Below are 50,112 nucleotides of genomic sequence, written 5' to 3' on the forward strand. Positions count from 1 at the left end.
AAAGCGTAAACAACGCATTCCTCCACGAAGCCCGGAAAGGCTATCAGTACCCAATAAACAAGGTGAATGCTGGTCAATGGATTTTATGAGTGACAGCAGTCGCAATCAACGACGCTTTAGAACTTTCAATGTGATAGATGACTTTAATCGTGAGGCGCTAGGTATTGATATTGCGGTCAGTTTACCAGCTGGCAGGATTACCCGTTATCTGGATAAACTGGCCGAATATCATGGTTATCCACTAAAAATACGAGTAGATAATGGACCGGAATTCACAGGAAACACGTTTACTAATTGGGCAAAATCACATGGTATAACTATAGAGTACATCAACCCCGGCAGCCCATATCAAAACGGGTATATTGAACGATTTAATCGTACCTATCGCACTGAAATATTGGATTTATATTTATTTAATAATCTAGAACAAGCAAGAAAGGTAACCGAAGAATGGCTAACCATTTATAATACTGAAAGACCTCATGAAGCATTAAATAATATGACGCCGATTGAGTATAAAACACTAAAACAAGCAGCATGATTTTCTACGTCTGTTTTGTACTAACTATGGGGTATTTACACACCCGATACACCCGTTTATGATTCCATTTATAGCCGAGCTTTCTGATGCGATTAAAACACTTGGGAAAGCCCCAGCGTAAATGCTTGTCAGTGATCGCACCGAGTACCGACCTAATTACCGAATCATCTGGTAATTTAGATTGATAATAGTAAGCACAACGACTTAAGCCAACAATAGCGCAGCGCATGGTAATAGTAACAGGATGATTTTCTTGTAACTCCAAAGCCCATGCTTTACGTGCCTTGGTAGGCACTATAGCTTTTTTATGATTTCCTCCTGAAGCTGAGATTTTAAACTGAGCTCAGCAAACATCTGCTTAAGCTTGCGGTTTTGAGTCTCCAGCTCCTTTAAACGTTTGATATCGGAGGTTTCCATACCACCGTATTTTTCCCGCCATTTATAGAAAGTCGAATTGCCGATGCCATATATACCGCAAATTTTTAATAAGAATACCAACTTCAGCTTCTTTTAAAATAGCTACGATCTGATGTTCAGTCATCTTTTTCATGTTTAAATTCTCTGTGGGTTAATAAAGAGAATTTTCTACTTCGGGGCTGTACTATTTTAGGGGATAGTTACAATGCCATTACCAGTGCAAACTGCTTTAGGATATCGTTTTCCATCCGTAGCTGCTTAAGCTCTTTTCGTCAAGTAATCAGTTCATTTTCTTCTGGCGTGCAGTTATTTTTGGTCTTAAAAGAAGCGCTTTTACTAGATTGGCTTATCCAGCGGTCTAAAGCGGAAAGTGTCAAATCGTATTGCTTGACCAATTCACTGTGCGTTTTTTTTATTGATTCATCATTTTATAACCATCCCAAAAATAGTATAGCCAAAAGTAGCATATTCTAAGTTTAAAGTATCCAACTATATTATCAGTACTTCTATTTAATTAATTTATAAATAAGGGATTCAAATTTTTTTGCAAAGATTTCGGTTGTAAAGTTCTCCAGATAACGACAGCGACCTGCCTGTCCTAATTGTTGACGTAGATTTTTATCAGCTATGAGTGTTATAAGTGCGTTTTGCAGCGCTTGTGCATTGTCTGGAGGTACTAGTAATCCTGTTTTTTGGTCACAAATCACTTCAGGGATTCCACCAGCAGTTGTTCCAATACACGGTTTACCAAAACGCATCGCTTCCAAATAAATTAAACCAAAACTTTCATAACGGCTGGGAGCAACAAAGATGTCGCATGTTGCATAGGATTGTTCTAGAGTCTGATCATCGACATGACCTGGAAAGCTGACACGTGAAAGCCAAGATTTATCAGCGTGTTTTTCCAAAAAAAGCTCTTCATAGGTTTTACCATTTATAGCTTGTAGAGCTTTATCGCCAATACACGTTACAACCAATTGAGGGTATTTCTCCATTAGATCAGGAAGAATCTCAAGCAGAAGATCAATTCCTTTTCTATGCTCAAATCTACCAACATAAAGCAGATAAACTTCAGTAGGGTTTTGAGTTTTTGGTGGTAAATTTTCGTCAGGAACACCAAAAGGTAAAACAGTTAATTTGTTACGATTGATATTTAGATCATATGCTTTTTCTGTATCTGACAGTATGGCTTTTGTACTGGATAAAACATGTGTGACATTTTTTAAAGCCCACATTTCAGCATTAATCATCTTTTGTACATGGCCAACGTAGAACTCATGATTAGCTCTCCACTCCGATTTGGATTTTTCCATGATTTTGTAGTTTGTAACCAGATACATTGCTGTGCGATATTTTTTTGAAGCTATGACAGCAGCCAAGTCCAGATCCCATATTGATCCTATGACATAATGGAATTGACGATGACAATTGATACGGTTTAGCTCAGCTAAGACTCTTCCTGCTACTTTTTTAGGCATTTCAGGCATGTCTGGCATATCGGTGGGTAATTCGAATGCGACATTGTCATCATTGGGTAAACGGTGAACCCAAACACCATCTTCAAAATCTACAGTATGACCGCTCCCGTTTTCAGCCTGAGTAATAACCGTAACTTCATGACCATACTGTGCTAGTTGAATTGCGAGGTTATAAATAAAGACAGCAACCCCTCCACAATGACGCGGCGGGTAAAGCGCAGTTACAAATGCTAAATGCAGCCGTTGCTCAGCTAACAATTTACGAGGGAAAGCTTGCCAAGCAGTTTCTTTAAATTCACCAATCAACTGTCGTGGTGTATTTGCAAAAGCATCAAATAATCCGTTGTGATACCCTTGGTCAATTTCAGACATCAAACTGTCGTATTTATCTTGATTAATGAGACCCGCATTCAAGTAATAGTTTGTCTCGCCACGCCTACCTTGCTGTTGCTCCCAAATTGATTTTATTTTTTCAGGCAACTGTTCATTCTTTGTCATATTTTTGATGATAAAGTAAGTGGTGCTTTTAATCACTTCCATCCAACTTTGAATTATTTTTTTATCGCTACGTATGTGGCTAGGTGCATATTTGTGGTGAACTTCTGCATGAGGAATCATTTCTACAGAATATCCAGCATCAATCATGCGAATAATGACATCCGTTTCATCAAGAAAATAGGCATATTCCTCATCAAATCCACCAACATCTAATAGTGCCGTTTTACGAAATGAAGAATTCACACCAATGACTGCTAGGAAAGTGTCAGCATCAGGTTTTGCATCTGGTAGTATAGAAGGATCATCTATCATTACCTCGGAAGTGGAGTTTCTTGAGCTGATAATATATTTAGTCTGGTAGTTTACCCCAGTGTGATCTCTAACCCAACCACCAGCTGCACCTACTTTGGGATTGGTATAAGCTATAACTAATGCATCTAACCAGTCAGATTCAGGTACGCCGTCATCATCCGTAAAGCAGATAATATCGCCACACGCATTTTTAATACCAATATTGCGGGATTTACTTAAATTAGCTTCGTCGCACTTACATAGTTTTATTTTATCTTTCCATTCTCTCTCTAGATATTCAAAGGTACCATCAGTACTTGGCCCATCAACAACAATGACTTCTAGTTTAGGATAACGTAGCAATTCAACAGACCGTAAAGTTGCTGGTAATGTATTAATCCTGTTATAAGTACAAATAACAAGTGAAACTTTCATGCGATATTTCCCAATTAAAATTTATTTTATGAAGTAATTTGTATATAGTAAATCATCCATTATTTTATTGCTTGTATTTCAAATTCATAGCATAATCCATTTCTTCGGCCTTGTTCTATCAGATTGACCTTTGAAAATCCTATTTGTTTTAATAATTCAACGGTAGACTCTGCTGTTAATAGATTAAAATGGAAATCTCCATCATATTCCTGAGTGCCGTACATGACTTCGCGTAAGACTTGAAAAGATATAGAACCTTCAGTATAAGCTTTGATCATGGCTTGAGCATCGGGCGCTAAGACGGTAAGGTTTCCATTTTTTTTCAAAAGAGCATACCAATGTGGAAGAATGCTATCCTCCAATGTTCTATAAGAAAAATGCTCAATCAAGTGTGATGCATAAATTGTATCAACCGAACCCTTTTCAAAATCCAAGCCTCCTACATCTGCAATAACGTCTACACCAGGGAGCTCACGAAAATCAATGTTTACAAAGCCTTCCTTAGGTATATGTCCGCAGCCTAAATTCAATCTAAGAGCAGATAGATTTTTGATTTTTTCTTCATTTAAAACTTTGAATTTGACTCGTTCAGAAGGTTTATGAGGACTTATAGTCACATCCCTTAGGATTTTCTGTATTTCGAAAAAAATTTCTTTTCGAATGAACTCTAAGCGGTTTTTAATATTGTTGTTATCAATCTTTACAAAGTTTAAATCCGAGGTTATATCGGTTATATTAGAGTCTAAATTTTTAATTTTCTCTAGTTGGTATGCCAATTTTTCCAAAGATTTTTGCATACCTAGAAGCATCGTGCCATAAGCATCTACTATCCTATGATTCTGGGTTTCAATTAAATTAAGTTGATTTTTTAAGCTATCCAATTGATATCTTACAATATCTAGGTTTTCCTTTGTTTGAGGGGTTTTCCAAAGTGCCCGTGGTAATTTGGCAAGTCTTTTACCAATGTGTTTAAATTTTTTTATGAATCCCATAATTTAGCCTTATATAAAAAGGAGAAAATTTATACATTAACAAAACGTGTGTTTAAATTACACGCAAATTCATTTTGCAAATGAGAAAAAATATTTGCTCAAGTGGAGTTAAATTCTGATGTTGTTTTGCTTCAGCCAAAGTACAGATAAATTTATTTTATCATGTTCGTACCAATTAAAATACGCACATTTTTAAAAAGTGTTTTCTAAAGACGTTTAATTTGCTTTAAGTTAAAATTTAAATTCATGGAATTCAGTATGTAAATACTCCATAGTTAGTACAAAATAGACGAAGAAAATCATGCTGCTTGTTTTAGTGTTTTATGCTCAACCGGCGTTACATTATTTAGTGCTTAATGAGATCTTTCAGTGTTATAAATTGTTAGCCATTCTTCGGTTACTTTCCTTGCCTGTTCCAGATTATTAAAAAATATAAATCCAGTACCTCTGTACGGTACGAACGGTTAAATCGTTCAATAAAGCCATTTTGATATGGGCTGTCTGGTTGAATATAATCTATGGTTATACCATGTGACTTTGCCCAGTCGATAAATTTTTTCCGGTAAATTCCGGCCCATTATCTACTCGTATTTTGACTGGATAACCATGGTACTCAGCCAGTTTATCCAGGTAACGAGTAATCCTGCCAGCAGGTAAACTGCCCGCAATATCAATGCCTAACGCCTCGCGATTAAAGTCATCGATGACATTAAAGGTTCTAAACCTGCGTTAATTGCGACTGCTGTCACTCATAAAATCTATTGACCAGCATTCACCTGACTTATTCGGTATTGATAATTTTTCCGGGCTTCGTGGCGGAATACGTTGTTTACGCTTTACCCTCAGATTAAGTTTTAATTCACAATATACCCGATAAACACGTTTATGATTCCATTTATAGCCGAGCTTTCTGATACGATTAAAACATTTGGGAAAGCCCCAGTGTAAATGCTTATCAGTGATAGCGCTTAGTACCGACATAATCACCGAATCATCCGGCAACTTAGGTTGATAATAGTAAGCACAACGGCTTAAGCCAACAATAGCACAGCTCATGGCAATAGTAACAGAATGACTTTCTTGCAGTTGCATAGCCCAAGCTTTACGTGCCTTGGTAGGCACTATAGCTTTTTTATGATTTCCTCCTGAAGCTTGCGGTTTCAGCTTTCAGTTTCTTTAAGCGTTTGATATCTAAGATTTCCATATCACTGTACTTATCGCGCCATTTATAAAAAGTCGAATTTCCCATACCATATTTACGGCAAAGTTCTTTAACGGGGATACCGGCTTCAGCTTCTTTCAATATAGATACAATCTGATGTTCAGTTGTTTTTTCATGATTAAATCCTCTGTGGGTTAATGGAGAGAATTTTCTACTTCGATGCTATACTATTTTAGTGATAGTTACAGTCGAGGAAGAGTTAACCATTTAAAACAGTGAAAAGTCTCATGATGAACTAAACAATATGGTGCCGATTAAGTATAAATCATTAAAAAAATAGAGTAATCCTCTACGTTTATTTTATACTAATAAAGTGCATGCAACTTAATAACAATAAATTTAAATGTTTAAGCTGGTAAAATTACGACATTTAAAGTCGGTTGATTTATAATAGTGTGTTATTGTAAAACATTAATATGGATGGCTATTGAATGAAGAAAGCAGTCATTACAGGTATTACAGGTCAAGATGGTGCTTATCTTGCTGAATTGTTATTGAATAAAAATTACGCAGTTTATGGAACATATAGAAGAACTAGTTCAGTAAATTTTTGGCGTTTAGAAGAATTAGGTATTATAAATCATCCTAATTTAACCCTTGTAGAGTATGATTTAACGGATATAAGTACAACAATTCGATTGGTTAACAATATACAGCCTGATGAAATTTATAATTTGGCTGCGCAAAGTTTTGTTGGTGTTTCGTTTGAACAACCTGTTACTACTGCTGAAATCACAGGGTTAGGTGCATTGAATTTGCTGGAGGCAATTAGAATAGTTAATTCTAAAATTCGCTATTATCAGGCTAGCACTTCAGAAATGTTTGGAAAAGTTCAGGAAATTCCCCAAACAGAAACTACACCTTTCTATCCGCGCAGTCCATATGGTGTAGCAAAGTTATACGCGCATTGGATGACAATTAATTATCGTGAAAGTTATGATATGTTTGCTAGTAGTGGAATTTTATTTAATCATGAATCTCCATTACGTGGACGTGAGTTTGTTACTAGAAAAATTACAGATACCGTAGCCAAAATAATACTTGGGAAACAAGAGTGTTTAGAGTTGGGAAATATGGACGCTAAACGTGACTGGGGTTTTGCAAAAGATTATGTTGAAGGAATGTGGCGGATACTTCAGGCTGATTGTCCTGATACATTTGTATTGGCCACGAATCGTACAGAAACCGTTAGAGATTTTGTTTACATGGCTTTTAAAGCAGCAGGATGTGAATTACGTTTTGAAGGCGTAGGAGAGTATGAGCAGGGTATTGATAATGCGACTGGAAAAGTATTGGTTAAAGTAAATCCCAAATTTTATCGTCCTGCAGAGGTGGATCTGTTAATCGGTAACCCAAAAAAAGCCAAAGATATATTAGGTTGGGTTCCAACAACTTCATTAGAGGAATTATGTTTGATGATGGTATCTGCTGATATTGAGCGTAATCAAAAAGGATATTCATTTTAATGAATGAAAACAAAAATTGTGGCTTGAAAGTACTTATTACAGGAAGTGAGGGCTTTACTGGTAAGTATATGCAAGATGAAATGGAAGCATTTGGCTATAAGGTTTATCGCTCTGGTACAAATCCTAATATAAATGCTAGCAATTACTTTGTTCTTGATTTGTTAAATGAAGATTCAATCCGCAGCTGTTTGAAATTTGTCCGACCAGATATCATTATTCATCTGGCGGCAATTGCACATATTGGTTATAACGATATTCGGCAGTTTTATGATGTAAATATAATTGGTACACGTAATTTATTAGCGGCAACTGCAAAACTGAATATACAACCAAAATCGATTTTGATAGCTAGTAGTGCCAATGTTTATGGTAACAATACCAAGTCGGTTTTATCAGAAGAAGATGCAGTTTATCCAGCAAATGATTATGCAGTAAGTAAACTTGCCATGGAATATGTGGCAAAAATATGGATGAATGAATTACCAATTATCATTGTCCGACCTTTTAATTATACTGGGGTAGGACAGAAAAATAATTTTTTAATTCCAAAAATAGTTGAACACTTTAAACTGCGGAAAAAAATAATCGAACTAGGCAATATTAATGTATATCGTGAATTTAATGATGTCAGATTTGTTGTGGCCGCATATCGAGAATTGATCGAAGCGGGTAAGTCAGGTTTTCTATGTAATATTTGCACTGGTAAACAGTATTCTTTATTAAATATAATTGACATATGTAAACTTTTTAGCGGTCATCATCTGGAAATTAATATTAATCCTGCATTAATTCGTAAGAATGAAATTTTAAGCTTGAGTGGAGATCATCGATTGTTGTCAAATATTACTAAAATTAAAGTATCTTATGAGCTAAAAGATACTTTAAATTGGATGTTGAAAAATTAAAAATTTAAATTTTATACAATAGATTGTATGAGGCCTTTATGCATAATTCTAAGATAATATTTGATATTAGCGAGTTGCTAAGTTATATCAATGTCCACAGACGTTATTCAGGTATCCAGCGTGTTGTTGCAATGATATTAAATGAATTTCAAAAAATTTCTGATCAGCAGATTTGGATTTGTTATACTAGTCCTGTAGGAGAAGTAAATCAAGAATATTTTGCATATGATTTAACTAAACTTAATTTTCAATATTGGGAATCACCAGATTTAACTTATGATTTCTTTAGGAAATTAGGTATTTTAGGACCTGGCAGTTTAATTTTGAAATACAAGCATAATAAAGTCAAATATTATTTTCATCGAACTCGATTTGATATTGCCGCTTTTTTTAAAAGACACCATCGCTTTATTCGAAGAGGGGTAAGTATAGATGAGTGGAAGTTATTTCGTCGTTCAATACAGAAAAAAAATAAATTTGTTAAATTGAAAGATGTAATAAAATCTAATGATAAATTAGTTCTACTGGATGCTACTTGGCGTCAGGTTAATGTTGAAATGTATCAAATGGTTAAATTATTGGGAGTCAAAATATATTCGTTAGTTTATGATTTGATTCCTATTATATTCCCTCAGTTTGTTACACAAGATCTTACTTATAATTTTTACAGCTGGCTGATTCGATCAACTGAATATACTGATTACTATTTAACTGACTCACAGAGCTCCAAAAAAGATTTATTGGAGTTTTTACATACATATAAAATTAATAAAGAGGTTAACGTTCTTCCATTGGTACAAGTTGGTATTCAATCTAATACTGAATACCATCAATATGATAAGAGTATCCATCTTTTACCAAATGATTTAAGTTCTGTAAGTAGATTAGGAGATATATATAAAAATATTCTTAGTGACAAATATATTTTATGTGTTGGCACGATTGACATTCGGAAAAATATTTGGCGCTTAGTACTTGCTTGGAAATATTTATTAGATAAGGGTTATTGTGATTTGCCTCGTTTAGTTTTGGTAGGTAGAAAAGGATGGAATAATGATCATCTTTGGAATCTATTAAATTCGACAGGCAATTTATATGGTTATGTAATAATATTAGATAATACAAATGATGTCGAATTAGATTTATTATATAAAAATTGTTTATTTGTTGTTATGGTTAGTATGGCAGAGGGATGGGGGTTACCTGTTGGTGAGGCTTTAGCTTATGGAAAATCTGCTGTAGTATCTAATGCGACTTCCTTACCTGAAGTAGGGATGGATTTGGTGGAATATTGTGATCCATTTTCAATTCAAAGTATAGCCAGTTCAATTGAAAAGTTAATTTATCAACCAGATTATCGACAAGAATTAGAGAATAAAATTAAAAATACAAAACTTAGAAACTGGGCAGATGTTGCTAATGATTTGGCAAGTTTATTACAATCTAAACATTGAATTTAATTAGTGATAGTGTCGAATGAATAAAAACAAACCGCATGATCAGTATACTTCAGGGAAACTATATAAACGATTGTTCCCATATATGCGCGGATTAGTAAAGTTTTTCTTTATATCTGTGCTGGCAATGATAGTTGTTGGTATCACTGGGCCTCTTTTTGCTTCTTTGCTCAAACCTATTATTGATAATGGGTTTGTAGAGAAGAATTTAGAGCTTATGAAATGGATACCTCTCGAAATAATAGGATTATTTATATTCAGGGGAATTGCTAATTATATTAATGAATATACCAGTGCTTATATTTCAAATCGGATGGTGCAAATCATTCAGAGAGATTTATTTGCAAAAATGATGATGTTACCAATCAGCTATTATCAGGAGAATAGTAGGGGGCGAATGATGTCCCGGATTACCAATGATGCTCGTGGTATAACTGCTGCTGGTTTTGATGTTATTACTGTTTTTGCTAAAGATGGTGTAACCGTTTTAGGGCTTTTAGCATGGCTATTTTATTTAGATTGGCAGTTGACTCTTATTACGTTTGCAACAATACCATTAATCGCTTGGTGTGTTCGTATCATTAATAAGCGTATCAGAAATTTAGCCTTTAAAAGTCAGAATGATTTAGGGCAAGTTATGCAGATCTTGACTGAATCAATAGGTGGTACTCGTGTTGTTCGCGTATACGGTGGTCAAGAGTATGAGCAAAACCGTTTGGATGTAACTAATAAAACTTTAAGGGGTTTGGCTGTTCGTCGTCAATCTTATACATCTATTGGTAGTGCTGTTACTCAATTATTGATTGCTTCGTCATTGTCCTTAATCCTTTATGTAGCTGCTCGCAGAGCAACACATTCAGGTTTTACTGCAGGCGATTTTATGTCATTTTTGTCCGCAATGTTAATGATGTTTGATCCGCTTAAACGGATTACTAATATGTCCTCTGTATTACAAGGTGGTCTAATGGCAGCGGATAGTGTATTTCGTTTTCTTGATGAACCAGAGGAGAAAAATCAAGGTAAAGCAAACCTGTCAGTACCTATTGGAGATATAGTTTTTGATGATGTTGTATTGTGCTATTCTAATTCTGATAAGAATGCCATTCATCATTTAAATTTAACAGTAAAACAAGGTACGGTTGTAGCTTTGGTTGGAGAATCAGGTTGTGGCAAAACCTCTACGGTAAATTTAATACCTCGTTTTTATGATGTGACAAGTGGTGAATTGAGTATTGGTGGTATAAATATTCAGGATTTCGAATTAAAAAATCTCCGATCTCATATGGCATTGGTGAGTCAGGATGTTGTTTTGTTTAATGACACAATTGCAAATAATATTGCTTATGGTATGCCGCATGCTACAGAAGAAGATATTATTCAGGCGGCCAAAGCAGCAAATGCGTGGACATTTATTGAAAATATGCCGTTAGGTTTGAAGACGCAAATTGGCGATCAGGGTATGAAACTCTCTGGTGGGCAGCGTCAACGAATTGCAATTGCCAGAGCATTATTAAAGGATGCTCCGATACTTATTCTGGATGAAGCAACGAGTGCGTTAGATACCGAGTCAGAAAGATTGGTTCAAGCTGCTTTGGATACATTAATGAAAAATCGAACAACTATTGTTATTGCACATCGGCTTTCAACAATTGAAAATGCGGACAATATTGTTGTAATGCATCAAGGCCAAATTGTAGAACAAGGCAGGCATGAGGAGTTACTTAAAAAAAATGGTCGGTATGCTTTCCTACATAAAATGCAGTTTGGTGATCAGCGTCATTAAATTAATAAATGTATAATTACAATAATGATTGGTTAAATTTGAGAATGACTGAATAAATTAAAGAGGTATGTAACTTATAATGATTATATTGAATCGAAAACGTGCATGGAATTCTTATCTTAAACAAGCAAGAATTCCTTTCCCTACTGCTGTGAGTGATGCAATGAAAGCATTGCCTTCGTCCAATATAACAGTAGTAGCTTATCATACTAATGATGCTTTCTATACTCAAGAAGCAAAACGATTATGTGCTTCTGCTGCTCGTCTTAATATTCCTATAAAAATTACAGTAGTTGAGGATCAGGGCGGATGGGTAAAAAATACATCATTTAAATCAGCATTTTTGAAAAAAGAACGGGCTGAAATTCGTGGTGCTATATTATATGTAGATGTTGATGCAGTTTTTCATCGCTCACCTTTGGAGTCTTTGGTTAATTTAAATTGTGATATTGCTGTTTGTTATGATGTTCAAGATAAACACTTAATGTCGGGTACATTGTTTTTGCAAGATACACCTGAAGCTATGCAATTGATGACTGAGTGGAATAAGGAGTGTCAGCACAGAGTGAGCGTTTGGGATCAACAAGTATTACAGGATATTTTAATTAATGATAGAGCTTTATCGGAACCACTATATCAGGTTAGTGAATTACCTGTAGAATATTGTTGGATCTTTGATCGTGAATGTAATTTGAAGCAGAATATAGATCGTGTCTATATTGAACATTTACAGGCTAGTCGTAGCATTCGAGACGAACAGATTCGCCAAAAAAAATTTAGATGGTTAAGCTTAAGAAAAAAAAGTGTGCAACGCCGTATTGACCGTGTGACAGAAGTAGAAGCTATTTTATTTCCGAAATAACTTAATTCGATTTAGAAATTATTAAGAGAAAGTCCATATAATAATTTAATGTGTATTAGATCAAATCTAAAAAATCTGCTGTTATGATTTCCGCTCTCGTTATCAATCTTGATCATTCATCAGATCGTTTGAATTTTCAGCGTCAACAATTGGCAAATTTAAATTTGCCAATGGAAAGATTGTTGGCAGTTGATAATACTGATATTTTAGTCAATGACTATGAGAATCTAGCTAATGGGTGGGAGCGTAAATTGAGTCCAGCAGAAGTTGCTTGTTTTCTGAGTCATAAAGCTGCATGGCAATATGTAGCTGATTCAAATAAGCCTTGGTTGATAATGGAAGATGACGCACTTTTGTCTCAAAGCGTTCCTGCAATTTTACATGAGATTATTAATCAGGAAGATAAGATAGAGTATGTAACGTTGGAAACCAGATATCGACGAAAATGGTTAGATAAGGCATCAACTGATTTGGTAGAGGGGTATCGATTACGCCGTTTATATCAGGATCGCAGTGGTGCTGCCGCGTATGTATTATTTCCGTCAGGTGCAAAAAAACTGTTGGATAAGGCACAACGAAGTGCACCGGCATTGGCGGATGCTTTTTTATGTTGTTCTTATGAATTGAATTCCTGGCAGGTTTATCCCGCTGCAGCTATTCAGTTGGATCAGTGTTGTAATTATGACTTGGATTTTGTGAATCCTTTTGTATCTACAATTACACCATTAAATTATTCAAGGCCTGAAGCTAATAATTGTGTTGATTACTGGCGTTTTAAACTTCGCCGTGTGGCTGCACAATTGCGTATGGGATGGCGACAGTTATCTGTTTGTAGACAGGCTGAATATGTAATGGTGCCGATTCAGAAAAATGATTATGAATATAAGTCTGATTCGAGTTGTATATAGTAAAGGGCAATAATGCAGTTAAGTATTCTAATTCCTGTTTATAATGTTGCTGCATATTTGCCGGATTTGTTGCAGGATTTACTATCAGAGTTACCTTTGAATGCAGAAATTATTTTTTATGATGATGCATCTCCTGATAATTCGATAGCTATTGTCGAAGAATTTATGCTTTTGTATCCTCGCGTTCAAATACGTATATTACGCGGAAATGAAAATATTGGTTTAACCAGAGCTCGTGAACAGTTATTGCTAGCAAGTAATGCAAATTATGTATGGTTTGTAGATTCTGATGATAAAGTTAATAGTGCAGTTTTAGCTGAAGTTCTTTTGATTTTAAGTCGAGACCAACCGGATGTATTGGTATTTGATTATGATGTTTTTTTAGATGGTAGTAATCAGCTTAAACATCATGAAACATTATCTTTTAATCCTAAAAATAATTTAGTACATACATCGGGAAAAGAAATTTATCGTACGGCAATTTTGGATGGTAGACATTATTTCTGGAATAAAATATTTCGTCGTGAATTAATAATTGGCATTGTTTCCTATGATATTCCTGCATATGAGGATATTGCTTATACTCCTATTTTATTAAGTAAATGCCAGAGTTTTTATTATTTGGCGCAAGTGGTGGTACATTATCGTATCAGGAAAGATTCGATTGCTCAAAAACTGAGCTTGCAACAAGTCTATGGTTTAAATGCGTATATACAACAGGCGTTGTATGCTGATAAAGTGGTTGGCGATAAGAAGAGCCAAGCATATTTATTATATAAAGCTTGTATTTATTATTATAGGTTGATAAGCAAAATAAATAAGGTGAAGATGCCGCAGGTAGATAGGAAAAAATATATAGAACTGTTAATGAAATTCTATACAGAAAGACCTATTTCGGAATGGAAAACTATTCTTTTATTGTGTAAAGTCCGTATGTATGGAAAAGCGGTTAAGTTAATGTATAAAAGTTTTACCTCAAAAGGATTTTGTACCAGAGATAAATAATATAGATTTTATAGTCTTTCGATTTTCTCTTCGTTTATCCAGTGTGTAATCAAACGTTTTTCTCTGTCCCATTGATGTTCGCACCATCCTTCGTTAGTAAAGTTGTGTAATAATATTTTATTTTTTGGAAAATATTGTAATACATAATCAATAGCCAATATGCCTGTGCTGGGTAATTTATGTGCAAGCAAGTAAGCGCAATGCGTATATATGGCTGTGGGTAAATAATTGATTTGATATTGATCCAGATGTGAGCGTTTTATCCACTTGGGAAAGCGCCAGCGATATTTGATTCTTTTATGTAAGGGTATTTTTTGGTAACGACTGTACCATATATCATTTTTGTTGTAACGAAAAAAAATTTGGGTATTCGGTTTAAAGAATTGGTGCTCAATACTGAGATGACGAATTTGAGTGTAGCCATTGGCGATAAAGACCCAATCTGCTTTCAGTGAGCAGTTGGGATTAGGATTGTTGAATCTAATTACGATATCATCATTGCTGATTAAATCGGCAATGGAATTCTGTTCGTTAGCATTGCCGATGATAAAAAATTTACTGTGTGGTTGTACTGTTTTCATAGTAGTGGTGTTTTTATTGCCAATATTTTTTTAGCCATGGGGCGGGTAAGACTTTACGGTACCATTTTCCACCGCCACCTTTGATGGCATCTGGCGGGTTAACTTCGCCATGGAAAACAATGATTTTGCCGTAACTGGGTTTTTCTGGTGGTGTCCATAAAGCATAAGGCATTTTTTTTAATACGTTGTATTTGTAGCTCAGACACCAGTTATCTGGCCAGTAGCTGAGTTGGTGGTTTTCACGCACATACCAAGATAGAAATGCTTGCTCATGGCGAAATTGCTGCCGTATGAGTTGAAAATGATTACGGAAGTAATCCATTAAATCTGGTAATGCACCAATTTGGAACCGATATACCGAGCTATTGCCAACTTTTCGCCATGGTTTTTTCCAGTCACGGATAATCCATACTTCGTCTTTTTGACTGGACGGATGGGTAAAGAAGCTGTCGATGTTATCGATAATAACAATGTCAATGTCAAGAAAGAGCGCTGTGCCCTGTAATCCGTACAGGTTGGCACTGAAGGTGGTGAGTTTATTCCAGCCACGTTCAGGCAGGCCATTGGGTAAATCTAAAGGTATCAATGGATAACATTGAACGGCTGGATTGATGCCTTTGGTGTCATCAGTCAGGCAAATCATGGTAAATGGGAGCGTCAGATGGCGTTTTACCATGTTATAGAGACGATTGACGTATTCGGCACTGTATTTTTGCCCCCATTTCATACATAAAATGTAATTTTGTGAAGGTTTGTCCATTGTTTGTTTTGTCTGGGCGGTTCTGGGTGGTGCAGTATAACATTTTAGAATTATATGCTGTTTGATCTGTATGATGCATGTTAATAAATAACTGATATTTTTTAACTGTTTCTTGCTGTTTTGTTGATTATTCGTTGTTTTTAGCTGGTTTAATGCTAAACTTATTATTTTGTCAGTAAGCTGCAATGGTTTTCTGTTAAGGTTTAATGGCACTGTTAAGGTAGGTTGAAACGGGTTTTATGGGGCATGATTTGCTACTGGTAAGTTTGTGTGTTTGGCTGGATGTTTTTAAAATCTGTTTTAAATATGTTTGTATCCGGCTATAACCAAGGATTGTGAATGAAGAAGCTTATATGGATATTGTTTAAGAGTAATCTGATTGTACGTATGCTGGTATGTATGATTATTGGCGCGTTTATTGCGGCTTTTTTACCGCAATATGGAGTTAAGCTGGAGTTTCTAGGTAGGGTATTTATTCAGGCCTTGCGTGCAGCTGCACCTATGCTGGTTTTTGTATTGGTAATATCTTCTATTGTTAATAATAAGTTTGATAATGTTTCCAGTATTAAATCGGTGGCGTGGTTATATGCAGTGACTGTGCTGATTTCTGCAATATTAGCTTCGACAGTAAGTTATTTGTATCCGTTACATCTGGTGATGGATGTACCGCCGATATCAGAGAAACCGCCGGAAGGTGTGGCTGAGATTCTTATGAATATTATCCTCAAGTTTGTGGATAATCCGATTGATGCACTGGCAAATGGTAATTTCCTGAGTATTCTGGCGTGGTCTACGGCACTGGGTATTGCTTTACGTCAAAGTAGTGAAGCAACGAAATTGGTTATTAAAAACTGGTCGGATGCGACTATCTGGGTAGTTCGTCTGGTGGTGGCTATTGCGCCTTATGGAGTGTTGGGGCTGGTTGCTTCACATTTTACCAGTGATGGTCTGGCCAAGTTGAGAAATTATCTGGAGCTGATCGGGGTATTATTGGGGTTGATGGTGTTTGTGGCTCTGGTAATCAATCCGCTGATTGTATTCCTGAATTTCCGCAAAAACCCTTATCCGCTAGTATTTACTTGTTTGCGTTATAGTGGGATTACAGCATTCTTTACCCGCAGTTCGGCTGCCAATATTCCGGTAAATATTCGTCTGGCTCAGCGTATGCAGTTACCAGAAGAAATTTATTCTTTGTCTATTCCGTTAGGAGTAACGATGAGTATGAATGGTGCGGCAATCACTATTACGACGTTGACGATGGCTACTGTGCATACTTTGGGTATGGATGTTAGTTTTATTCAAACATTATTGTTGAGTATTCTGGCTACGGTATGTGCTCTGGGGGCTTCTGGTGTACCGGGTGGTTCGCTGCTGCTGATTCCGGTTGCGTGTAGTATGTTTGGCATTGATCCGACTATCGCTGCTCAGGTGGTGGCCATCGGGTTTGTAATCAGTGAAATTCAGGATTCTGCGGAGACGGTTTTAAATTCTTCCAGTGATATGCTGTTTACTTCGGTGGTGTCACTAAAGCAGCAGGGCAGGGATCCGAGTAAAATTGAGTTGTTACCAGAATAAGCCTGTATCAGATTTGTTTTCGAAACCGCTGTGTATTTTGGCAGCGGTTTTTTTGTATCTGACCAAATCTATTTTTTTCTTAAGTGTAAAACGAACTAATTGAGTTTTATTGTGTATCTCACTTGGGAGGCTTTATTGCTGGATATTAGCTTCGTGTGATATAGGTGACTGAGCAGTGGGTTTTATCTGCTACCTGATTGCTAAATATTATGTTATGACATGTAAAAACTGAGCTTGGATATTCTTATATTTTTAAGACTGTGGCAGATATAGCTGGTAAGAGATTGACTAGAAAATTGTATGGGTTAGTGACTAAGATGGCAGAATCAGGTTGGGCTGGTTTTTATTTGGTTAAATATTATTGCTTGTGTTATGTCAAGTGATATTTGATTAATATTATCGTTTATATTGGTATTTTTGCGTTAATATTACAATAATATTTATTATGTAAGAAAATTGGAGTTCATGCATGAGCAATGATGTTATTAAGGTTTTTGTAGGATGTGACCCGAATAATTGTGATTTGGAGCAGATGATGGTGGTGGATTACAGTATCCATAAACATACATCGCGGCCAGTAGAGATTATTTGGATGCAGTTAAGTCATGATCCGGATAGTCCTTGGTATTCTGATCCGCAGTCTGGCGCAGGCTGGCACACCGAGAAGTGGGCAACGCCGTTTTCGGGTTTTCGCTGGGGTATTCCGGCTGCCTGTAATTATCAGGGGCGCGCTATTTATATGGATGCAGATATGCTTGTTTTGGCTGATCTGGCTGAGCTATGGGAACACCCGATTGAAGGTGAGGCGATTGTTGCAGCGAAGGAAGTGCATGATCATGCCAAGGCTAAGCGTTTTACTCGTTTGTGTACCTGTGTCTGGGATTGTGCCAAAGCAAAAGCCAAATTGCCGGAACAAGCTATTTTGCGTGCCGATCCTGATTCACACAAAAAAATGATGACCAAATTTAAGCAGCATCCAGAATGGGTGCAAGCTTATACTGCTGCTTGGAATTGTGTTGATGGTGAGGGGATGCCGATTGAGCAGATGAAAATCCTACACTATTCAGATATGGGCACGCAGTTCAGTCATAAATATTCAATTCCGCGCTTAGCTGCTGCTGGGCAAAAACACTGGTTTGATAGTGATATTCTGCCACATCCGCGCACGGATTTGGTTGAGTTGTTTGATCAGTATTATCAGGAAGCTTTGGATGCAGGCTATAAGCTGGAAAATTATGCTGTTAAACCTTTCGGAGCTTTTCCTAAGGAATCGCAGGTTGGTTATAGTGGTAATGAGGTTACGCGCCAGAAAAATCCAAAATCCTTGCTCTCTCGTGCATGGCGTTGTTTAAGTGGACGCAAGTAAGTTTTGAATTAAATCTTTCTGGTCATTGGCTGATGAGGCTGACGGCCAGATTTTTATTTCTCTGAAATAGCAATATTATTAAATTGGAGTGGATGAGTTTTATTGTGCTGTATTTGGAATGGAATAGTTGTTGCTTCAATGATGTTAGCAGGGTAAACCGATATCGAAATGGTATGGACGTATAAGTAATTCTTGAAGATAATTATTATATACTGATGAGATAAGGTTACATTTCCAGTGGATCAACATCAATTAGCCAGCGTGTGTGTGGATAGATTTTTTCCAGATGTTGTAGCCAGCTATGCCATATGGTGATGCTATGGTGTAGGTCACGCCGGTTTTTACTTTCCAGAAATATCTGCGCCCGTTCGTAACCGGCCAGTCGAGCCATGAGCATTGGCACTGGCCCGAAAGCACTAACGCTGGTTGGTAATGGTTGTTGTTGCTTAATGCCCTGTAATGCCTGACGCAGTAGTTCCTGTGCTTGGCGCATGGTTTTGGCATCGGCACGGATGGCTGCCATATGGCTAAATGGCGGCATGCACAGATCCTGTCTTTCTGCCAGTTCGGCTGTAGCAAAGGTTACATAATTTTGGGTGGCCAGAGCTTGGTAAACTTTATGTTCAGGTTGTCGTGTTTGTACCCATACTTCACCTTTGTAGTTCGCGCGACCGGCACGGCCACTCACTTGCATTAGTTCGGCAAATAAACGTTCTGGTGCACGGAAGTCGGCACTATAGAGGCTGTTGTCAGCATTTAAAACCACCACCAGATTCAGATGGGGAAAGTCATGGCCTTTGGCCAGCATCTGGGTGCCAACCAGTATATCAATCTGCTGTTGCATGATTTTGCTATAGATTGCTGCCCAGTCGTGCCGGTGTGCGGTACTGTCTCGGTCTACACGTAAGATGCGTGCATCGGGTAATAGGTGTTGCAAATCTTCTTCAATTCGTTGTGTTCCTTGACCAACGGCAGTTAAATCCTGATTACCACATTCAGGACAGCTGTGTGGAATACGTTGGTGGAAATCACAATGATGACAGCGTAACTGGCCGGCATGCTGATGTAAAACCATTTTGGCTGAACAGTTTGGGCAACCAAAGATATGACCGCAGGCTGCACAAAATAAGGCTGGAGCAAAGCCACGCCGGTTTAGATATATCATGCTTAAGCCGCCGTTGGCAAAGTTGGTCTGTAGCTTTTGCTTGATGATATCGCTAAGGCCGTTATCTAATGGCAGTCGGCGAATATCCAGTAAATGAATCTGCGGTAGTTGAGCGCTGGCATGGGCGCGTTCACTCAGTTGGAGTAGTTGGTAAGCTCCCTGCTGGGCTTTGTACCAGCTTTCCAATGATGGGGTAGCACTGCCCAGTACAATTGGACAATTTATCTGTTGGGCACGCCATACCGCCAGATCACGTGCCTGATAACGCAGCTCACTTTCTTGCTTGAATGAGTAATCATGCTCTTCGTCGACGACAATTAATCCTAGATTGTGCATGGGCGTAAATACGGCCAGTCGTGTGCCAATTACTAGCGCAGCCTGCCCCAGTGCAGCCTGAAGATAATTGCTGGTGCGCTGACCGGCAGCAGTCTGGCTATGTAATATGACGGTGACAGTTGATGGAAATCGCTGGCGTACACGTTGCATCAATTGTGGTGTAAGGTTGATTTCTGGTAATAGGAACAGAACCTGCCTGCCTTGTTGTAATACTTTGGCCATGATGTCGAAATAGACTTCGGTTTTGCCACTGCCGGTAATACCGTATAGCAAAAATGGGGCAAATTGGCCAAATTTGGCTTGTATCAATGTGCTGGCGTGCTGTTGTTGCTGATTAAGCTGATATGGGCTGGCTGGAATGCTACCGCAGACCGGAACAGGCTTGGCCTGTACCCAGCCCTGTTGCAGCCACTGGTTGAGGTAGTTCGTGGCCTGATTATGCTTGGCTTTAAGCTGTTGCAGTGTAGCTGGTGCGGATTGCAGACATTGCCACAAAGCATGTTGTTTGTGAAAGCGTGCCGGTGGTGCTGGCTGGATGCGGCCACTGTCGCTGAGTGTATACATCATCTCCTGATGCGGTAATGGTACGGCCTCGGGCTGGCGCAGGCCTTTGGGCAAGGCTGCCATGACTGCTTGTCCAAGCGGGTAGTGATAATAGCGGGCAGTAAAGCTGAGTAAGGCACGCCAGTCTGCGGGTAATTGCCAGTCTTCGGAGAGTATGGTTTCAATTGGCAGTATTTTATTAATATCAATTTTTGGCTGTACATTGCTTTCCCATACAATTGCTGCCACCAGACGTTTGCGAAAACGCACGGCCACACGTGTACCTGCCGGCAGGGCTGTGGGGTGCGCATAGGTAAGCAATGAGTACAGGGGCACGTTTAGTGCCAGTTGATGATAAATCAATGGAAACAGAAATAAAAAATACTGTGAATTGTTTATTGTAACTCAAAGTAGCTAGCTTTTATCAATGCGCTGTTTATGAGATAATTTATATTAGTTTATTATGGGGTTACTGTGTGATGTGGATGCTTGTAGCTGGTTTTACATATTGTTTGGAGCAGGTGTTACTTGAAAGCAGTTAATTACCGTATGTATACCCGTTTATATACGGGTTTTTTTGTGCCTATTGATAAATGCTGAAGGTTAAATTATGGATAATCCGCTGTATCGCCAACATTTCATTTCTGTTAATGATTTATCTACTGCGCAACTGGAATTTTTGCTGGTGCTTGCTTTGCAGTTAAAACAGCAGCCACAGGCTGATTTATTGCATGGACGTTTGATTGGTTCGTGTTTTTTTGAGCCATCTACCCGCACCCGCTTATCATTTGAAACGGCTATTCAACGGTTAGGCGGTAAGGTTATCGGCTTTGCCGATGGAGCCAATACCAGTGCTAAAAAAGGGGAAACGCTGGCAGATACTGCACGGATTATCAGTAATTATGCAGATGCAATTGTGATGCGTCATCCGAAAGATGGTGCAGCGCGTGTGGTAAGTGAATTTGCTCATGTACCGGTAATTAATGCTGGTGATGGAACCAATCAGCATCCGTCGCAAACGCTGCTTGATTTGGTCACGATATATGAAACTCAGGGGCGTTTGCAAAATTTAAAAATTGCTTTGGTGGGCGATTTAAAATATGGCCGTACGGTTCATTCACTGGCGCAGGCACTTAGCCGTTGGGGTTGTGAGTTTATATTTGTTGCTCCGCCAACGCTGGCGATGCCGGTCTATATTTGTGAACAGCTGGATATTAACGGTGTAGCCTATCGGACTTCCGACAGTCTGGAAGAGGCACTGGCATGGGCTGATATTCTGTATATGACTCGTATCCAGCGTGAGCGTTTTGATGAACAGGAATTTGCCAGAATCAGTGGTCACTTTAGCCTGTGTGCTGCTATGCTGAAACAGGCCAAACCAAATATGCGTATTCTGCATCCTTTACCGCGTGTGGATGAGATTCATGCGGATGTTGATAATAGTATTCATGCCTATTACTTTCAGCAGGCGAATAATGGGATGTATGCGCGTCAGGCTATTCTGGCAGCTATTCTGAATGAACATATTGATGCAATCAGTGTAAAAGGATAAACAGATGATGAATCAGACCAAGCTGAGTGTTGAGGCAATAAAAGACGGCACAGTAATTGATCACATTCCGGTAGGGCAGGGATTGACCATTTTGCGCCAGTTCAGGTTGCTGCATTCTGGTAATGCGGTTACTGTGGGGTTTAATCTGAGCAGCCATTCTAGTGGCAGCAAGGATATTATTAAAATATCTGGCCAATTTCTCGATGATGCTGCTGCCAACCGCTTAGCTCTGTTTGCACCACAGGCCACTGTTAATGATATCGAAAATTTTTGTGTGGTACGCAAACGCACACTTTCTTTGCCAGAAAGTATTACTGAAGTGTTTCGTTGTCCGAACAGTAATTGTGCCAGTCATGATGAACCGGTACAGAGTCATTTTTCGGTGCGGGTTAGTCATGGCGAAACACGTTTGCGTTGTCATTATTGCGAAAAAACGTTTGCACGGGAATTGGTAGTTGAAGCTTAGTTGTTACTCTGCTCGACTGTTGATTTATAATCCGAATGCTTCAGCATGAAAGCTGATATGGCTTTCGATAAACGTGCTAACAAAATAGTAACTGTGATCGTAATTTTTGCGCAGGTGATAACGGATATTAACGCCTTTGAATCTGGCTGCCTGAACGAAGTCTTGTGGGTGTAATTGCGCTGGGTAGTATTCGTCCACACTGCCCTGATCAATAAGAATGGGGAATGGTGGCGGATTTTGGCTGATCAGCTCAGTGCTGTCATATATAGCCCAGTCTGCCTGATTCTTTCCCAGATAGGCGGTAAATGCTTCTTGACCCCATGTTCCGGCAATCGGATGAGCAATAGGAGCAAATGCCGATACCGCGAGATAACGCTGTGGGTTTTTCAGGGCAATCATCAATGCACCATGTCCACCCATGCTGTGCCCACACAGACTACGCTGCTCATTGACCGGAAAATGCTTTTCGATGAGTTCGGGCAGTTCTGTCACTACATAATCGTACATCTGATAGTGCTGAACCCATGGTTGTTGAGTGGCATTAACGTAAAATCCGGCACCTTGTCCCAAACTGTAGATATCAGCATTGGCAACATTTGTGCCTCGCGGGCTGGTATCCGGCATGACCAGTACTATGCCCCATTCAGCAGCAAAACGCTGTGCACCACTCTTAATGGAAAAATTTTCATCGGTACAGGTAAGCCCGCCTAAACAGTACACTACAGGTAGTCGGTAGCCCTGTAAGGCACGTGATGGCAGGTACACGGAAAAAGTCATGTCGCACTGGTTATAGCGACTGTAATGCCGATAGCGTCGTTGTTCGCCGTTAAATAGTTGGTGGGTAGCCAGCAGGGTGATTTCAGGCATTTCAGTTTATCTGCGTTGGTTTAATGTAAATAGATTATGTGCACACTTTTGTTTAGTAGTAAATAACGGTACGTATGGATTCACCGGTATGCATCAGCTCAAAAGCCTGATTGATAGCTGATAGTGGTAAGGTATGGGTGATAAATGGTGATAACTCAATTTTGCCCTGCATCGCTTCTTCTACCATACCCGGTAGTTGCGAACGGCCTTTAACTCCACCAAATGCAGAACCTTTCCATACACGGCCGGTAACCAGCTGAAAAGGCCGTGTGCTTATTTCCTGACCGGCGCCTGCTACGCCAATAATAATACTTTGTCCCCAGCCACGGTGTGCGCATTCCAATGCTGCACGCATTACGTCCACATTGCCGATACATTCAAAGCTATGGTCTACGCCCCATTCAGTCAGGCGGATAATGACCTGCTGTATTGGTTCCTGATAATCATGCGGATTGATACATTCGGTGGCACCAAAATGTTTGGCTAGTGCGAATTTGGCCGGATTAGTATCAATTGCAATAATCCGTCCGGCATTAGCCTGTCGCGCACCCTGTACCACGGCCAGCCCGATGCCACCTAGTCCGAATACGGCAACCGTATCGCCAGCCTGTACCTTCGCTGTATTGTGTACTGCACCAATACCGGTAGTTACCCCACAGCCAAGCAGGCACACCTGCTCATGTCTGGCCTCAGGATTGATTTTGGCTAGCGATACTTCCGCCACTACGGTATATTCGCTGAAAGTAGAGCAGCCCATGTAGTGATAAATCGGCTGTCCCTGATAGGAAAAGCGCGTAGTACCGTCCGGCATCAGTCCTTTGCCCTGCGTGGCTCGTACTGCGGTACAGAGGTTGGTTTTTCCTGAAAGGCAGAATAAGCATTTGCCACACTCAGCGGTGTACAGGGGAATAACATGATCTCCCGGTTTGACCGAGGTTACGCCCTCACCAACTTCCACGACAATCCCTGCACCTTCATGACCAAGAATGGCAGGAAATACGCCTTCTGGATCAGCACCCGAGAGCGTGAATGCATCAGTATGGCATACACCGGTATGAGTGATTTTAACCAGTACTTCACCTGCCTTGGGTGGTGCGACATCTACTTCAACAATTTTCAATGCTTCACCTGGGGCGAAAGCAACTGCGGCACGAGATTTCATGATTTATCCTGTTGGCAAATAGTTGGTTTGAGTGAAATGATAGCAGGTAGACGGTTATCATACTTGCTGTAACAGTCTCACATTTATAATTAATCTTCGGCTGCATGTGAGTGTTAAAGGCTTAAGTTGCTGGAATGGTTATTTTATCAATAATAGGTATTGATTAAAAAATCAGTCGGGGGGTTAGAGTAATATCTGGATTTGTATAGTTTGGGTTTTTGTCAGTATTGTGATATATGGTCATTCTTTGTTTAGAATAAAGCAAAATCAATGTTTTTCATTGACTTGAATGTCGCTGACTTTGCGGTGATGATTAAGTAAAATTCGTCCACACTGGCTGGCATATTGGTGGTAATGGCGGGCAGCAGCCAATCAAACCACCGCCAAAATCACCATCGCGGTGAAAATCACTGCCGCAACTGGCTAGAAATCCGAATTGTTGTGCCAGTAAGGCATAGTTCAGACGGTCGTTCTGGCTGGAACGTCCACTGTGTACCTCTATAGCTGTACCACCACAGGCCTTAAAATCACTAAACAGATTGCGACGGGCAGTAGCCGACAGATCATAGCGCATTGGGTGTGCGATTACAGCAATACCACCAGCGTGCCGGATAGCAGCGACAACCTCAGTCAGTTCCGCCCACTGATGTTTGACGCTACAAGATTTACCATCGCCCAGATATTTGCGGAAAGCATCCGCTTTTTTGTTTACATGGCCAGTATTGACTAGAAAATCAGCAATATGGGTTCGTGTCACCATATCTATATTGGTAGCCAGTGCCAGTGTACCTTCATAAGCACCACTAATACCCTTTTTGGCCAGCTTCTCGGCAATGCTCTGTAAACGTTGCAGGCGGCCACTGCGCAGACGCTGGAGCAGGGTTTGCAATCTTTCGTCTTCCAGTGCGATATTCAGGCCAACTATATGAATGGTGCGCCCACGCCAGCTTACTGATACTTCCACGCCATTAATTAAAGTTATTCCTGCTTGCGTTGCCTGTAAACGTGCAGCAGCCACACCACCGGTGTGGTCGTGGTCTGTCAGTGCTAGGAGTGTACAGCCATTGGCTTGCGCTCGCTGTACAATTTCTGCTGGTGTCAGGGCGCCATCGGAAACAGTAGAATGGCAATGTAAGTCGATACTCATGGGTTATTTCCAGCTGTATAAGATGATGTGGCCGGTTGCGTCTGCTGTGCTTGATAGGCGGCTTTTTCGCGGTAATAAACCTGCCAGACACAGGCATCGCCACAATCGTTGTTGCAGCACTCTCCGTCTTCCGGTGGCACGGGCGCAGTTAATAATTCTGGAGTATTCATGCCTGACTATTAATAATGCAGATTTCATTGTCCGCTAGCTGGATACAGTCACCAACAACAATTTTTGCTGTTTTGCGTGTTTCCGGCTGGTGATTGCGCAGTACTTTGCCTTCTGTAATCAGTTGTTTGGCACGTCCGCCGCTTTCTGCCAGTCCGGCCAGTTTAAGTAAATCACATAATGCAATATAAGGATGTCCGGCTAAATCGAATTGCTGTTTCATCTGTTGTGCCTTTAAATAAATGGCTATTGTAGCGATTATCTGCTTCAAGCAGAATATTGTATGCTGGAGTGGCTACGCTAGGCGCATAAAATATGTTATGGTTAAAGCAGAATTTACCGGAGAATTGTTGTGGATACCCTTGACTGGTTACGTCAACTCATTGCTTTTGATACTACTAGCCGTCAGAGTAATTTGGCCTTGATTAATCATGTGGCCAGTTATCTAGAAAGCAGGAAACTGTCGCCATGGCTGGCACATAATGTAAGCGGCGACAAAGCTAATTTGTTTGTAACCATTGCTGCATCTGACGGTAGTACCTCAGGCGGGCTGGTGTTTTCTGGTCATACTGATGTAGTGCCGGTAGACGGACAAGACTGGCTTTCTGATCCGTTTGTGGCTGATGTGCGTGATGGTTGTGTTTATGGTCGCGGTAGCAGTGACATGAAAGGTTTTATTGCCAGTGTGCTCGCCGCGGTTCCGGCCATGCAGGCAGCCAGATTGAAAAGGCCATTACATATCGCCTTGTCTTTTGATGAAGAAATTGGCTGTCTCGGTGCGCCGATTATGTTGGCGGAGCTGGAGAAGCGGGGTTTGCAGCCACAATCTTGTATTGTGGGTGAACCCACATCTATGCAGATGGTGGTGGCTCACAAAGGTATCCATACGTTCTGTTGTGAAGTACACGGTAAGAATGCCCATTCTTCGCTTACACCTAATGGCGTGAATGCAATTGAGTATGCTGCTCGCCTGATTGTATTTATCAACCAGTTGGCGCAACAGTTACAGCAGCGGGCTGATTTAGATCATGCTTTTGATGTACCGTTTGCTACAGTATCTACTGGCCTGATTCGGGGTGGTACGGCCATCAATATTGTGCCTGACTACTGTGCTTTTGAATTTGATTACCGCAATCTGCCGCATATGACAGTTGAAGAACTGATTAAACCAGTTGAGCACTATATAACAACTGAGCTCTTGCCAGCCATGCAGGCAGTTGCACCAGAGGCAACAATTAAACTAACGCATAATGTACAGGTACCGGCCTTGAATGATGTGGATAATCAGCAGTTATATGCTTTAATTAACCAACTGGTGGATACGGATCAGCGCGCTAAAGTTGCCTATGTTACCGAAGGTGGACAGTTTCAGAATAGTGGTATCAGTACGGTAGTGTGTGGTCCCGGCAGTATTACAGTGGCACACAAAGCCAATGAATATATTGAACTGGAGCAGCTGAATCGTTGTGACCATTTCTTGCACAGGCTGATTCAGGCGCAAAGTCTGTAACATTTGTATTAAAGCGATACTTTTGATTTGTGCTACATAATAGCATGTTGTTGTTAAAAATATTTTATTAGGTGTATGCTGGCTGTCAATATAATTGAAAACATTAACACTGCGCTACTAAATATACTTGGTGGTTTGATTACTGGCTGATAATAACCGAATAACAGGAAAATCAGATGACAACGAAACGCATTTTGCCTACAGGGATATTGTTATTATCCTTGATGCTATCCAATATGGTTGTACAGGCTAATGAAGTAAATGTATATATGAATGCGATTACGATGAGCTATGCGCGCTTTAATGCGGCGCAAACAGTGGCTGATGCCAGCAAGGCTTTAGCCAGTATGCGTACTGCTGCTGTGGCGGCTCGGGCGCAAAAACCATACGGGCTGACAAACGCTGCGGCGAATAATCTTAAATTACGGCTGTATCAGTCTGAAGTAGATAAGTTAATTGCTGAGATCGATAAAACCAGTAGGCTGGTTAATGCAGGAAAAATGGCGCAGGCCAAAATGGAAGGTAAAAAGATACTGCAATTACGCGATGAAGGGCATGCGGCGATGAAGCGCTGAAATAGCTATAGATTAGGTCTTTGATATATCAAAATGAAAATAATACAGATATAGAATGCAAAAAGCCTGGTTCCGCCCCTTAAAAGCTAAAGAACCAGGAAACATAGACAAACAAAGCGGTAATGGATAATGACCAGAATTAGTGATGCTGTACTGACATTACCCAGAATTCTTTAGGTAAATTCCTTTTTGAAACATTTCTTCACCCCCTTTGCTACACTCAGAAAACTGTAGCGATTAATTCAAAAAATACTAAACTTAATAAATACAATGTTATAAAAACCAATTATGTCATTAACGATTAGGATATTCAATCAGTCATACTGCCAAGTTTAACCGTTAAATAATCAGTTTTTAAGCTAATTCAGTTTATATCTGATAAATGAGTATGTATCAGGTTTAAAAGAATTGTTTTCACGCAGATCAATGTAATAGGACTTCGATGAAGTCTGCGCATTGTTCATTAAAATCATCGAAGGAGGAAACAGGCGTAACATGTACGCTTCCAAATGGCGGCTTCCCGCCACAAAAGTAGTCATAAACACTGCCCTTCCTGATTATTCTAACCAAACCGCTATGCGCTTCCAGACGCATGGGGCGGCAGAAGAATGGCAAGGCTGGAAGACCGTTAATCAGAACCGGCAGGCGTAAAGCCTCCCTGCCATTGTCTACCATGGGAAAGGTATGCCAATGACTTGGTGAACAGAATACAAAACACCACAATATAAAAAATATTAGTGGTTTATCTGTCTGATAAAACAGCCTTCCAGAGCTGGCCGTACTATTTAATACAGCCTGATCATGATACTGGGGGATAATTATATTTGTCAAGAATGAGTTAAATTAATATTTAAATTAGTAATAAATGTAATTATAAAAACAAATATTAAAGTCATTGTAAGTTTAGGGTAAAACTTGTTTTGTCGATGAATTAAGTGGTAGTTATACGGAAATTGTACCATATTATTATATTAATGCAATTTAAATATGCCACATATTTAAAATTGAAATTTGTCTTTGAATTAGCAGAATAGTCGATTTATCAAGCGATTTGGCAGATGTATAGATCCTATGGGCAAGCCTCAAACTCTTTATTTATAATGCTAAGCTAAATTTAGAATATCACTGTGTGAAACTTTGTTATTTATAAGAATTTTAACGTTTAGCTTCCGCTCATTTGTAAATTTGTTGTCTGTACAATCTTTTGCTGGATTGATTAATATAGAACCACGGTATGACTAAATTACCGTGGCACAGTAATTATTATTCAGCCAGCGCGTAAATTTCATCCAGATTGCGCCATTTGCCTTCGGCATCCATGCCATAGCCAAATACATAGCGATTAGGGACATCCAGTCCAACAAAATCGGCCGCAATCGGTTTGTCTTTGCCGATCAGTTTGTTGGCAAAAACGGCTGTAGAACAGCTGGCTGCGCCCATTTCCAGTATTTCTTTTTTCACTGCGGCCAGAGTATGGCCTTCATCGAGAATATCATCCAGTACCAGAATATGGCGTCCTGCTACGGCGTTTTGCGGAGCACGCTGCCACTGATAGCTACCACCCTGAAGTTTGTCACCATAACGTGAAATATGGATGTAATCGAAATCCAGCGGAAAACGCAGCAATGGCAATAATTTGCCGGTAAAAACCACAGCCCCACCCATTACTGGTAATACCAACGGATATTTGTCACTCAGTGCAGCGGTGATGTCCGCTGCCATCTGTTCCAGTCTGGTTTCACAGGTGCTACGGTCAAACAGCAAGTCTGCTTTATCCAGCATTGCCTGAGTTTCGGCGCGTTTGGCAGTTAAATCAATTGTGCTCATTGGCGTTTTCCATGTTTGTCTGCGTAAGGTAAAACTGTTTTGCCACTGTAGGCTGGCCAGTAATATGCACAGGATAGAAGCTGGTGGCGTTGGTTGCAGTTTAATTGAGTAAATTTGTGCTGCTATGGTGATGTTGGCCGCACTAAGGTTAATGAGATTTATTAGTTTTATACAGCTAAAAGATCAATTATCCTCAAATTTACTTGCAAGACGCGTATTTTATGCGATTTCTGGTGGTTGCGGGCAGTCTGCGGATGAGAGATATTGATAACAGTCTGGTTTGTTAATGTAATTTTTCTGGCCAAAATAAGAAAATGCACCGTTGTGATCGGATGGGTGTAGTCAGTCAATCGCAATGGTGCAGAACGCTTGGGTTATGCAGGGCGCAAGTAATGAATTTTCTGGTTGCTGCTGCCACGCCAGACAAGTGAAGGGTCTTTTAGTTTTTCAACAAATTTTCCATCAATCAAGGTATTAATTTGTTTAACAATCTGCATTTGTTCGGATGATAATTCAGTCAGTGTGTAGCCAGTCCACAACCAGATATCTTTACCGATGGTTTCCTGCCGTACTCGTTTAACCAGATGCAGGATGGTATTCAGATTGTGTGGATGTAATGGGTCGCCGCCGGTTAGCGACAGACCCTGACGCACAATGCGGCTGTCGTTGAGGTCGCTGATGATGCGATCTTCCAGTTGTTGGTCGAACGGTTTGCCGGAATCTACACGCCATGTGGTGGCGTTATAGCAGCCGCGGCATTTATGTTCGCAGCCGGCTACAAACAGAGTGCAGCGGGTACCGGGGCCGTTGACTACGTCAACTGGATAATACTGGTGGTAATTCATGTTTACAGCGCGCCACATTGTTGGTTGAGATGTTTGACCCGCCGTTTAACTTCTTCCTGTTTGCCAGCGTTAAATGGGCGTGAATCAGGGCTGCCCAGATAGCCACAGACGCGGCGGGTAACAGATACACGTGCTGGGTCGTGGTTGCCACATTTTGGACAGACAAAGCCTTTGCTGGTACAGGAAAATTCACCACTGAAGCCACAATCGTAGCATTCATCGATGGGCGTGTTGGTGCCGTAATAAGGTACATGGCGATAGCTGTAGTCCCACACGTCTTCTAGTGCCTTGAGGTTGTGTTGCAGATTGGGATACTCACCGTAGCAGATGAAGCCACCACTGGCTATTGTCGGATAAGGTGTCTCAAAGTCGATTTTGTCGTATGGGTTTACTTTTTTCTCTACGTCCAGATGAAAGCTGTTGGTGTAGTAGCCTTTGTCGGTTACACCGCTAATCACACCGAATTCAGCGGTATCAAGACGGCAGAAGCGGTCGCACAGGTTTTCACTTGGGGTGCTGTACAGGCTGAAGCCATAGCCGGTTTCAGCTTTCCACTGGTCGGCAGTAGTGCGCAGTTTCTGCACGATGGCAATGGCTTTCTGGCGTAAGGTTTCGCTATCAAAGACGTGGCAATCGCTGCCATATAGAGCATTGATGGTTTCATGCAGACCAATATAGCCCAGTGAAATAGAGGCACGGCCATTTTTAAATATCTGCGCTACTGAATCATCGGCATTCAGGCGTACGCCACAGGCACCTTCCATATACAGAATCGGTGCAACTCGTGCTTTGACGTTTTCAAAACGGGCAATGCGCGTCATCAGTGCGGTACGGCATAGTTGCAGGCGCTCATCCAGTAGTTGCCAAAAGCGTGCTTCGTCATGTTTGGCTTCAATGGCAATACGCGGCAGGTTGAGGCTGATGACGCCCAGATTGTTACGCCCTTCGTGAATTTGTTCACCATTTTCTTCGTAGACGCCCAGAAAGCTACGGCAGCCCATTGGGGTTTTGAAGGAACCGGTAACCGCTACTACCTGATCATAGTTGAGAATATCGGGATACATGCGTTTGGAAGCACACTCCAGAGCCAGCTGCTTAATGTCGTAGTTAATGTCTTCGGCCTTGTGGTTAATGCCGTCTTTAATGCTAAATACCAGTTTCGGAAAAACTGCTGTTTTGCCGTTTTTGCCCAAGCCGGCCAGACGATTGTGCAAAATAGCGGTTTGTATCAGCCGGCTTTCCCAGCTGGTGCCTAAACCAAAGCCAAAAGTGACAAAGGGTGTCTGACCATTGGCGGTATGCAGGGTGTTAACTTCGTATTCCAGTGATTGGAATGCATCGTAGCATTCTTTTTCAGTACGGTTGCGGGCATAAGCCTCAATATCGGCAATCTGCCATTCTGTTGCAACAGCAAGATGTTTGTTGTAGCTGGCACGAACAAAGGGTGCCAGTACTTCATCGATACGGTTGATGGTGCTGCCACCGTAAATATGGCTGGCTACCTGAGCAATAATTTGCGCAGTAACGGCAGTAGCGGTGGCAATTGATTTGGGTGGCTCGATTTCGGCATTGCCCATTTTGAAACCATTGGTCAGCATGCCGTTCAGGTCAATCAGCATGCAGTTGAACATCGGGAAAAAAGGTGCATAGTCCAAATCGTGGTAATGAATTTCGCCACGTTCATGTGCCAGTACCACGTCGCGTGGCAACAGATGTTGCTGTGCATAGTGTTTGGCTACGATACCGGCGAGTAAGTCGCGCTGGGTGGGAATAACCTTGCTGTCTTTGTTGGCATTTTCATTAAGCAGGCTGAAATTGGTTTGTTCCACCAGTCCCTGAATTTCACGATTGAGACGGCCGCGCGACTCGCGTGCCACATCGCGGGAATGGCGGTACTCAATGTAGGCACGTGCCAATTCTTTATACTGGCCAGCCATTAACTGGTCTTCTACAGCCTGCTGAATATCATGGATATCTACGCATTCGCGGCTGGCAATGATACTGGTAACGCGCGCAGCTACTTGTGCGCAGTAGGCATTATCATCAATGTGTACGGCACTGGCGGCTCGCTGTATGGCATCCTGAATTCGGGCTGCATTAAAGGGTACGCGACAGCCATCTCTTTTAATTACAATGGGTTTCATGCTGATTATCCTTCTGCTACTGCCTGCACTCACAGGTAGCAGTTACTGCTTTGCTATTACGTAATAACAATTTGCCTGATTCGGGTGTTTATATGTGATAAATACTACATTTAGTGTAATAGAACCATTATGGCCTTTTTTTCTACTATATATGGGATTGGCGTAGTGAATAAAGCAGCATTTTTCGCTTTTATTTGACATAGCGCATCAAATAGAATTGACATGGCTATTTTATTTATAAAAATCAAATAATTATGCAAATTAAACCGGAGTGTAAAAAATGGTCATTTCTTGCTGGCAGGCATAGATATCGAATTCTATGGCAATGGTTCCCAGATTCATTAATTTAAAAAATGGGTAGAGGAGATTAATGATCACTAGTCTTTACAGGTGCTTATTCTAAAAAAAGTAACAATGGCGATCATCCTTTCTTTATAGTTAATTTATGTGATATTCATTTGTTTGTTGTTATTGCGGGTGTATTTAACCATATCTTTTGCGTAATAGATAAAGTGGTGCAGACTGTTATCATTAATTTCTTTAATATACGCTACTGCTGCCACTTCAAAACACTGATAGCCATAGAATGAACAATAATCTTGAGAGTTGCCTTGCTGAAATAAATGGCTATCAACATACTTATAACCAGCTTTACGCAATCCATCGTATCATCGCTGTAAGTATCCATCTAAAAAATTTAAGTATCTTTTAACCATATTAAATTTTTTGTGCCTATGGATAGAAATCTTCATCTAATAATTCTTGACGATGTTAATGTCCAAATTCGGACATGCCTTTTTCCCTAGATTCTCAATGAGGCTTATTTTGATTACCATTGGTTTTTAGCTGTCGGCGCTTTTCTTGAATAGTATTACTTATATTGGGTTCACTAAGTTCATGATACTTAGAACGGTGAAAATATAGGGAAGTAACAATCGTGCTAATAAATAGTGACATGATAATTGTTACTATCAAGTGTCCACTGCGCAGGCAATCTGGATTGAAACTGATGCGCGTACTTGCAATCACTAATGCAAATACAGCGATCAGCAGCCAGTAACGATAGTTAATCTGCATAACAGGCTGATTTGATTGAGGCATACACCAAATAAACGCAGCAATGCACAGCAGGCCAGTGACAGAGCTGCCATGCTGTAACAGTTTGTAGACAGGAAGTGGTTGCAAAAATGGCAGTGTGATTTCCTGCTGTAGCCACAGGCTGTGGCTGACAAACCAGCCAGATGGATGGGTGAATGCATCCCAGAATATATGCGATAGGCTGCCAAGAAACAGTGAAAAGACAACAATCAAGTAATGTCGGCAGAAATAGAGTGTCCAGTTAAAAGTCAGATAAACATTAAAGCGGCGCTGTAAACCGGCCGGCAAATGTCGGATTAACGGATTGCGGATAATGAGATGAAAAATAAAAGCCACAGCCAGTCCGGTAAGAATATTGAGTAAACAAATACCGGAACAGGCATGTCCATATACGCCGAACATTCTCATGCGGATATAGTATTCAAAATCTGGTGACATGCTGCCAACAATCAGCCCAGTCATGGAAAACCATTTGCTGTAACGATACAAAGGTAGAATGATGGCCGGATGAGAGAAGGTAAAAGGCATAAGAAAGACACTTTGAAAATAAGTTAATCTGTTAGCAGTTTGAATAACATGTGCTGGCTGTTATTGCGCCCATTCGCGACACAAAACCAGAATATCTGTGCCGAAATTTCTGATTTTACTTTCACCCAATCCATAAATATGATTTAAATCAGCCAGCGTGGTCGGAGGATGCTGCACCAAATCCTGCAAAGTACGGTCGGCAAAAATAGTATAGGCGGGTACATTGTTTTGACTGGCACGCTCTTTGCGCCAGCGGCGCAGGGTTTGCCACAGACGTTCTTCGCGTTCGGTGCGTAGCCAGATATCATTACTGCGGCTGTTATTGGTTTTATCATATTTCAGAGGACGTAACCAAACCTGTTGCTGATTCTTTAATACCGCGCGTGCTTGCTCAGTTAGTTGCAAGGCCTGATTGGCCATATCAACATTCAGGTAGCCGGCAGCAACACATTGCCGTACCACGGTGCGCCATTCTTTTACACTCAGTTCACGACCGATGCCAAAGGTGGATAATTGCTGATGACCATAACGCAGTACCCATTCCGATTCACGGCCGCGTAAAACATCGATCACATAGCCAGTAGCAAAACGTTGCCCCACACGATACACGCAGGAAAGTAGTTTTTGCGCCAGCACAGTACCATCAAACCGACTGGGTGGGTCAATGCAGTTGTCGCAATGGCCACAAGGCTGACTGTCCTCTCCGAAATAGCGTAGCAGCAACTGACGGCGGCAGTCCGCAGTTTCGCAAAATGCCAGCATGGCATCTAACTTTTGTAAATCAATGCGTTTTTGTATTTCATCCCGTTCGGCTAGCTGGATCCGTTCGCGCAGTAATACCCAGTCGTTCAGTCCATAACATAGCCAGCTGGTGGCTGGCAGACCATCACGGCCGGCACGACCCGATTCCTGATAAAAATGTTCAATACTTGCCGGCATATCCAGATGGGCAACAAAACGCACATCTGGCTTGTCTATGCCCATGCCAAATGCCACTGTAGCCACTATGATAATGCCATCTTCTTGCGTAAAACGACGCTGGTTCTGGCTCCGGGTATCCCAATTCAGTCCGGCATGGTAAGGCAGAGCAGTCAGACCATTTTCGCTCAGAAAAGCAGCTATATCTTCCACACGTTTGCGCGACAAGCAGTAAACAATACCGTTTTCACCAGACATCCGGCTGCGGATAAATTGTAGCAATTGTTTTTTACCGTTATTTTTTTCAACAACCTGATAATCTATATTCGGGCGGTTAAAGCTGGAAATAAATACCTGTGCATCTGCTAAATCCAAATAGTGCTGAATATCGGCACGAGTAGCATTATCGGCAGTGGCCGTTAATGCAATTCGCGGTATGTTTGGAAATTCATCTGCCAGCACAGATAATTGTTGATACTCTGGACGAAAATCATGCCCCCACTGACTGACACAATGCGCTTCATCAATTGCAAATAAGCTAATACGGGTATTATGTAAAAACTGTAAAAAACGCGGCATAACCAGCCGTTCCGGAGCCACGTACAATAGCTGCAAATGCTCGGCAGCGATTTCATCCGAGATGCGCTGTACTTCCTCGCCACTGCTACCACCATGCACACAGGCTGCGGCAATGCCATTGATATTTAAAGCTGTAACCTGATCCTGCATCAGCGCAATCAGAGGTGATACCACGATAGCAACACCGTCTCGCATTAATGCTGGAATTTGATAACATAAAGACTTGCCCGCGCCGGTAGGCATCAATACCAGTGCATTATTACCACTGGCTACCGTATCAATAATTTCTGCCTGTTGTCCGCGAAATTCTGGGTAGCCGAAAACATCGTGTAAAATTTGCTCAGCATGGTTCACAATGCACCTGTTACCTCTAACTCTGGAGCAGGTATTGTACTGCAACTTACATTTATTTCCGACCACCTTAATTTGTTGGTGACTAAGGCTATGGAGAATAAAATAACAGGAAAAAAGGCGTAGTTATTTCTCCGAAAATTAAAATAACAAAGTATTAAATAGAATAGGGTTGATGATATTATGGTGTAATTCAAACGGTTTATCACTTTGGTTGAAAATTTTATGAGACACCATACTACATCGATGGATTTTTTTAAAGAATGGCGGTGCAATTCAAGGGCTTATGCTCGTGTTTCGTTATTTTTTGCCTGCATTTTGGGGCTAATAGCATTATTTAGCATTAAATCAGTTGTTATATCTGCTGTATCTGGTATATCTGCTGTTTTTTTGTATTCAAAATTTTTGAGTATAAAACGTCGTATAAAGCAGGTTAGTTTTACTCCTAGTGCTATTTATGTTGAGAAACAGAAAATAGATATTTGCTATTTAAAGTCTATCACTTTCACTAGGTCTATTAATAGGTGGCACAAATTTTTTTTAGTTTATGAATTTAATATGAAATTCTTTGCTAATCCTGAATTAAATGAAGAAATAAATTTCTATATGGAATTTGGTAGCATCTTTTTTTCAAATGCGCATACAGAACGAAATGGTCGTTATGACTATGAAAATCGGTTTATTAATGTGCTGCGGAATTTTGCAAAAAAAAGAAGGGTTAAATTAAAAATGGAAATCTCTTCAGAAATGGATGACGCCTCATAAGTCATGGCGAATTTTATGCAGATGATTCGGGCTATTAATTAAAGACTACTGCTTAATATAAAAGAGAGATTCAGTAAATGTCCACTGTCAGCATTGACCTTGATCATAGAAATTAACAAACATTGAAAAATGCAAAAGTCTTAAGCTGAAGAGGCTAGAATGCTGAATTTCATTAATTTCCAAATAAGATATGCTTAATCAAGAGATATATACAAGTGACTTGAAAGTCACAATTGTCTTCTATTATTAATTAACCAAGGCTAATTAATAATAAGCATTAGATTAATTTAAATGTTTAGTAATATTTGCTATGCTCTGTATCTAACGATTTTAAGGAATAATCATGAAAATCATTTATTTTCGTCATTATGTAACCTGCTTGGCTATTGGTTTCATGCTTTCTGCATGTAATACCACCTCCAATCTTCGAACTGATACCAAGGGAGGTTGGATCAATTTAGGTGTCTCGGCCAGTGGTAATGTCCAGTATGCACTGGATAGTAGCAGCATCAGGCATCAGAATGATTTAGTTACTTTTCGAGACAGAAAAACCATAATCAACCCTAAACAGCAGTATTATAACAATACGCCAGCCTACAAGACAGCAATAAGCACTACCCAGATTGATTGCAAGCGCAAGCAATTCCGGATACTGGACGTTGAATTGCTTGATGCAAAAAATGAGCTGATTCGTCAGGATCATTTCAGTGATTCTGAATTACGACCAATGGGGATTACCAATGGTTCTGCTGCGCAACAGCAATATAAATATGTATGTAGCCATTAAATTAAGACAAGAGGATGAATACCATGAAATCGAAATATAGTCTATGCTTGTTATTGTGCTTGGCAACAAGTGTTTGGGCAGAATCTGCAGCTGAAATTGAATTGCTCAGTGCCCAGAAGGCTTATCAGGCGGCTTTGTCCAGTCAAAGAGCAAGCCAAAACAAAGCACAGCAACTACAAAGTCAGCTTGAATCGGCGCAATTGCAGTTAAAAAATGCACAAGACAATGTCACCCGCTTGCAAAGCGATTTTAATCAAATTGATGTACAACGCCAACAGGCAGATGCAGAGTTACAGGCTGCTGGCACACGTCTGGATGCGGCATGGCAAGCGGTGCATAACCATTAAATGTATGCTTGAATCTGACTGATCTGTCATTTATTGTATTCCAAATGAATAAACTCCAATCTGACAAGAGACATTGATTCGCGTAAAATAACCGTATTTTGCTCAAGCGTTGTTTTGCCTAAAAACAATGCAATGGAATCAGCTACTGTCAAAATGAATTATCCGATTGAATACGATGTAATTGTAGTAGGCGGTGGTCATGCCGGTACAGAGGCAGCACTGGCTGCTGCACGCATGGGTGCAAATACATTATTGCTCACTCATAATATCGAAACGCTGGGACAAATGTCATGCAATCCGTCTATTGGTGGCATTGGCAAAGGTCATCTAGTGCGCGAACTAGATGCGCTGGGAGGGGCAATGGCATTGGCAGCCGATCACAGTGGTATTCAATTTCGGCGTCTGAATGCGTCTAAAGGACCAGCAGTGCGCGCAACACGGGCGCAGGCTGATCGCCTTTTGTATAAAGCCGCCATCCGTTCCATGCTGGAAAAACAGCCGAATCTACAACTATTCCAGCAGCAGGTTGAAGATATTATTGTAGAACATGGTCGTGCCGTTGGCGTGATAACATCAATGGGTGTTTCATTCCGTAGTCGAGCAGTAGTACTGACCGCCGGTACCTTTCTGTCTGGTAAAATTCATATTGGTCTGGAAAACTATGCCGGTGGCCGTGCCGGCGATCCAGCTGCCCTGCGCCTGTCTGCTTGTCTCAAAGAATTGAACTTGCCACAGGGGCGCCTGAAAACCGGAACACCACCGCGGATTGATGGACGCAGCATTGATTTTACCCGGCTAAAAGAACAGCCGGGCGATAGTCCTGTCCCAGTATTTTCTGTGCGTGGCAGTCGTGCTATGCATCCGCAGCAGATTTCCTGCTGGATTACCCATACCAATAGTCATACTCACGACATAATTCGCAGCGGGTTTGACCGCAGCCCGATGTTTACCGGCAAGATTGAAGGGGTTGGACCACGCTACTGTCCATCTATCGAAGACAAAATCAACCGTTTTGCTGATAAAGACAGTCACCAGATATTTCTGGAACCGGAAGGGCTGACAACCCACGAATATTATCCTAATGGTATTTCCACCAGCCTGCCATTTGATATCCAGCTACAACTGGTACATTCCATGCCTGGTCTACAAAATGCACATATCCTGCGCCCCGGATACGCTATTGAGTATGACTACTTCGACCCGCGCAACCTCAAGGCCAGTCTGGAAACCAAAAGTATAGCCGGCCTATTTTTTGCAGGGCAAATTAATGGTACTACCGGTTACGAAGAGGCTGCTGCCCAAGGATTATTGGCCGGAGCCAATGCCGTACTTTATACCCGCGAAGCCGAGCCACTGGTGTTACAGCGTGATCAGGCTTATTTAGGCGTACTGGTCGATGACTTGATTACCAAAGGTGTAACCGAACCGTATCGCATGTTTACCAGTCGTGCTGAATACCGCCTGCAACTGCGTGAAGATAATGCCGATATGCGGCTGACCGGGCTGGGACGGGCAGTAGGGCTGGTGAGTGATGAGCAGTGGCAAATGTTCCAGCAGAAACAGGAAGCAGTAGAGCGCGAACTGCAACGCCTAAGTCATACTTGGTATACCCCACTAAATCTGCCTATGAATGAGCAACAGCGTGTACTGGGACAACCATTAAGCAAGGAATCCAGTCTGCTGGACATGCTACGCCGGCCAAACATCAGCTACGCCAGCTTAATGACTTTACCAAATGCACAGCAGGAAATACTCAATATTGATGCAGCAGAACAGGTAGAAATTCAGGCAAAATATCAAGGCTATATTGCGCGGCAAAACGAAGAAATCAGCCACCGTCAGAATCTGGAAAAACTGAAATTGCCAGCTAGCATTGATTACACCCTAGTGAAAGGCCTTTCTGCTGAAGTACAACAAAAACTGAATCAGTTCCGACCCGAAACAGTAGGGCAGGCCTCACGTATATCCGGCATCACCCCAGCTGCGGTAGCATTATTGATGGTACATCTGAAACGGGGTTTTGAGGGAGCAAAAACAGCATGAGTGACATGAAAACTATGCTGCAACACGGTTTGCAGCAAATGAATATCGACTTAACAGTACCACAGCAATTACAACTGCTGGCCTTTGTAGAATTATTAAAGAAATGGAATAGCACCTATAACCTGACTGCCCTGCGTAACGATCAGGATGTCATCAGCCATCATATTCTGGATAGCCTGACCTTATTGCCTTATATAGAACATGCACGTGGTCTGATTGACGTAGGCAGTGGTGGTGGCATGCCTGGTATACCCGTAGCCATAGCGCGCCCAGATTTGCCCGTAGCTTTGCTGGATGCCAACAGCAAAAAAACCTCATTTTTGCAGCAGGCGGTTATTGAGCTGGGATTAAGCAACGTACAGGTGATTACCGCGCGGGTAGAAGCCATGGTGGGTGAACAGTTCGATGTCATTACCAGTCGTGCTTTTGCCGAATTAAACGACTTTGTCACCATCACCAAACAACTAATGGCAAAAGGTGGTTACTGGGCAGCCATGAAAGGCGTATATCCATATGAAGAAATTGAGCGTCTACCCGAAAATGTAGAATTGGTTCAGGTAGACAAACTCAGCGTTCCTCATCTAGATGCAGAACGCCATATGGTGCTGGTGCGCAAGAAGGACCATGTATGAGTGCACATATTATTGCCGTAGCCAATCAGAAAGGTGGAGTAGGTAAAACTACCACTGTCGTTAATCTGGCTGCTTCACTGGTAGAAAAAAAATTCAGCGTCCTGATTGTTGACCTTGATCCTCAAGGTAATGCCACTACCGGCAGTGGCATTAACAAAGGCAACGTAACCAGCGGTGTTTATGCCGTATTGCTGGGGAATGAAGAAGTTCGTAACGCTATTATGACAGCCCAGCATGGTGGCTTTGATGTACTGCCTGCTAATCGAGCCCTGGCTGGTGCAGAGGTGGAATTGGTGCAGGAACTGGCTCGTGAAATGCGCCTGAAAAATGCCCTTGCACAGATAAATGATCAGTATGACTATATTATTATCGACTGCCCGCCAACATTAACCTTACTTACCATCAATGGTTTAGTAGCAGCGAGACACATCATCGTACCTATGTTATGTGAATATTATGCACTGGAAGGTATTTCCGACCTGATTGCTACTGTGCGTAAAATTCGTCAGGCAATCAACCCACAACTGGATATACTTGGCATTGTTCGTACACTATATGACCCGCGTAGTCTGCTGGCCAAACAAGTGGATGAGCAGCTAAGCACCCACTTTCCAGATAAATTGTTCACTACACCTATTCCGCGTAATATCCGTCTGGCCGAAGCACCCAGTCATGGTATGCCGGCATTGCAATACGACCCACGCGCAACTGGTACTAAAGCTTATCTGGCACTTGCTGACGAGATTTTGGCACGTACAGCAGGTAAATATAAAATCCCTTAGCAACCTAACAACGGCATCAACAAAATAGATAGAATCAACCAACAAATTAAAGAGTAATATATGGTAAAAGCAAAAGGTTTGGGCGCAGGATTAGATGCCTTACTTGGTTCAGGCAGTGACATCACTGGTGGTGATCGTTTAACCAGAGTGGCCATTACCGATATTATTCCCGGGCGTTACCAGCCACGAACACAGATTGATGACGAATCATTGCAGGAACTGGCCGAATCAATACGTGCACAAGGTATTATTCAGCCAGTGATTGTACGTGAAATGGGCTTGCAACAATACGAACTTATTGCCGGTGAGCGACGCTGGCGCGCAGCGCAACTGGCAGAACTGCAAGAAATCCCTGTCGTCGTTAAAAGCATTTCTGATGAAGCTGCGCTGGCAATGGGACTGATTGAAAATATTCAGCGTCAAAACCTCAATCCAATTGAAGAGGCGCAAGGTCTAAAACGTCTGGTAGATGAATTTGGCCTCACCCATGATACAATTGCCAAAGCAGTTGGACGCAGCCGTAGCAGTATTTCCAACACCCTGCGTTTACTTAATCTGCCTCAGCCAGTTCAGGATCTGATGTATAGCCGGCAACTGGAAATGGGGCATGCTCGCGCCTTATTAACCTTGCCGGTTATCCAGCAGATTGACTTGGCGCAAAAAGCAGCACAAAATGGCTGGTCAGTTAGGGAAGTAGAGCGCCGCAGTCAGCAGGCGCAGACCAAACCAGAAACTACTGCTACACGGCATCCAGCCGAAAAAAGTAGCGAAATACAACAGATTGAAGCTGAGCTGGAGCAACGTTTTGCAGTGCCAGTGCAAATACAAAGCAAAAATCAGCGCAGTGGCCGGATTATTCTGCAATTTGATAATCCAGAAACATTAAGTCATATATTACAAACACTGGGGCTGGAATAAATCCACCAAAAAGAGATTTTTTGAGGAAAAACTGTTTAGATAAGTCTTAATTTTGATAGCAATAGCCTTATAAAAACACACAGAAAAATTAATAAACCAGAGGAAATTTATTTAACAAAATTTCACAAAATCACTTGACGATATTGTAACAGTTGATTATATTAGCGCAGCTTACCGTAGCGTTTTTCAGGGTAACAGAATGAAGTCAATCATGTTTTGGCAAACAGTCATGTTGTTTGTCGCAGTTTTTGTGTCTGCATGGTTGTGGAATTATTCTGCTATCTGGTCAGCAGTATTGGGTGGACTGAGTTATCTGATACCTACATTACTGGCGATATTAACCATTATCGCTGCAAAAAAATTACCGGCGCTATTACCTGCAACATTATTAATGGCTGAAATCAGCAAAATTCTCATGATATGCCTGATGATGTTGCTGGTGTATATATGCTATTCTTCTGTTAACTGGTTTGCTTACCTGACAGGACTAATACTGGTCAGTCAGGCTGGATTGTTCACATTTAGAAAAAGATTGTTACTATGAGCGGCACAGAGATGACTCCGGGCGAATATATTAGCCATCACTTAATCAATTACACCCAGAAATCACCAGATTATCAGACAAATATGGTTGATTTCTCGTTTCTTAATCTGGATACCCTATTTTTCTCCATCCTAACTGGTATTATCGCTTTTGCCATTCTGTTTGTGGCAGCGCGACGCATGAAAGTAGGTGTACCCACCCGCTTTCAGGCAGCCATAGAATTACTGATTGAATTTGTAGATGGTATCTGCAAAGATATGGTTCACAATGAAAAGTCCCGTAAAATCATAGCCCCGCTGGGATTGACTGTATTTATGTGGATTTTGTTCATGAATATCATGGATCTGTTGCCAGTGGATCTGTTGCCATGGGCTTGGCAACATACCACAGGCGATCATCATGCCTATCTGCGTGTCGTGCCTACTGCAGACCTCAATACCACCATGGCCATGGCCATTTCCGTTTTGTTTCTATGTATTGTTTATAACATCAAAATCAAAGGTTTGGGTGGTTGGATACATGAATTGTTTAGCGCGCCATTTGGTAATAAGATTTGGTTGTTCATCCCCAACTTTTTAATGAATATCATTGAATTCTTTTCAAAAACCCTCTCGCACGGTATGCGACTGTTCGGTAACATGTATGCGGGTGAAATTTTGTTTATGGTTATTGCCTTGATGGGCGGAGCCTGGGGTATGTCTGGTGCTGCCGGTGTTAGCGATGTAGTTCTCTTCATCCTGCAAATCATTGCTGGTCTGGCCTGGGCTATATTTCATATTCTGGTGATAGCCTTGCAGGCGTATCTCTTTATGGTACTGACCTTTGTTTATCTGGGTCAGGCTCACGATTCCCATTAAGGGTAGTTTATTTGTTGTAGTATTCTTTTCTTTTATTTAAGGAGTGAAGTAAATGGGTGGTTTAATCGCTATCGCTTGTGGTTTGATGATTGGTATTTCTGCCATGGGTGCCTCTATCGGTATTGGTATGCTGGGTGCAAAATACATGGAATCTTCTGCCCGTCAGCCTGAATTAATGAACTCATTGCTGGGTAAATTCTTCATTATCATGGGTATGATTGATGCTGCGTTCATTATCTCCTTGGGCGTATCATTCTTGTACTTCGCCAAAATCGGCGGCTGATAAACTTGGATTTGCTGGTTGTTAACTATTTTAATTAATAAACACAAATTCTAAAGGTTTAATCGTGAATATCAACGCAACCCTAATTGCACAAGTGCTCGTTTTTGTCATGTTTGTGCTATTTACGATGAAATTCGTATGGCCACCCATCGTCAAAGTACTTGATGCCCGTGCCGACAAAATTGCCGAAGGTTTGGCTGCTGCCGAACGTGGAAAAAACGATTTTGCTCAGGCGGAAAAACGTGTTGCTGATATCTTGGCCGAGGGCCGCAGTCAGGTCTCCGAAATGGTGGCCAATGCGGAAAAGCGTGCCGCACAGATTGTTGAAGATGCCAAAACACAGGCATCGGAAGAAGCTGCCCGCATCATAGCTCAGGCAAAATCTGACGTTGAGCAGGAAGCCAATCGAGCCCGTGAAGCACTGCGTCAGCAGGTAGCAGATTTGGTTGTTAAAGGTGCCGAATCTATCCTGCGCAGCGAAGTTAACCCTTCACGTCACGCTGATTTACTAGCGAACCTGAAACAGGAGCTGTAATCCCATGGCTGAGTTCGCAACCATAGCTAGACCATATGCCAAGGCACTATTCAGTCTGGCGCAAGAACAGAATCAGATTGAGTCTTGGTTGGACGAACTAAAAACACTGGCTGAAATTATCCTGCAACCTAAGGTTCAGTTATTGATTGACGAACCGGAATGCGAATACACAGAAAAGGCAAAAGAAATCCTGTCTTTAGTGGATTTTACGCCTGTTGATGAATTGAAAAACTTCATCTTTCTGTTGGCGCAGAACAAACGCTTAACAGTTTTGCCAGAAATTTATACGTTATTCCAAGACTATGCTTTGTCTCTTAACGACATAAAAGAAGCCACCATATATACAGCCTATCCCATTGATAAAATGCAGTTTACGCAAATTGTTGTGGATCTGGAAGCCCATTTCAACAGTCGGTTGAGAGCACATCAGGTGGTTGCCCCAGAATTGATTGGTGGCATAAAGGTAGAAGTTGGTGACCGAGTATTGGATTTGTCGGTGCAAGGTAAATTAAATAGCCTGCATACGGCATTGATGAATTAGGAGAGTTTTCATGCAGCTTAATCCTGCTGAAATTAGCGATTTGATTAAAGCCAAAATCGCAAACCTGAACGTAGATACAGAATTACGTACACGTGGTACCGTAATGTCTGTAACTGACGGGATTGTGCGCGTTCATGGCTTGTCAGACGTGATGCAAGGTGAAATGCTCGAGTTTCCCGGCAATACATTTGGTCTCGCCATGAACCTAGAGCGCGATTCTGTAGGTGCCGTGATTCTGGGCGAATCCGAACATATTAAAGAAGGTGATGAAGTAACCTGTACCGGTCGTATTCTGGAAGTGCCGGTAGGTCGTGAGCTGGTAGGCCGAGTGGTTGATGCACTGGGTCGCCCGATTGACGGCAAAGGTCCAATTAATGCCTCACACACAGCTCCGGTAGAAAAAATAGCTCCAGGTGTGATTGCTCGACAGTCTGTGGATCAACCCATGCAAACTGGTTTGAAAGCCATTGATTCAATGGTACCGGTTGGTCGTGGCCAGCGCGAGTTGATTATTGGTGACCGCCAGACAGGAAAAACCGCCGTAGCTTTAGATGCCATTGTTAACCAGAAAGATACCGGCGTAATCTGTATTTATGTAGCAATCGGCCAGAAAGCTTCCTCTATTGCCAGCGTAGTACGCAAATTGGAAGAGCATGGCGCGATGGAGCACACCATCATTGTTGCTGCTACCGCTTCAGAAGCAGCTGCTTTGCAATATATTGCTCCCTATGCTGGTTGCAGTATGGGTGAATTTTTTCGCGATAACGGCGAAGATGCTTTAATTGTCTATGATGATCTGTCTAAACAAGCTGTTGCATACCGTCAGATTTCTTTGTTATTGCGCCGTCCGCCCGGTCGTGAAGCTTATCCGGGTGATGTATTCTATCTGCATTCACGCTTGCTGGAACGTGCTTCCCGCATTAATGCACATGAAGTAGAAGAGTTGACCAAAGGTGCAGTAAAAGGCAAAACAGGTTCATTAACCGCGCTGCCGATTATTGAAACACAGGCTGGTGACGTATCTGCATTCGTACCAACCAACGTGATTTCCATCACTGACGGTCAGATATTCCTCGAAACGGATCTGTTTAACTCTGGTATCCGTCCTGCTATTAATGCCGGTATCTCAGTATCCCGCGTAGGTGGTGCAGCACAGACCAAAGTCATCAAGAAACTGGGTGGTGGTATTCGTCTGGCTCTGGCACAGTATCGCGAACTGGCTGCATTCTCACAGTTTGCTTCTGATCTGGATGAAGCAACCCGCAAACAGCTACGTCATGGTGAAGTAGTGACAGAACTGATGAAACAAAAACAGTTCAGTACACTAAGTACAGGGGAAATGGCTCTGACTTTGTGGGCGATAAACAACGGTTCTTATGATGATGTACCAGTGTCAAATGCATTAGGCTTTGAAGCAGAATTTCTAGGCTATGTGCGTACCCAGTGTCCGAACGTATTGCAAGACATTGATGCAACCGGTGCCTTGAGCGATGATAATGCCAAAGCATTAGACAACGCCATGAAGACCTTCAAATCGTCTTACAGCTTTCAGGCATAAGCGTGTCATTGAAAGGAGTCTGAAATGGCAGTAGGAAAAGAGATTCTCACCAGAATTCGCAGTGTTCAAAATACCCAAAAGATCACCAAAGCGATGCAAATGGTGTCAACCTCCAAAATGCGAAAGACTCAGGAGCGGATGCGCCAGGCGCGTCCGTATGCCGATAAAATTCGTCTGGTGATGAGCCATCTGGCACAAACCCATTCCAGTCATAACATACCTTTATTGCGTAGCACTAATAATAGTAAGCGAGTTGGCTTCATTGTTATTACTACCGATAAAGGCTTGTGTGGTGGTCTGAATGCCAATATCCTGAAAGCATTTTTCAGTAAAGTGCAGGAATGCAATCAGCAAGGTCTGGATGCCGAAGTTGTATGTCTGGGCAGCAAAGGGTTAGCAGCCTGCAACCGAGTGGGTTTGAATGTCATTGCCAGTGCTGTGGGTCTGGGTGATACACCCAGAGTAGCTACATTATTAGGTCCATTAACGGAAATCTTTCAGCGTTATGCCGAAGGTAAACTGGATGCAATTTATCTGGTTTATTCTGGCTTTATCAATACCATGCGTCAGGAACCTCGTTTGGAAACTTTGCTGCCAATCGGGCAGAACGTTCTGGATCAGGTGTCCGAAAGCAAGGAATATGGCTGGGAATACGTGTATGAACCTTCACCACAGCAAGTGTTAGAATTTTTAGTCCGCCGTTATTTAGAGTCTGTGGTTTATCAAGCCTTATCTGAAAACATGGCTGCCGAACAGGCCGCGCGTATGGTAGCAATGAAAGCTGCTACCGATAATGCGAGTAATGCCATTAAAGAATTGCGTCTGGTATATAACAAATCGCGTCAGGCAGCGATTACCACAGAGTTGTCAGAAATTGTGGCTGGCGCTGCTGCCGTTTAAGCAGTGCAAGCCAAATAAACTTAGGATACGATAATGAGCCAAGGCAAAATCGTACAAATCATTGGTGCGGTAGTGGACGTTGAATTCCCACATGATTCCATTCCCAATGTGTATGACGCTCTTAAACTAGTTGATACCGATTTGACTCTCGAAGTTGAGCAGTTACTGGGTGATGGTATCGTACGTACTATTCCGATGGGTACATCTGATGGCCTGAAACGAGGCATGGCCGTAGTCAATACCGGTGCTCCGATTACCGTACCAGTAGGTACGGCTACTTTGGGGCGAATTATGGACGTACTGGGGCATCCTGTTGATGAAGCTGGTGAAATCAATACCAGTACTACCCGTTCCATTCATCAGCAAGCGCCAAAATTTGATGAACTGTCCAGCTCTACCGAATTACTTGAAACTGGTATCAAAGTGATTGACCTGCTGTGCCCGTTTGCCAAAGGTGGTAAAGTTGGTCTCTTCGGTGGTGCCGGCGTTGGTAAAACCGTAAACATGATGGAACTGATTAACAACATTGCCAAAGCGCATAGCGGTTTGTCTGTGTTTGCGGGTGTGGGTGAGCGTACTCGTGAGGGTAATGACTTCTATCACGAGATGAAAGATTCCAACGTACTAGACAAAGTGGCAATGGTATATGGTCAGATGAACGAGCCACCAGGTAATCGTTTACGCGTAGCTTTGACTGGTTTGACCATGGCGGAATACTTCCGTGATGAAAAAGACGAAAATGGTAAAGGTCGCGATGTATTGTTATTCATCGACAATATTTACCGTTATACCTTGGCTGGTACCGAAGTATCAGCATTGTTAGGTCGTATGCCGTCTGCTGTGGGTTATCAGCCAACACTGGCCGAAGAAATGGGTCGTTTGCAAGAGCGTATTGCCTCTACCAAAACGGGTTCAATTACCTCTATTCAGGCTGTATACGTACCTGCGGATGACTTGACAGATCCGTCTCCAGCGACAACATTTGCCCACTTGGATGCTACCGTAGTATTGAGTCGTGATATTGCCTCTTTAGGTATCTATCCGGCTGTGGATCCTCTGGATTCAACCTCACGTCAGCTTGATCCGGCGGTGATTGGTCAGGAACATTACGACGTAGCACGTGGCGTACAGACCACTCTGCAAAAATATAAAGAGCTGAATGATATTATTGCCATTCTGGGTATGGACGAATTGTCTGATGAAGACAAATTGACCGTGAACCGCGCACGTAAAATCCAGCGCTTTTTATCGCAACCTTTCCATGTAGCCGAAGTGTTCACCGGTGCACCGGGTAAATATGTATCCCTGCGTGACACCATTGCCGGCTTTAAAGCAATTCTGAATGGTGAATATGACCACCTGCCAGAACAGGCTTTCTATATGGTAGGTAATATCGAAGAAGCTGCTGAAAAAGCGAAAACCCTAAATTAAGGAGCGCTTGATGAGTACCATGCAAGTGGAAGTGGTGAGTAATGAAGAGAACATCTATTCAGGAGAGGCCAGCTTTGTTGTTGTGCCAACTCTTGAAGGTGAGCTGGGTATTTATCCTCGCCATGAACCCATTATGAGCTTGGTGCGTCCGGGTACCCTGCGTTTGACAGTGCCTAATCAGAAACAAGAGATTCTGGTAGCAGTATCTGGTGGAGTTCTGGAAGTGCAACCGAACAAGCTAACACTTTTAGCAGATGTGGCCGTTCGCAGTGAAGAAATGGATCAGCAACGTGCCGAAGAAGCTAAAAAAATAGCCGAGTCCGGTATCCATGAGGCTAAAGATGATGTTTCTTTAGCTAAGGCGCATGTGGCTTTAGCTGCGGCAATTGCCCAACTGAAAACGCTGGATTATCTGCGCACTCATCGAAAATAAGCATTCATTAAAGCAGTCAGAAAAACTATCCGATTGCTGCAAGAAAATGTTTAAGGCCCGAGTATTACTCGGGCTTTTATAATTTCAATAAATATATAATCAAATGCTGGTACAGAGTAATCATCTAAATAATTTCCAAATTCATAGAAAATTAAAGTTCATCAATATGTGATATCCCCAAAAAAAGAATAGTCTCAAAATTAGATAAAATTTTAGGATTAAAAAACAGTCATCTGAAGAGAAATCGAAAAATAAAAGCGAGAAGTAGTTGACAGGGTTTAGAGCGAGGCGTATAGTTCGCTTTCTTCGCTGATGACGCGATACGAAAGAACTAACCAGTTTAAAGTAGAACGCAGTCAAAAGCAACGCTCTTTAACAGAACAGATTACCGATAAGTGTGAGTGCGATTGAGCCTCACACTGATTCAAAGAGA

The 50,112-nt window shown here is 41.4% G+C and carries 51 protein-coding genes and 2 pseudogenes; 30 read left to right on the top strand and 23 right to left on the bottom strand.

Going from position 1 to position 50,112, the window contains the following annotated elements:
• On the top strand, positions 1 to 541 hold a 541-nt coding region (locus tag MJ761_RS09630), incomplete at its 5' end, for an IS3 family transposase (protein ID WP_239392916.1).
• A 4-nt stretch (positions 542 to 545) separates the two neighbouring features.
• Here MJ761_RS09630 and MJ761_RS09635 read toward each other — a convergent pair.
• The 8 genes and pseudogenes from MJ761_RS09635 to MJ761_RS11040 form a co-directional block, all read right to left on the bottom strand.
• Positions 546 to 836 (bottom strand): hypothetical protein, encoded by a 291-nt coding sequence (locus tag MJ761_RS09635; RefSeq protein WP_239392915.1) that lies wholly within the window; start codon positions 834 to 836, stop codon positions 546 to 548.
• A gap of 34 nt (positions 837 to 870) precedes the next feature.
• Positions 871 to 1,091: pseudogene (locus MJ761_RS11020) on the bottom strand (transposase); the annotation flags it as partial.
• 373 nt (positions 1,092 to 1,464) lie between these two features.
• On the bottom strand, positions 1,465 to 3,660 hold the full coding sequence (locus MJ761_RS09640) for a glycosyltransferase (protein WP_093092361.1): 2,196 nt from the start codon (positions 3,658 to 3,660) through the stop codon (positions 1,465 to 1,467).
• Positions 3,661 to 3,719: 59 nt separating this feature from the next.
• Positions 3,720 to 4,652: a class I SAM-dependent methyltransferase gene (locus tag MJ761_RS09645; RefSeq protein ID WP_093092359.1), complete on the bottom strand. Its 933-nt coding sequence runs from the start codon at positions 4,650 to 4,652 to the stop codon at positions 3,720 to 3,722.
• A 397-nt stretch (positions 4,653 to 5,049) separates the two neighbouring features.
• Positions 5,050 to 5,220 carry an integrase core domain-containing protein gene (locus tag MJ761_RS11025; protein WP_093092477.1) on the bottom strand — a complete coding sequence of 57 codons (171 nt, stop codon included), beginning with the start codon at positions 5,218 to 5,220 and terminating at the stop codon, positions 5,050 to 5,052.
• Positions 5,175 to 5,366, bottom strand: a pseudogene (locus MJ761_RS11030) (IS3 family transposase); the annotation flags it as partial. The pseudogene MJ761_RS11030 and the gene MJ761_RS11025, both read right to left, overlap by 46 nt.
• A 15-nt stretch (positions 5,367 to 5,381) precedes the next feature.
• The gene (locus MJ761_RS11035; protein WP_141683427.1) at positions 5,382 to 5,744 is read right to left on the bottom strand and encodes an IS3 family transposase; all 363 of its coding nucleotides are present in this window, start codon (positions 5,742 to 5,744) and stop codon (positions 5,382 to 5,384) included.
• Between the two features lie 40 nt (positions 5,745 to 5,784).
• Entirely contained in the window at positions 5,785 to 5,967 is a 183-nt protein-coding gene (locus MJ761_RS11040) for a transposase (protein ID WP_093092354.1), read from the bottom strand.
• Between the two features lie 338 nt (positions 5,968 to 6,305).
• On the opposite strand from MJ761_RS11040, the gene gmd reads away from it, so the two are divergent.
• The 7 genes from gmd to MJ761_RS09685 all read left to right on the top strand — a co-directional run bounded on the left by gmd (position 6,306) and on the right by MJ761_RS09685 (position 14,260).
• Positions 6,306 to 7,340, top strand: coding sequence for a GDP-mannose 4,6-dehydratase (gmd, locus tag MJ761_RS09655; RefSeq protein WP_093092352.1), 1,035 nt, complete (start codon positions 6,306 to 6,308; stop codon positions 7,338 to 7,340).
• Positions 7,340 to 8,245: an NAD-dependent epimerase/dehydratase family protein gene (locus MJ761_RS09660; RefSeq protein ID WP_093092349.1), complete on the top strand. Its 906-nt coding sequence runs from the start codon at positions 7,340 to 7,342 to the stop codon at positions 8,243 to 8,245. The genes gmd and MJ761_RS09660 overlap by 1 nt, the downstream gene beginning before the upstream one ends.
• A 38-nt stretch (positions 8,246 to 8,283) precedes the next feature.
• A complete protein-coding gene (locus MJ761_RS09665; RefSeq protein WP_093092347.1) occupies positions 8,284 to 9,699 on the top strand; it encodes a glycosyltransferase family 4 protein in 1,416 nt (471 codons plus the stop codon).
• A gap of 22 nt (positions 9,700 to 9,721) precedes the next feature.
• The gene (gene msbA, locus MJ761_RS09670; protein WP_093092345.1) at positions 9,722 to 11,485 is read left to right on the top strand and encodes a lipid A export permease/ATP-binding protein MsbA; all 1,764 of its coding nucleotides are present in this window, start codon (positions 9,722 to 9,724) and stop codon (positions 11,483 to 11,485) included.
• Between the two features lie 88 nt (positions 11,486 to 11,573).
• Positions 11,574 to 12,347: a putative nucleotide-diphospho-sugar transferase gene (locus MJ761_RS09675; RefSeq protein ID WP_176715072.1), complete on the top strand. Its 774-nt coding sequence runs from the start codon at positions 11,574 to 11,576 to the stop codon at positions 12,345 to 12,347.
• An 83-nt stretch (positions 12,348 to 12,430) separates the two neighbouring features.
• Complete coding sequence (locus tag MJ761_RS09680) at positions 12,431 to 13,255, top strand: glycosyltransferase family 25 protein (protein ID WP_093092341.1); 825 nt, start codon at positions 12,431 to 12,433, stop codon at positions 13,253 to 13,255.
• 12 nt (positions 13,256 to 13,267) lie between these two features.
• Positions 13,268 to 14,260, top strand: a complete 993-nt coding sequence (locus tag MJ761_RS09685; RefSeq protein ID WP_093092339.1) for a glycosyltransferase family 2 protein — start codon at positions 13,268 to 13,270, stop codon at positions 14,258 to 14,260.
• Positions 14,261 to 14,268: 8 nt separating this feature from the next.
• Here MJ761_RS09685 and MJ761_RS09690 read toward each other — a convergent pair whose 3' ends face one another.
• Positions 14,269 to 14,841 (bottom strand): hypothetical protein, encoded by a 573-nt coding sequence (locus MJ761_RS09690; RefSeq protein WP_093092337.1) that lies wholly within the window; start codon positions 14,839 to 14,841, stop codon positions 14,269 to 14,271.
• Between the two features lie 13 nt (positions 14,842 to 14,854).
• Complete coding sequence (locus tag MJ761_RS09695; RefSeq protein WP_218060215.1) at positions 14,855 to 15,568, bottom strand: hypothetical protein; 714 nt, start codon at positions 15,566 to 15,568, stop codon at positions 14,855 to 14,857.
• A 372-nt stretch (positions 15,569 to 15,940) separates the two neighbouring features.
• Between MJ761_RS09695 and sstT the strand changes: the two genes are divergently transcribed.
• Positions 15,941 to 17,176, top strand: coding sequence for a serine/threonine transporter SstT (gene sstT, locus MJ761_RS09700; RefSeq protein WP_093092335.1), 1,236 nt, complete (start codon positions 15,941 to 15,943; stop codon positions 17,174 to 17,176).
• 469 nt (positions 17,177 to 17,645) lie between these two features.
• Entirely contained in the window at positions 17,646 to 18,542 is an 897-nt protein-coding gene (locus tag MJ761_RS09705) for a glycosyltransferase family protein (RefSeq protein ID WP_093092333.1), read from the top strand.
• Positions 18,543 to 18,768: 226 nt separating this feature from the next.
• Here MJ761_RS09705 and MJ761_RS09710 read toward each other — a convergent pair whose 3' ends face one another.
• Positions 18,769 to 20,949 carry a primosomal protein N' gene (locus MJ761_RS09710; protein WP_093092331.1) on the bottom strand — a complete coding sequence of 727 codons (2,181 nt, stop codon included), beginning with the start codon at positions 20,947 to 20,949 and terminating at the stop codon, positions 18,769 to 18,771.
• 247 nt (positions 20,950 to 21,196) lie between these two features.
• Between MJ761_RS09710 and pyrB the strand changes: the two genes are divergently transcribed.
• A complete protein-coding gene (gene pyrB / locus MJ761_RS09715) occupies positions 21,197 to 22,138 on the top strand; it encodes an aspartate carbamoyltransferase (protein WP_093092329.1) in 942 nt (313 codons plus the stop codon).
• Between the two features lie 7 nt (positions 22,139 to 22,145).
• Positions 22,146 to 22,604 (top strand): aspartate carbamoyltransferase regulatory subunit, encoded by a 459-nt coding sequence (gene pyrI, locus MJ761_RS09720; protein ID WP_093092473.1) that lies wholly within the window; start codon positions 22,146 to 22,148, stop codon positions 22,602 to 22,604.
• A 24-nt stretch (positions 22,605 to 22,628) separates the two neighbouring features.
• Here pyrI and fghA read toward each other — a convergent pair whose 3' ends face one another.
• The 5 genes from fghA to MJ761_RS09745 form a co-directional block, all read right to left on the bottom strand.
• On the bottom strand, positions 22,629 to 23,462 hold the full coding sequence (gene fghA, locus MJ761_RS09725; protein ID WP_176715076.1) for an S-formylglutathione hydrolase: 834 nt from the start codon (positions 23,460 to 23,462) through the stop codon (positions 22,629 to 22,631).
• 61 nt (positions 23,463 to 23,523) lie between these two features.
• Positions 23,524 to 24,633, bottom strand: a complete 1,110-nt coding sequence (locus MJ761_RS09730) for an S-(hydroxymethyl)glutathione dehydrogenase/class III alcohol dehydrogenase (RefSeq protein ID WP_093092325.1) — start codon at positions 24,631 to 24,633, stop codon at positions 23,524 to 23,526.
• Between the two features lie 313 nt (positions 24,634 to 24,946).
• Complete coding sequence (locus MJ761_RS09735; protein WP_093092323.1) at positions 24,947 to 25,780, bottom strand: PHP domain-containing protein; 834 nt, start codon at positions 25,778 to 25,780, stop codon at positions 24,947 to 24,949.
• Positions 25,777 to 25,950, bottom strand: coding sequence for an oxidoreductase-like domain-containing protein (locus MJ761_RS09740; protein WP_093092321.1), 174 nt, complete (start codon positions 25,948 to 25,950; stop codon positions 25,777 to 25,779). Before MJ761_RS09740 ends, MJ761_RS09735 begins: the two co-directional genes overlap by 4 nt.
• The gene (locus MJ761_RS09745) at positions 25,947 to 26,171 is read right to left on the bottom strand and encodes an RNA-binding S4 domain-containing protein (protein ID WP_093092319.1); all 225 of its coding nucleotides are present in this window, start codon (positions 26,169 to 26,171) and stop codon (positions 25,947 to 25,949) included. The genes MJ761_RS09740 and MJ761_RS09745 overlap by 4 nt, the downstream gene beginning before the upstream one ends.
• A gap of 129 nt (positions 26,172 to 26,300) precedes the next feature.
• Here MJ761_RS09745 and argE point away from each other — a divergent pair, with 129 nt between their 5' ends.
• Together argE and MJ761_RS09755 are read left to right on the top strand one after the other, a co-directional pair.
• The gene (argE, locus tag MJ761_RS09750) at positions 26,301 to 27,458 is read left to right on the top strand and encodes an acetylornithine deacetylase (protein ID WP_093092317.1); all 1,158 of its coding nucleotides are present in this window, start codon (positions 26,301 to 26,303) and stop codon (positions 27,456 to 27,458) included.
• Between the two features lie 176 nt (positions 27,459 to 27,634).
• Positions 27,635 to 28,033: a cytochrome b562 gene (locus tag MJ761_RS09755; protein ID WP_093092315.1), complete on the top strand. Its 399-nt coding sequence runs from the start codon at positions 27,635 to 27,637 to the stop codon at positions 28,031 to 28,033.
• A gap of 423 nt (positions 28,034 to 28,456) precedes the next feature.
• Here MJ761_RS09755 and MJ761_RS09760 read toward each other — a convergent pair whose 3' ends face one another.
• The 7 genes from MJ761_RS09760 to recQ all read right to left on the bottom strand — a co-directional run bounded on the left by MJ761_RS09760 (position 28,457) and on the right by recQ (position 36,326).
• Positions 28,457 to 28,864: a hypothetical protein gene (locus MJ761_RS09760; protein WP_141683426.1), complete on the bottom strand. Its 408-nt coding sequence runs from the start codon at positions 28,862 to 28,864 to the stop codon at positions 28,457 to 28,459.
• Positions 28,865 to 29,296: 432 nt separating this feature from the next.
• Complete coding sequence (locus MJ761_RS09765) at positions 29,297 to 29,860, bottom strand: hypoxanthine-guanine phosphoribosyltransferase (protein WP_093092313.1); 564 nt, start codon at positions 29,858 to 29,860, stop codon at positions 29,297 to 29,299.
• A gap of 374 nt (positions 29,861 to 30,234) precedes the next feature.
• Positions 30,235 to 30,705 (bottom strand): anaerobic ribonucleoside-triphosphate reductase-activating protein, encoded by a 471-nt coding sequence (nrdG, locus tag MJ761_RS09770; protein ID WP_093092471.1) that lies wholly within the window; start codon positions 30,703 to 30,705, stop codon positions 30,235 to 30,237.
• 2 nt (positions 30,706 to 30,707) lie between these two features.
• Positions 30,708 to 32,849, bottom strand: coding sequence for an anaerobic ribonucleoside-triphosphate reductase (nrdD, locus tag MJ761_RS09775; RefSeq protein WP_093092311.1), 2,142 nt, complete (start codon positions 32,847 to 32,849; stop codon positions 30,708 to 30,710).
• A gap of 443 nt (positions 32,850 to 33,292) precedes the next feature.
• Positions 33,293 to 33,508 (bottom strand): PoNe immunity protein domain-containing protein, encoded by a 216-nt coding sequence (locus MJ761_RS11045; RefSeq protein WP_093092309.1) that lies wholly within the window; start codon positions 33,506 to 33,508, stop codon positions 33,293 to 33,295.
• A gap of 151 nt (positions 33,509 to 33,659) precedes the next feature.
• Positions 33,660 to 34,475 carry a DUF4184 family protein gene (locus MJ761_RS09780; RefSeq protein WP_093092307.1) on the bottom strand — a complete coding sequence of 272 codons (816 nt, stop codon included), beginning with the start codon at positions 34,473 to 34,475 and terminating at the stop codon, positions 33,660 to 33,662.
• Positions 34,476 to 34,535: 60 nt separating this feature from the next.
• Positions 34,536 to 36,326, bottom strand: coding sequence for a DNA helicase RecQ (gene recQ / locus MJ761_RS09785; RefSeq protein ID WP_338054963.1), 1,791 nt, complete (start codon positions 36,324 to 36,326; stop codon positions 34,536 to 34,538).
• Between the two features lie 222 nt (positions 36,327 to 36,548).
• Between recQ and MJ761_RS09790 the strand changes: the two genes are divergently transcribed.
• The 16 genes from MJ761_RS09790 to MJ761_RS09865 all read left to right on the top strand — a co-directional run bounded on the left by MJ761_RS09790 (position 36,549) and on the right by MJ761_RS09865 (position 49,679).
• Positions 36,549 to 37,088, top strand: coding sequence for a hypothetical protein (locus MJ761_RS09790; protein ID WP_141683425.1), 540 nt, complete (start codon positions 36,549 to 36,551; stop codon positions 37,086 to 37,088).
• A 343-nt stretch (positions 37,089 to 37,431) separates the two neighbouring features.
• Positions 37,432 to 37,875, top strand: a complete 444-nt coding sequence (locus MJ761_RS09795) for a surface-adhesin E family protein (RefSeq protein ID WP_093092303.1) — start codon at positions 37,432 to 37,434, stop codon at positions 37,873 to 37,875.
• A 23-nt stretch (positions 37,876 to 37,898) separates the two neighbouring features.
• Complete coding sequence (locus MJ761_RS09800; RefSeq protein ID WP_093092301.1) at positions 37,899 to 38,222, top strand: HlyD family secretion protein; 324 nt, start codon at positions 37,899 to 37,901, stop codon at positions 38,220 to 38,222.
• Between the two features lie 153 nt (positions 38,223 to 38,375).
• Positions 38,376 to 40,265 (top strand): tRNA uridine-5-carboxymethylaminomethyl(34) synthesis enzyme MnmG, encoded by a 1,890-nt coding sequence (mnmG, locus tag MJ761_RS09805; RefSeq protein ID WP_093092299.1) that lies wholly within the window; start codon positions 38,376 to 38,378, stop codon positions 40,263 to 40,265.
• On the top strand, positions 40,262 to 40,897 hold the full coding sequence (rsmG, locus tag MJ761_RS09810) for a 16S rRNA (guanine(527)-N(7))-methyltransferase RsmG (RefSeq protein WP_093092297.1): 636 nt from the start codon (positions 40,262 to 40,264) through the stop codon (positions 40,895 to 40,897). Before mnmG ends, rsmG begins: the two co-directional genes overlap by 4 nt.
• Complete coding sequence (locus MJ761_RS09815) at positions 40,894 to 41,679, top strand: ParA family protein (RefSeq protein WP_093092295.1); 786 nt, start codon at positions 40,894 to 40,896, stop codon at positions 41,677 to 41,679. The genes rsmG and MJ761_RS09815 overlap by 4 nt, the downstream gene beginning before the upstream one ends.
• Positions 41,680 to 41,739: 60 nt before the next feature.
• Entirely contained in the window at positions 41,740 to 42,597 is an 858-nt protein-coding gene (locus tag MJ761_RS09820) for a ParB/RepB/Spo0J family partition protein (RefSeq protein WP_093092293.1), read from the top strand.
• 199 nt (positions 42,598 to 42,796) lie between these two features.
• Positions 42,797 to 43,141, top strand: coding sequence for an ATP synthase subunit I (locus MJ761_RS09825; RefSeq protein ID WP_093092291.1), 345 nt, complete (start codon positions 42,797 to 42,799; stop codon positions 43,139 to 43,141).
• On the top strand, positions 43,138 to 43,998 hold the full coding sequence (atpB, locus tag MJ761_RS09830) for a F0F1 ATP synthase subunit A (RefSeq protein ID WP_093092289.1): 861 nt from the start codon (positions 43,138 to 43,140) through the stop codon (positions 43,996 to 43,998). Before MJ761_RS09825 ends, atpB begins: the two co-directional genes overlap by 4 nt.
• Positions 43,999 to 44,050: 52 nt before the next feature.
• On the top strand, positions 44,051 to 44,281 hold the full coding sequence (gene atpE, locus MJ761_RS09835) for a F0F1 ATP synthase subunit C (protein WP_025331627.1): 231 nt from the start codon (positions 44,051 to 44,053) through the stop codon (positions 44,279 to 44,281).
• A 64-nt stretch (positions 44,282 to 44,345) separates the two neighbouring features.
• Positions 44,346 to 44,816 carry a F0F1 ATP synthase subunit B gene (locus MJ761_RS09840; RefSeq protein ID WP_037407086.1) on the top strand — a complete coding sequence of 157 codons (471 nt, stop codon included), beginning with the start codon at positions 44,346 to 44,348 and terminating at the stop codon, positions 44,814 to 44,816.
• Positions 44,817 to 44,820: 4 nt separating this feature from the next.
• Entirely contained in the window at positions 44,821 to 45,357 is a 537-nt protein-coding gene (locus MJ761_RS09845; protein WP_093092287.1) for a F0F1 ATP synthase subunit delta, read from the top strand.
• Positions 45,358 to 45,367: 10 nt separating this feature from the next.
• Positions 45,368 to 46,915 (top strand): F0F1 ATP synthase subunit alpha, encoded by a 1,548-nt coding sequence (gene atpA, locus MJ761_RS09850; RefSeq protein ID WP_093092285.1) that lies wholly within the window; start codon positions 45,368 to 45,370, stop codon positions 46,913 to 46,915.
• Positions 46,916 to 46,939: 24 nt separating this feature from the next.
• Positions 46,940 to 47,815, top strand: a complete 876-nt coding sequence (atpG, locus tag MJ761_RS09855) for a F0F1 ATP synthase subunit gamma (RefSeq protein ID WP_093092283.1) — start codon at positions 46,940 to 46,942, stop codon at positions 47,813 to 47,815.
• A 33-nt stretch (positions 47,816 to 47,848) separates the two neighbouring features.
• A complete protein-coding gene (gene atpD / locus MJ761_RS09860) occupies positions 47,849 to 49,246 on the top strand; it encodes a F0F1 ATP synthase subunit beta (protein ID WP_093092281.1) in 1,398 nt (465 codons plus the stop codon).
• A 10-nt stretch (positions 49,247 to 49,256) separates the two neighbouring features.
• Entirely contained in the window at positions 49,257 to 49,679 is a 423-nt protein-coding gene (locus MJ761_RS09865; RefSeq protein WP_037407095.1) for a F0F1 ATP synthase subunit epsilon, read from the top strand.
• Positions 49,680 to 50,112 lie beyond the last annotated feature (433 nt).

The organism is Snodgrassella communis (genome assembly GCF_914768045.1).
Lineage (GTDB): Bacteria > Pseudomonadota > Gammaproteobacteria > Burkholderiales > Neisseriaceae > Snodgrassella > Snodgrassella communis.

Coding starts and splice junctions, on each gene's coding strand:
- MJ761_RS09640 (WP_093092361.1), bottom strand. CDS start 3,660: ATGAAAGTTTCACTTGTTATTTGTACTTATAACAGGATTAATACATTA.
- MJ761_RS09645 (WP_093092359.1), bottom strand. CDS start 4,652: ATGGGATTCATAAAAAAATTTAAACACATTGGTAAAAGACTTGCCAAA.
- MJ761_RS11035 (WP_141683427.1), bottom strand. CDS start 5,744: ATGCAACTGCAAGAAAGTCATTCTGTTACTATTGCCATGAGCTGTGCT.
- gmd (WP_093092352.1), top strand. CDS start 6,306: ATGAAGAAAGCAGTCATTACAGGTATTACAGGTCAAGATGGTGCTTAT.
- MJ761_RS09660 (WP_093092349.1), top strand. CDS start 7,340: ATGAATGAAAACAAAAATTGTGGCTTGAAAGTACTTATTACAGGAAGT.
- MJ761_RS09665 (WP_093092347.1), top strand. CDS start 8,284: ATGCATAATTCTAAGATAATATTTGATATTAGCGAGTTGCTAAGTTAT.
- msbA (WP_093092345.1), top strand. CDS start 9,722: ATGAATAAAAACAAACCGCATGATCAGTATACTTCAGGGAAACTATAT.
- MJ761_RS09680 (WP_093092341.1), top strand. CDS start 12,431: ATGATTTCCGCTCTCGTTATCAATCTTGATCATTCATCAGATCGTTTG.
- MJ761_RS09685 (WP_093092339.1), top strand. CDS start 13,268: ATGCAGTTAAGTATTCTAATTCCTGTTTATAATGTTGCTGCATATTTG.
- MJ761_RS09690 (WP_093092337.1), bottom strand. CDS start 14,841: ATGAAAACAGTACAACCACACAGTAAATTTTTTATCATCGGCAATGCT.
- MJ761_RS09695 (WP_218060215.1), bottom strand. CDS start 15,568: ATGAAATGGGGGCAAAAATACAGTGCCGAATACGTCAATCGTCTCTAT.
- sstT (WP_093092335.1), top strand. CDS start 15,941: ATGAAGAAGCTTATATGGATATTGTTTAAGAGTAATCTGATTGTACGT.
- MJ761_RS09705 (WP_093092333.1), top strand. CDS start 17,646: ATGAGCAATGATGTTATTAAGGTTTTTGTAGGATGTGACCCGAATAAT.
- pyrB (WP_093092329.1), top strand. CDS start 21,197: ATGGATAATCCGCTGTATCGCCAACATTTCATTTCTGTTAATGATTTA.
- pyrI (WP_093092473.1), top strand. CDS start 22,146: ATGAATCAGACCAAGCTGAGTGTTGAGGCAATAAAAGACGGCACAGTA.
- MJ761_RS09730 (WP_093092325.1), bottom strand. CDS start 24,633: ATGAAATCTCGTGCCGCAGTTGCTTTCGCCCCAGGTGAAGCATTGAAA.
- MJ761_RS09735 (WP_093092323.1), bottom strand. CDS start 25,780: ATGAGTATCGACTTACATTGCCATTCTACTGTTTCCGATGGCGCCCTG.
- MJ761_RS09740 (WP_093092321.1), bottom strand. CDS start 25,950: ATGAATACTCCAGAATTATTAACTGCGCCCGTGCCACCGGAAGACGGA.
- MJ761_RS09745 (WP_093092319.1), bottom strand. CDS start 26,171: ATGAAACAGCAATTCGATTTAGCCGGACATCCTTATATTGCATTATGT.
- MJ761_RS09755 (WP_093092315.1), top strand. CDS start 27,635: ATGACAACGAAACGCATTTTGCCTACAGGGATATTGTTATTATCCTTG.
- MJ761_RS09765 (WP_093092313.1), bottom strand. CDS start 29,860: ATGAGCACAATTGATTTAACTGCCAAACGCGCCGAAACTCAGGCAATG.
- nrdG (WP_093092471.1), bottom strand. CDS start 30,705: ATGAATTACCACCAGTATTATCCAGTTGACGTAGTCAACGGCCCCGGT.
- nrdD (WP_093092311.1), bottom strand. CDS start 32,849: ATGAAACCCATTGTAATTAAAAGAGATGGCTGTCGCGTACCCTTTAAT.
- MJ761_RS09780 (WP_093092307.1), bottom strand. CDS start 34,475: ATGCCTTTTACCTTCTCTCATCCGGCCATCATTCTACCTTTGTATCGT.
- MJ761_RS09790 (WP_141683425.1), top strand. CDS start 36,549: ATGAGACACCATACTACATCGATGGATTTTTTTAAAGAATGGCGGTGC.
- MJ761_RS09795 (WP_093092303.1), top strand. CDS start 37,432: ATGAAAATCATTTATTTTCGTCATTATGTAACCTGCTTGGCTATTGGT.
- MJ761_RS09800 (WP_093092301.1), top strand. CDS start 37,899: ATGAAATCGAAATATAGTCTATGCTTGTTATTGTGCTTGGCAACAAGT.
- mnmG (WP_093092299.1), top strand. CDS start 38,376: ATGAATTATCCGATTGAATACGATGTAATTGTAGTAGGCGGTGGTCAT.
- rsmG (WP_093092297.1), top strand. CDS start 40,262: ATGAGTGACATGAAAACTATGCTGCAACACGGTTTGCAGCAAATGAAT.
- MJ761_RS09815 (WP_093092295.1), top strand. CDS start 40,894: ATGAGTGCACATATTATTGCCGTAGCCAATCAGAAAGGTGGAGTAGGT.
- MJ761_RS09820 (WP_093092293.1), top strand. CDS start 41,740: ATGGTAAAAGCAAAAGGTTTGGGCGCAGGATTAGATGCCTTACTTGGT.
- MJ761_RS09825 (WP_093092291.1), top strand. CDS start 42,797: ATGAAGTCAATCATGTTTTGGCAAACAGTCATGTTGTTTGTCGCAGTT.
- atpB (WP_093092289.1), top strand. CDS start 43,138: ATGAGCGGCACAGAGATGACTCCGGGCGAATATATTAGCCATCACTTA.
- atpE (WP_025331627.1), top strand. CDS start 44,051: ATGGGTGGTTTAATCGCTATCGCTTGTGGTTTGATGATTGGTATTTCT.
- MJ761_RS09845 (WP_093092287.1), top strand. CDS start 44,821: ATGGCTGAGTTCGCAACCATAGCTAGACCATATGCCAAGGCACTATTC.
- atpA (WP_093092285.1), top strand. CDS start 45,368: ATGCAGCTTAATCCTGCTGAAATTAGCGATTTGATTAAAGCCAAAATC.
- atpG (WP_093092283.1), top strand. CDS start 46,940: ATGGCAGTAGGAAAAGAGATTCTCACCAGAATTCGCAGTGTTCAAAAT.
- atpD (WP_093092281.1), top strand. CDS start 47,849: ATGAGCCAAGGCAAAATCGTACAAATCATTGGTGCGGTAGTGGACGTT.
- MJ761_RS09865 (WP_037407095.1), top strand. CDS start 49,257: ATGAGTACCATGCAAGTGGAAGTGGTGAGTAATGAAGAGAACATCTAT.